Here is a 57,671-nt window from a genome sequence, read left to right as displayed (position 1 = left end):
CCATTGGCTTCGGCAATTCGTCGCAAGGTGTTGTTCACCAAAATCAGCATTACGACCAATAAAGCGAACACCAATGCAAGCGCACCTAAAATCATTTCATTGGAAATTCCACTAGATGACTCCGTCCCTCCAGCAGCAGCTGTTGCAGCTGGTGTTACCGGTGCAGGTGGTGGTGCAGCTGTATACGCTAGGATATCATCAATATCTTGATTTGACAAGGTGGGGAAAGCGGTCATTGCCGCTTGATTGTACTCTGCATATATCTTATTTGCATATGCATCACCTGACTTAATCATCCCTGGACTGTTCTTGATCCAAGCATAAAGCCACTCCTTATCAAGACCTTCATCTTCGGATAACCTGCTTTCCACATTGGCCAAAGCTGGCCCGGTCATTTTTCTATCCAATGCGTGACAAGCGGCACAATTCTGATTGAACAACTGCTTCCCTTTTACAGGATCACCGCCCGCAGCAGACTCTGCAACAACCTCAGCGGTGGCAGCCTCTTCTTGCGCATAAAATGAAACGGAGAAAAGTAGGAGAGAAAAACCTAAAACTTTTGAAAATAGATGGCGGTATAAAACCTTTTTCATACTAATAGAATTTCTATCGAAATCTTTGGCACGATTATTCCTATTGATACTGAGAACAATAGCATTTGGATGGCCTAAAATCGCAGACAAAAGTACGGAATAAGGTCATTTTTCAAAATGTTAATGGATCTATAATTTCTAATTTATAAGCATTCTAAATAAGTTGAAAGTAGATCGATTAGAACCGAATAATTTACATTTGTAGGATAGGTTTTTTGTTAACATTTCAAATCTTATGAAAAACATTGCTTTTACTTTGATTTTGTTAGGTTTATCCACTCAACTTTCTGCACAAGAAGGACAGGTTACAATTGAGCAAGATCCTCGAATTGATGAACTGATGAAATTATACACACAAGTCAATTCCAAAGCGGATTTCTATCAAATTCAAGTTGGTTTTGGCAGCTATGAAAAAGCACAAAACCTAAAGTCCAAAATTGACATTGATTTCCCTGGATGGGACTCTAAAATAGAATTTGAATCACCTACCTACAGGGTACGTCTTGGCAAGTTCAAGACTAAATTGGAAGCGGAACGTAAATATCTGGAAGTCAGAAAAAAATATCCTGATGCCATGCTATTAAAGCCAGAAGGCACGTCCCGTTAGAAATGAGATTTCATTACAACAAAGCATAAAAAAAATCCCGCAAAAGCGGGATTTTTTATTTTATTTATATCGATTACTATAGTTTCTTTTTAACAGCAACTTCTTGGAATGCTTCTACGATATCCCCTTCTTTGATGTCGTTGTAATTCTTGATTTGCAATCCGCAATCGTACCCTTTAGATACTTCCTTCACATCATCTTTGAAACGCTTCAAGGAAGCCAACTCTCCAGTGAAGATTACTACACCATCCCGAATCAATCGAATTTGGGAATTCCTAAAGACCTTACCGCTGGTCACCATACAACCTGCAATTGTACCGATCTTGGATATCTTAAAGGTTTCTCTTATTTCCGCATTACCAGTAATCTCTTCTTTCATTTCTGGTGAAAGCATGCCTTCCATCGCATCCTTAAGATCATTTATCGCATCATAAATGATGGAGTACATTCTGATATCGATTTCTTCCTTATCGGCAACGGTTCTGGCATTACCCATTGGTCTTACATTAAATCCAATGATAATTGCATCAGAAGCACTTGCCAACAATACATCAGATTCTGTGATTGCACCAACACCTTTATGAATGATATTTACTTGTATTTCATCCGTAGATAATTTCTGGAAGGAATCCGTAAGCGCCTCAACAGAACCATCCACATCCCCTTTAAGGATAATGTTCAATTCCTGGAAGTCACCCAACGCGATTCGACGACCAATTTCGTCCAAGGTAATATGTCGCTGTGTACGAACTGATTGCTCACGCTGCAATTGAGAACGTTTTGCAGCAATTTGTTTCGCTTCCCTTTCATCCTGCAACACATTGAATTTATCACCAGCCTGTGGAGCACCATCTAAACCTAATATGGATATTGGTGTAGCTGGACCCGCCTTCTTGATGTTCTTTCCGCGCTCATCCTGCATCGCTTTCACCTTTCCACTGCAAGTTCCGGCCAAGACATAGTCTCCTATCTCTAATGTACCGGCCTGTACCAAAATCGTGGAAACATACCCACGACCTTTATCCAAGAAAGCTTCAACCACAGTCCCTGTAGCCAGTTTTTCAGGATTGGCTTTCAATTCCAATAACTCAGCCTCCAACAAGACTTTTTCTAAAAGTTCATTCACGCCTTGACCCGTTTTGGCTGAAATATCATGGGATTGAATTTTACCACCCCAATCTTCAACCAATAGGTTCATTGCCGCAAGCCCTTCTTTAATCTTATCTGGATTCGCTGTTGGTCTATCGATTTTATTAATTGCGAAAATAATTGGAACATTAGCAGCTTGGGCATGACTTATTGCTTCCTTGGTTTGCGGCATGATATCATCATCTGCAGCTACAACAATTATGGCAATATCCGTTACTTGTGCACCTCTGGCACGCATTGCGGTAAACGCTTCGTGACCCGGTGTATCCAAGAAGGTGATTTTCTGTCCGTCTTCCAAAGACACTCCATAAGCGCCGATGTGCTGTGTAATTCCACCGCTTTCACCAGCAATTACATTCTCTTGTCGAATGTAATCCAGCAAGGAAGTTTTACCATGGTCAACGTGACCCATAACTGTAACAATAGGTGCTCTAGGCTGCAAATCCTCTGGCGCATCAACATCCTCTTCAATGGACTCTTCTATCTCTGCAGTTACAAATTCCACTTCATAACCAAACTCATCCGCAACAATAGAAAGCGTTTCCGCATCCAATCGCTGGTTCAATGTCACCATGATTCCAAGAGACATACACGCCGATATAATTTGCGTAGTGGACACGTTCATCATGGTTGCCACCTCATTAACGGTGACAAACTCTGTAACTTTGAGGATTTTGCTTTCCAGTTCTTGCTGCTCAAGATCCTTCTCCGTTTGTTGACGGTGTTGATCACGCTTTTCTCTTCTATATTTTGCGCCTTTACCTTTATTGGATTTCCCTTGTAATTTTTCAAGGGTCTCCCTTACCTGTTTTTGTACTTCTTCTTCAGTGGGCTCAACCTTAGGAGCTGTGGAACGTTGTCCTCTACCTCTTTGTCCGTTGTTTCCTCTCTGATTTGGTCGTCCTCCAGATTGGGAGTTATTATTACTTACTATTCGCTTGCGTCGCTTCTTGCGATCGGCGCCTGCATCACTATTTGAACCGGTTTTGGCTTCTTCCTTCTTCTTTTTAGGCTTATTGAATTGGGAAAGATCAATTTTATCCCCAGTGATTTTGGGTCCAGATAATTTTTTGTATTGCGTACGAATCGCCTCCGGTTCTTTAGGTTGTTCTGGCTCCTCTTTTTTAGCTTCTACTTTAGCCGCAACAGCTGGCTTAGCCTCTTCAACAACCTTTGGCTTTTCCTCAACTGGAGCTTCAGCCACTTTTGGCTCTTCTTTTTCCGCAGCTTTTGGTTCTTCTTCCTTGGGTGGTTCTGGCTTCTTATCAAGGTCGATTTTACCAACGGTTTTAGGTCCCGCTAGCTCTGCCTTTGCCTTGATCACCTGATCGGCATTCCTTTTTTCCCTGGCCAATCTACGTTCTTCCTGCTCCTGTTCCATTTGGATTCTGAGCGCTTCCTTCTCCTTTCGTTTTTCCTCTCCTACTTCTTTGGAAGCAACCTTCTTGCTCTTGTCCGTTTGGAATTCATCCAACAGGACTTGATACACTTCATCTGTTATCTTAGTGGTAGGACGTGCCTCTACCTCATGACCCTCTGCCGCTAGATAGTCCACTGCCCTATCCAGTGAAATGTTCAATTCCCTGAGAACTTTATTAAGCCTTATTGTTGGGTTTCCTGCCATAAATTATTTTTCCTAGCCCTTAAATTTGCTGCTAATATATAGTTTAATCTTCAAATTCCTCTTTGAGGATACGCACCACTTCTTGAACTGTTTCTTCTTCTAAATCGGTACGTTTGATCAAATCATTGACATCTTGTTCTAGAACGCTACGGGCGGTGTCCAATCCAATTTTCTTGAATTCTTCAATTACCCATGCTTCTATCTCATCTGAGAATTCAGTTAATTCCACATCTTCTTCTACGCCTTCTCTGAATACATCAATCTCATAACCAGTAAGTTGTCCCGCCAATCGAATATTATGTCCACCTCTACCAATTGCTTTGGAGACTTCTTCCGGTTTTAAATAAACTTGCGCCGTTTTCTTCTCATCATTCAATTTAACAGAAGAAACTCTTGCCGGACTCAATGCCCTCGTTACCATTAATTGCGAATTGTTGGTCCAGTTGATGACATCGATATTTTCATTGCCTAACTCCCTAACAATTCCATGTATTCTTGATCCTTTCATACCAACACAGGCACCAACTGGATCAATTCTATCGTCATAAGAATCCACGGCGACTTTTGCTTTTTCACCTGGAATCCTTACTGCTTTCTTGATGGTAATCAATCCATCAAACACTTCAGGGATTTCTTGGAAGAACAATTGCTCCAAGAAAACTGGAGATGTTCTAGACATTATAATTGCCGGTTTATTCCCTTTAAGCTCAACACTTTCAATCACACCTCTAACATTATCTCCTTTACGGAAGAAATCAGATGGTATTTGCCTATCCTTAGGTAGAATGATTTCGTTTCCTTCATCATCTAATAGAATAATAGCCTTGTGACGGATATGATGAACCTCCGCAGTATAAATCTCACCTTCCAAGTCTTTAAATTGCTTATAGATAGTGGTATTATCATGCTCATGGATCTTGGAAATCAAATTTTGACGCAATGCCAAAATCGCCCTTCTTCCCAAATCCATCAATTTCACTTCTTCGGATACATCTTCGCCTACTTCAAAATCAGGCTCTATTTTTCTCGCTTCCGAAAGTGAGATTTCCTCATTTGGTTCCTCAACCATACCATCTTCAACAACAATTCGGTTTCTCCAAATCTCCAAATCCCCTTTATCTGGGTTAATGATAATGTCAAAGTTTTCGTCAGAACCAAATTTTTTCTTCAAGGCATTTCGGAATACATCTTCCAAAATCGCCATAAGCGTTACCCTATCTATAAACTTATCGTCCTTAAATTCCGAAAAGGATTCGATGAGCGCTAGGTTTTCCATTTTTGAATTACATTAAAATTTTAAAACAACTTTTGCTTGATGGATTTCAGAAAAAGCAATGACTTCCTTCTTCTGAACCGTTACTTTTCCTTTACCTACCGGCTTAGGCTCACGTGCCTTCCACTTTAAGGTAATTGTATCATCAGTGGCTTCGGCCAGTGTACCTTCAAATTCATTATCGTTGGTACGGACCGTTAATTTTCTTCCTATATTTTTCCTGAACTGACGTGGCAATTGTAAAGGTGAGGTAGCACCCGCAGATGTTACCTCTAAAGAAAAATCAACCTCCTCACGGTCTAAATTATGCTCAATGGCCCGGCTAACGTTCATACAATCTTGAAGATTGACCCCTTCATCACCATCCAACACCACACGAATAGTGTTGTCATTTCCAACAGTAAAATCAATTAAAAACAAAGCAGGATTTTCCTCAAGCGCATTGTTCAATAAAGTTTCTACTTTCTCCTTTAGCATAAATACAAGTAATAAAAGAGGGGACTCGAAGTCCCCTCATGAATACTTTTATATCCGTTCAGTGGTGCAAATATACGACAATTCCCTTGTTTTCAAAATCATTAAGAATGTAAGCCTATTTTCCCCTAAATAAAAAAACCTCCTATATTTGGTATATAAGGAGGCTTTTTGTTGGCCCACTAGGACTCGAACCTAGAACGACTGGACCAAAACCAGCTGTGTTGCCAATTACACCATGGGCCATTACCGTAATTGAGGGTGCAAATTTATAACAAACTTTCATTTCAGCAAATAAAATATTCAGAATCCTAAGGTTTTTTCAATAGACAACTGTTGTTAAAGCTTTTCCAAAATTAGCCAAGCGTCTCTAGTATATTTACTAAATTCGCCCCAACTGGTTAAGACCATATATATGTTTGCAGAAAACTTCAAGAAATGGGACACCATTTTCGGGTGGGCCACTTTCACAATAGCACTTATCGTTTATTCGCTAACCGTAGAACCCACGGGAAGTTTCTGGGATGCTGGTGAATATATTACCACATCAGCAAAATTACAGGTTGGACACCCTCCAGGGGCACCATTATTACAAATGATAGGGGCTTTCTTTTCCATCTTTGCCTTTGGCGATACCACTAAAATCGCATTGATGGTAAATGCCGTGTCTATTGTTTCTAGTGCATTTGCTGTACTCTTCACATTTTGGACCATTACCAATTTGACCAGAAAGCTAATCAAGAAGAAAAAACTAATTTCAAACAGCAAGGCGATTGCAATCTTCGGTAGTGGTTTAGTAGGTGCTTTGGCGTTTACTTTTTCAGACAGCTTTTGGTTCAATGCCGTAGAAACGGAAGTATATGCCATGGCGAGTTTTATCATGGCCCTTTTATTATGGATGGGTCTAAAATGGGTTGATAATTTGGACGACCCCCGAGGCAATCGTTGGCTACTGCTGATCTGCTTTGTGATTGGACTCACGTTTGGAATCCAGTTTATGGGCTTTTTGGCCATTCCATCAATCGGCTTGTTGTATTATTTTAAAACCTACAAAAAGACGACCATAAAGAACTTCTTACTGGCAAACATCGTTGTTATAACGTTGTTGATGCTAGTCTATAAATTCTCTTTGACCTATGTGCTAAAACTCTTTGGTTGGAGCGAGGTGTTCTTTATCAATAGCATTGGCCTTCCCTTCAACTCTGGAACCATCATAATGGGCCTCCTATTTGTAGCAGCATTTTATTTTGCCTTACGGTATACTCGGAAAAACGAATTTAGGACTGGGAATCTTGTTATCCTTTGCCTAATGTTCCTACTTCTCGGATTCTCATCCTGGTTAATGTTACCTATTCGTGCCAATGCCAAGACTGTTGTGAATGAAAATGATCCTGCAGATGCCCGTTCCTTATTGGCGTATTACAACCGTGAACAATATCCGGGAGTTGACAGTCCATTTTATGGAGCCTACTATTCAGATACTTTTGCTCCTGCCGGTGAAGACAGAGACGATCGTCCTAAGTATGAAAAAGATGAAAAACTTGGGAAGTATGTCATTGTGAACAATTACAAAGGAGCCATCCAAGGTCCGCATGAAAAACATGTAGGTTGGTTACCTAGACTTTGGAGTGCCCAACATGCGGAAAATTATATGCGCTATTTTGGTGTATTGGATTTCAAAATCAAATCTGAATACATATCCCAAAATGATCTTCGCGAAGCCGTAGCCCATTTTAAAGCTTCCTATGACCGAGGGGAATTGGATGCCGAACAATACATGAGATTCTTGAGGGAATTTGGAGAATATATCGAAGTGGAGCCACCTAGTCTGGGCCAGAATATTCGGTATATGTTCGAATACCAATTTGGGTACATGTATATGCGCTACTTCATGTGGAATTTTGCAGGTAGACAAAATGATGTCCAAGGGCGTTACGATGAAAATGGAAATTGGTTGAGCGGCATAGGATTTATTGACAGTTTAAGATTAGGTAGTCAAGAAAATCTTCCAAGCGATTGGACCAATAATAAGGGCCGAAACACCTATTTCTTCTTGCCCTTACTATTAGGAATAATAGGAATTGTATTTCAGATTTCAAAAAACCCGAAACAGTTTTGGGTGCTTTTTGTATTCTTTATGTTTACAGGTTTGGCCATCCAATTTTACACTAACCCTTATGTATTCCAACCACGGGAAAGAGACTATTCCTTAGTAGGTTCTTTCTACGTGTTCTGTATGTGGATTGGTTTAGGGGTCTATGGTTTATTTGATGAATTCCGAAAGTTGATTTCAGCCAAGATAGCCGCACCGGCATTGACTACATTATGTCTACTTTCAGTACCCTTACTCATGGCCTATCAAAATTGGGATGATCATGACAGGGCAAACAGGTATACTGCACAATCAACTGCCAAAGCATACTTGGATTCATGCCAAGAGGATGCAGGTGCCATTTTATTCACCATTGGAGATAACGACACCTTTCCACTTTGGTATGTTCAGGAAATAGAAGGACATAGAACCGATGTCCGTATTGTGAACACCAGTTTATTTGCAACGGACTGGTACATTGATCAAATGAAACGTCAAGCTTATGAAAGTCAACCGATACCTTCTCAATTGACCCATGATAAATATCGTTATGGTTCAAGAGATGCAGTTTATTACCAGGGCATAACGGATAACAGATGGGATATTAAGGACTTCATCAATTGGATTGGGAGTGATAAGCCTCAAACCAAATACCGCTATTTGTTGGAAAAGCAAGGCGCTGATATCAGTGTTGTTCCGGAAGGCACCTTGAATATCATTTACTATCCTACAAACAAAATCCGTGTTCCTGTGAACAAACAAAATGTACTGGATAGTGGCTTGGTAAAACCTGAGGATGCAGATTTGATTTTGGATTATATCGATATTGATTTGCCACAAGGAGCATTACCAAAAAACAGGATATTGATGTTGGACCTGTTGGCGAATAATGATTGGAAAAGACCAATTTATTTCTCAGGAGGTAGCTTTGACAGTGCAGAGTATATCTGGTTGAAAGAATACCTGCAACTTGACGGGTTGATTTATAAATTGGTGCCGATAAAGACCGAGAACGAAAGTTCTTTTGAAATGGGCCGAATCGATAGCGATTTGATGTACAATATCATCAAAAAATGGGATTGGGGGAACTCTGGAGATACTGGGATATACCACGACCCTCAAACACGTTCCCAGGGATTGTCGTTCCGAAGCAATCTTGCCAGATTACTGGAACAACTACTTCAAGAAAACAAGATTGATAAAGCAAGCGAGGTCATTGATATAGCCATGACCAATATGCCAGTTGAATCGTATGGCTTCTACGCTTTCGTTGAACCCTATATGGATGGATACTACAAGGTTGGCGAAAAGGAGAAGGCTAGGGCGTTGTTCGAGAAGTTAAAAAAGGTATATCAAGAACGATTGGAATACTACTCTGGAATTCCATTAGATGAACAATATGAACAATTGGATGAAGTTTTGGCCGATATGCAGGCATATCGAAGAATCATTGACATCCTAATTGAAAACCAAGATCGCGATAAGGCTACTTCAGAAACATTGATTTTCAATGAATACATTGATAAGTTTTCCCAGTTTATGGGAGACGGCGATGAAGACTTGTTTGAAGACCCGGAACCAGACCCAGATATGGGAGATACAATTCCTATGGATACTATTGAAGCTCCAAGGGACACAACAACAGCATTGGAATAAAAAAAGCGAGGTGAAAAACCTCGCTTTTTTTAAATATACTCGTTTAAGATGCCGATTAGCGTATTAGCGTCTTGCTCACCGCTCTGTCGCCAGACCATCTCTCCTTTTTTATAGATCATTAATGTTGGTAACCCTTTGATGCGCAGAGCTTGGGAAAGCTCCTTGTTTTTGTCCACATCAATCTTGATTACCTTTCCTTTATCACCCAAGGCCGCTGCAACATCGCGCAACACAGGGTGCATGGAAGTAGATTGTTCATTCCATTCTGCATAAAAGTCCAGCAACACTGGCACTTTTAAATCGATAAGTTCACCAAATTTAGACATGAATATTCCTAGGTTTACAGGGTAAAAGTAAGAAAATTTGTTAAAATTTTGATGACCCCGTTAACTAACCCCAAGTCTACTTCGTTAAATTCACGTTAAACCTTTCTTTTTTAAGGTAATCACGGTAATCTCTGGCCATATACCAACCCTACCTGGATATCCGATAAATCCAAAGCCGCGGTTAACATTGATGTATTGGTTGAGCTCTTCATAAACTCCTGCCCAATATTTATATCGCCATTTTACCGGACTCCATTTTACCCAACCGGGTATCTCCACTCCAAATTGCATACCATGGGTATGTCCACTTAAGGTAAGATGGAAATGATAGTCGTCATGAATAACCACATCTTCCCAATGTGATGGATCATGACTCATCAGAATTTTGAAATCTTCTTTAGCAACACCAGATTTGGCTTTCTGCAAATCCCCTGCCTTTTTAAAGCCACCTCTACCCCAATTTTCAACCCCCAATAAGGCAATTCGTTGACCGTCTTTTTCCAAATAGCGATGTGTATCCAATAAGAGATCAAACCCCATTTCCTTTTGCAGGTCCTTCAAATCTTGCAGGTTTTGAGCCTTGGCTTCTTCGGATGGCCATGATGTATAGTCCCCATAATCATGATTCCCTAAAACAGAATATACCCCATCTTTAGCCTCCAGCTTTGAAAAAAGTGCTGTCCATGGTTCCATTTCCACTGCTTTATCGTTAACCATATCCCCGGTAAACAAGATCACATCGCTTTGTTGCTTATTGATCAAATCTATTCCGTAGGCTACTTTGTCATGATTATCAAAACTACCGCTATGCACATCTGATATTTGGGTAATTTGATAGCCATCAAAAGCATCTGGCAAATCATCAAAAGCCATTTCATATTTTAGGACTTTGTAATTGTATTTTCCACGATACATACCATAAAGCAGCGCACCAAATGGCAAGGCGGCAATACCTAAGGCAATCCCACTGATAAACTTCCTACGAGATGGAAAGAAATTGGTTTGTGGCTCCGTCAATCCTGCTATTTTGTTATAGCCAAATACAAACAGTCGGACCACATCTTCCAGCAATAGGAATATGCCAAATACAATTCCTAAAATCAAAAAAGAAAAGAATATTCCCCCAGCCACGGCTAGTTGGCCTCTAACCCCATCACCCGGAGTATAATTGATTACGCGAATTATAAAATTAAGAAGTGCAGCCAAAAAAAGCAGCCCATAAAATAGGTGTACCCACGTACTTTTAAACAGGGTCTTGAATCCTTGAAAGCCATATATGGCCAAAACCACATAAATTATTGAGAGTACAATGAGGAACCTAGGCATGCAAAATTTTTTATAAAGATATTTCTTTCGATTTTGACCGGTGGTTTTTGGCGATTATTTAACGCTGTGTACAATTTGACGAACCTTATCTGTATTTGTTACGGCAACATCGTCTTCCTTTAAATGATTTGCCGAATTCATCGGCAGTTTTCCTTTTAAATCCATGGAATTTCCAAAAGTTGTACCGGAAAGATGAATCGCCTTCATTTTTGCGTTTTTGAACAATGAAATGTTCTCCGGATTCAATCCTCCACCCGCCATTACTATGCAATTTTCCGAAGCTTCATTCAAAGATTTAAGCAACTCCAGTCCCTTAGCGGCATTTACTTGTTGCCCAGATGTTAAAACATAATCAACCCCCAGATTATCTAATTTTTGGTAGGTTTCCTTTGGATTTCTCACCCAATCGAATGCACGATGGAACGTAAACAACATTCCCTCGGCCTGCGCCATCAACTTTTGCGTATTGTAGATATCCAATTCAAAATTCGGATGCAGCACACCACTGACAATTCCCTCTACCCCAAGTTCACGGCAAAAGGAAATATCCTTCAACATGGTTTCCAGTTCATGATTCGTATAACTAAAATGTCCGCTTCTTGGGCGGATTAAGACATGCACAGGAATATGCAACTGCTCTTTCACCAGTTTCAACAAACCAAATGAGGGCGTAATCCCGCCAACACCTAGCTCCGAGCATAACTCAATTCTATCAGCCCCAGCTTCTTGTGCATTTAAAGCAGATTCCAATGAATTGGCACAGACTTCTACAAGCATATTCCTATATTTAAGTTTTCAAGATAACAACAATAATCCTTACCAAAGTTAAGGTCAAACCAATTCCATGAAACGAAGAAATTTTTTAAAAAAATCCAGCCTATCAACGGCCGGCATCATCTCTGCCCCTGTTCTAGCTTCTTGCAAAACTGAAACATCCACGAATACTGCAAATGCAATGGCGGCAGTAATTAAGCCAATAGTAATTTGTACATGGAATTTCCAAAATGCATCAGCAAAAGCATGGGAAGTTTTAAGCGCAAATGGCAGTGCTTTGGATGCCGTGGAAGAAGGCGTGAAAGTGGAAGAGGCGGATACCAACAACCAAACTGTAGGTGTTGGTGGTAGACCCGACCGGGAAGGTAGAGTGACTTTGGACGCCTGCATTATGGATAAGGATGCCAATTGCGGTTCTGTGATGTGTATGGAGAACATTGCCCATCCTATATCTGTTGCCCGCAAGGTGATGGAAGAAACCCCACATGTGATTTTAGCAGGAAAAGGTGCGGAGCTTTTTGCCTATCAACAAGGCTTTGAAAAAACGAATTTATTGACCGAACAATCGAGAAAGGAATGGGAAGAATGGAAAAAGGAGTCTAAGTATGAAACAATCATCAACATAGAAAACCACGATACCATTGGTATGTTGGCCATAGATGCCAACGGCGATATTGCCGGAGCTTGTACCACGAGCGGAATGGGTTATAAAATGGCAGGTCGAGTTGGTGATTCACCTATCATAGGGGCTGGCCTTTACGTAGACAATGAGGTTGGGGGAGCTACTGCCACTGGCGTTGGAGAAGAAGTTGTACGTACTGTGGGCAGTTTTTTAATTGTTGAATTGATGCGACAAGGTAAATCCCCACAAGATGCCTGCGAAGAAGGGGTAAAACGAATTATGAAGAAAAATGAAGGCCGAAAAGATTTCCAAATAGGTTTTATTGCGGTAAATAAAAATGGAGAAACCGGCGGATATTGTGTTCATCCAGGTTTTACCTATCGTGAATTTTCGGAAAATGGGCATGAGAACAAATCGGTGGAAAGTTTTTACAACGGATAACCCCTGCATTCATTCCGGATTTTAGAATCTTGAAGCTGCATTCCAGCATCTTTTTTCTACCTTTAAAAGCTATTCAAAATCAATTGCTTTTTTAATTTCAAACATCTAACCAATACCTATGTCAGATCAAAAAAGACTCTTCCTTCTGGATGCTTACGCCTTGATCTTTAGAGGCTATTATGCCTTATTGAAAAACCCTAGAATCAATTCCAAGGGAATGGATACCTCTGCAATTATGGGTTTCGTGAATTCCCTTTTTGATGTGATCAAACGGGAAAAACCAGATCATTTGGCCGTTTGTTTTGATAAAGGAGGCAGTGTGGAACGCACGGAACTTTTTGAAGATTACAAGGCTAATCGTGATGAGACACCAGATGCAATCCGTATCGCAGTTCCTTATATACAGGATATATTAAAAGCCATGAACATCCCAGTAGTGGTTTTGGAAGGTTATGAGGCAGATGACATTATAGGAACTCTTGCCAAACAGGCTGAAAAAGAAAACTATAAGGTTTTTATGGTAACTCCGGATAAGGATTTTGGACAATTGGTTTCTGAAAATATTTTTATGTATCGTCCTGCTCGAATGGGAAATGGCATAGAAATATGGGGTATTCCTGAAGTTCAAAAGCGGTTTGGTGTTCAACGTCCGGAGCAAGTCATTGATTATTTGGGAATGATGGGTGATGCCAGTGACAACATTCCGGGTCTTCCAGGCGTAGGCGATAAAACCGCCAAAAAATTCTTGGCAGAATTCGATTCATTGGAAGGCCTACTTGCCAACACCGATCAGCTGAAAGGTAAGATGAAGGAAAAAGTGGAAGCCAATGCTGAGCTAGGTAGATTATCCAGAAAATTGGCGGAAATTAAAATTGATTGTGATGTTACGTTCAATGCGGACGACTACGAAATGTCGGAACCTAATACCGAAAAGGTACAACACCTATTTGACGAATTGGAATTTAGAAGACTGAAAGATCAATTTATCAAAATTTTCAGATCAGAAGCACCTACGAATCCAACTGAGGAAAAAGGGACGGCTTCAACACCAAAAGCTGCAGCCGCAGGTAGTGGTCAATTCAGTTTGTTTGGAAGCGACCCCTCAAACGTACCTGCAACCATAAAAGATAGCTCGGGAAGAAATACCGTGGCAGATGTTGGTCATCTTTATCAAACCATCAATCCGGGAGTAGGACTTGATCTTTTCATGAAAAAATTGATGCAGCAACAATCGGTTTGTTTCGATACCGAAACTACCTCAATTAATCCCCTGGCTGCGGAGCTTGTAGGTATTGCATTTAGTTGGGAGGCCAAAAAGGGCTACTATGTGCCAATTCCGGAATCACACGAAGAAGCTCTGGAATTATTGGAAGTCTTAAAACCCTTTTTCGAATCCGAAACAATTGAAAAAGTAGGACAAAACTTGAAGTACGACATCAAGGTGATGAAGAATTATGGTATCGAGGTCAAAGGAAAACTCTTTGATACCATGTTGGCCCATTATCTCATCAATCCGGATATGCGACACAACATGGACGTATTGGCTGAGACCTACCTTAATTATACACCAGTATCCATTACTGAATTGATTGGCAAAAAGGGAAAGAATCAATTGACCATGCGTCAAGTTCCTTTGGAAAAACAAACAGAATATGCGGTAGAGGATGCCGATATTACGCTTCAACTTGCGCAGCAGTTTAGGCCAGAATTGGCCGACGCAAAAACGGATGCCCTATTCGAGACCATCGAGATACCACTGCTTCGAGTACTTGCAGACATGGAGACCGAAGGTATTAATCTGGATAAATCCTTTTTGCACGAATTATCAACCGATTTGGATAAGGATATCAACTCATTGGAGCAAAAAATCTATGAAGCGGCAGGACAACAGTTCAATATTGCATCACCCAAACAACTCGGTGAAATCCTGTTTGAAAAGCTCAAATTGGTAGATAAACCCAAAAAGACCAAAACAGGTCAATACTCCACCGCTGAAGATGTACTATCCTACCTGGCCAAGGACCATGAAATCATACAAAATGTTTTGGATTTTAGAGGTCTCAGTAAATTAAAGAGCACCTATGTGGATGCATTACCCAATGAGGTACAGGAGCATAGTGGTAGGGTACACACGGATTATATGCAAACCGTTGCTGCAACCGGGCGATTAAGTAGCAACAACCCCAACCTGCAAAACATACCAATCAGAACAGAACGTGGCAGACAGGTGCGAAAAGCTTTCATTCCAAGAGATGAGAATTACACCCTTTTGGCGGCGGATTATTCACAAATTGAACTACGCATCATCGCTGCACTCAGTGAGGAAGACACCATGATCGAGGCTTTTAAAAACGGGGAGGATATCCATGCATCCACAGCAGCTAGAGTATTTAACGTTCCCATTGATGAAGTCACACGAGAGCAACGAAGCAATGCAAAAACTGTCAATTTTGGTATTATTTATGGCGTTTCTGCCTTTGGTTTAAGCAATCAAACCGACTTGAGTAGGTCAGAAGCCAAAGAATTGATCGAGACCTACTATAAGACCTATCCAAAATTAAGGAACTACATGAGCGAACAAGTGGATTTTGCACGGGACAATGGCTATGTGCAAACCGTTTTGGGCCGCAGAAGATACTTGAAGGATATCAATGCTGGGAATCAGGTAGTTCGAGGTGCCGCGGAGCGAAATGCCGTTAATGCTCCAATCCAAGGAAGCGCTGCGGATATTATAAAAATTGCAATGATCAATATCCACAATAAATTAGCAGAAGGAAGTTATAAGACCAGAATGCTATTGCAAGTACATGATGAACTGGTATTTGATGCCTACAAGCCAGAATTGGATAAAGTAAAAGAATTGATCAAATCGGAAATGGAAAATGCCTATCAACTTGCGGTACCGCTGGATGTGGAAGTTGGACTAGGTGAAAATTGGCTTGAAGCCCATTAAAAACCAACACATGCACTTAAGAACGAAAATCGCCGTATTAGCAGCTTTATGCTGCGGAATCTCTCTGTTTAGTCAATCAGAAAAACCCAACATCATATATTTCTTGGCAGATGATTTGGGTTATGGCGAAGTTGGGGCCTATGGGCAGGAAATTATAAAAACTCCAAATATTGATTCACTAGTAGAGCGGGGCATGAAATTTACTCAGCATTATTCCGGCGCCCCGGTTTGCGCTCCAGCACGATATATTTTAATGACTGGAAAACACGCTGGGCATGCCTATATCCGAGGGAATGATGAATGGCGGGAACGTGGAGAGGTCTGGGATTATAAAAAAGCATTCAGCAACCCAAATTTGGAAGGTCAAAGACCTATCCCTGAAAACACCATAACCATTGCCAAAAAATTAAAGGAAGCCGGGTATACTACTGGAGTTTTTGGAAAATGGGGTTTGGGCGCACCAAATACTGAAGGTGTCCCCAACAAACAGGGTTTTGACTATTTCTTTGGATACAATTGCCAAAGACAGGCTCATAATCTTTTTCCAAGTCACTTATGGGAAAACGAGAACAAAGTGTATCTCAAAAATGAGTTGATCGCTCCTCATGAACGATTGGACTCCTCCTTGAATCCATTGGATGAAAAAAGTTACGATAAGTTTTACCAACCGGAATATGCACCTGATGTTATCCACGAAAAAGCATTGACCTTTATGGAGCACAATAAGGACAGCTCCTTTTTTCTTTATTATGCTTCTCCGCTACCCCACTTGCCTTTGCAAATTCCAAAAAAATACGCAAAACCGTATCTAGATATTATTGGTAACGAAGAACCTTATATTGGAGATCAAGGATATTTTCCTAATCCTTACCCTAAGGCATCCTATGCAGCCATGATAACGTTGCTGGACCAGCACTTGGGGGAATTGATCCAAAAATTGAAAGACCTGGGCATTTACGAAAACACTTTGATTCTCTTCACCAGCGACAATGGTCCTACTTATACTGGTGGTGTTGATTTTGAACATTTTGAGAGTTCAAAACCATTTACCAACGGAGCTGGAAAAACGAAGGGACATGTGTATGAGGGTGGCATTCGGGTACCCTTTGTGGCCAGTTGGCCCCAAAAAATAAAGGAGGGTAGTACTTCTGCGCATCAATCTGTTTTCTACGATGTGATGCCAACTTTATGTGAAGTAGCAGGAATAGAGGCTCCAAATGAGATTGACGGCATCAGTTTCTTGCCTGAATTATTAGGTAAGAAACAACCTGAACATGATTACCTATACTGGGAATTCCCAAGTTACAAAGGTCAACAGGCTGTAAGAATTGGCGACTGGAAAGGTATCCGTAAAAACATCTTCGAAGGCAACCTAAAGATTGAGCTCTATAATTTAAAAACAGATATAGAAGAGCAAAACGACCTAGCGCAACAGCATCCCGAAATTGTCGAAAGAATTGAGGATATAATGAAGCGCGAGCATGTACCTGCTGCCAATGAAAGGTTTAAGTTTAGAGAATTGGGAGATCCATGAGAATTATCAATAAAATTTAAGCGTTATCCAAACCATCGGAATAATTATTTCCTATTTGGTTCAGCACTTTCAAGAAAACATCAAATTCCGAACGATCTAAATTATTGATTGCAAGTTTTCTAAGTTCCACGGCATGCGGTAAGATTTTATTGATGACCCGTCTGCCCTTCCGTGTAACTTCCAGCTTAAAGCGTTTTTGATCTCCTTCAAAACGTGTCTTGGTAATCCATTCCTTTTTTTCCAACTTTCCAATTACCCTAGAGGTTGTCGCCCTATTTCTAAAATTCGTTCGTACAATTTCACGCTGGGAAGCTTCTTTGCCTAACTCGGAAATTCGATGGAGAATTACCCATTGCTCAATGGTTAAATCCACACCCAATTCTGCGAACTTTTTAAGATATGCATCCTGGATACATCGCAATACAAGATCCAAGTGCAAGCCTATTCCAGAGATTTCATCTATTTGATTCAGCATAATCCATAACTTTAAGCAAAACAGCATAAATGGCTCATGATTTGACCAAATTTCTGTTCCTCACCTAAACTTCATTCAATTTTAACAAAAAAAATGCTTCCATCCCTAAAAATCCGATTCAAAATATTTATTTTTGTTGCATTAACAACAATTATCTAATTAAATCTAAATATAATCCTATGGAAACTACTGCAATCCCAAAAATCCATGATGCCGCAAAGGACTTTATGCCCATCAACGGTACGGATTACATTGAGCTTTATGTAAGTAATTCAAAGCAAGCTGCACACTTTTATAAAACTGCCTTTGGTTTTCAGTCTCATGCCTACGCAGGTTTAGAAACCGGACTTACCGATCGTGAAAGTTATGTTGTGATCCAAGATAAAATACGATTGATTCTTACCTCTCCATTAAAAAGTGGAACTGATATTGGAAGACATATTGACCAACATGGTGATGGTATAAAGGTAGTGGCACTTTGGGTAGATGATGCCACTTACGCTTACAACACCGCAATGGAACGGGGTGCAAGATCTTATATGGAGCCAGAAACCACCGAAGACGAATCAGGTAAAATTGTTCGCTCTGGAATTTACACCTATGGTGAAACAGTCCACATTTTTGTGGAACGAAAAGATTACAATGGCGTTTTTATGCCAGGTTATAAAAAATGGGAAACACCTGACTACAATCCTGAACCAACAGGCCTAAAATTTGTTGACCATATGGTGGGCAATGTTGGATGGAACAAAATGAACCATTGGGTGGAATTCTATGAAAATGTAATGGGCTTCGTAAACATTCTTTCGTTTGATGACAACGATATTTCCACAGAATATACTGCACTTATGAGTAAGGTGATGAGTAATGGTAATGGACGTATCAAGTTTCCAATCAATGAGCCTGCAGAAGGAAAGAAGAAATCCCAAGTAGAGGAATATCTTGATTTTTATGAGGGCGAAGGTGTACAGCATATTGCTGTAGCCACCGATGATATCATTACAACGGTAAGACAATTGAGAAGTCGTGGCGTAGAGTTTCTTAGGGTACCGGACACCTATTATGATGCTGTAACCGATCGTGTAGGGAAAATTGATGAGGATATTGCTCCACTTAAAGAGTTAGGAATTTTGGTAGATAGGGATGATGAAGGTTATTTGCTTCAAATATTCACGCGACCTGTAGAACCAAGGCCTACCATGTTCTTTGAAATCATCCAAAGAAAAGGAGCACAGTCGTTTGGAAAAGGTAACTTTAAGGCATTGTTCGAAGCCATTGAGCGGGAACAGGAAGTTAGAGGGACTTTACATTAATCCGTTGAAAGCAACTCCCCCAAGGTTTATTATCTTGGGGTGATTTACTCAACATTTAACAATCTTCATATGCCTATATATCACAAGCTTGGCGAAATTCCACAGAAAAGGCATACCCAGTTTACAAAGCCAAATGGCAATCTGTATTATGAACAGTTGTTCGGAACCATTGGTTTTGATGGGATGTCATCATTGATTTATCATCATCACAGACCTACCCAAGTATCTGCAATTGGGGAAGCGATAGATGTGAACCCTAAAATCGCAGTGGATAGGAACATCACATCTCGAAAATTGATTGGTTTTGATGTTACACCTAAAGATGATTTTCTCGAGGCAAGAGAACCAATGCTGGTAAACAGTGATGTACATGTTGGTCTTGCTGCGCCAAAAAAATCCTTGACCGCATATTTTTATAAAAATTCGGATGCAGACGAACTTTTGTTCATCCACAAGGGTACAGGGACACTTCGTACATTTTTGGGGAACATTCCATTTGAATATGGGGATTACTTAATCATTCCGAGGGGCATGATCTATCAAATTGAATTTGATACGGAAGATAATCGCATTTTGTATGCGGAATCCTTCCACCCTATCTATACTCCTAAACGCTACAGAAATTGGTTTGGGCAACTATTGGAACATTCCCCCTTTTGTGAAAGGGATTATAAACTTCCCCAAGATTTGGAAACCTATGATGAAAAGGGAGAGTTTGTCCTAAAAATCAAAAAGCAAGGAATGTTGCACAGCTTGGTGTATAGTACCCACCCTTTTGATGTTGTTGGCTGGGATGGATACAATTTCCCCTACGGATTTTCCATCCATAACTTTGAGCCCATTACTGGAAGGGTCCATCAACCACCACCGGTGCATCAAACTTTTGAAACCTCAGCATTTGTGGTTTGTTCTTTCTGCCCTCGCTTATATGATTATCACCCAAAGGCAATTCCAGCACCATACAATCACTCTAATATAGATTCTGATGAAGTGTTGTACTATGTTGATGGGGATTTTATGAGCAGGACCGGTATCGGGCCAGGGTATATTACTTTGCACCCTGCAGGAATCCCACATGGTCCACATCCTGGCACTTATGAAGGTAGCATTGGCAAAAAAGGGACAGAAGAGCTTGCGGTAATGATAGACACCTTCAAACCGCTAAAGGTCACTGAGAATGCACTTAAAATAGATGATGGCACCTATTATAAGTCATGGGTTGAATAAGAGTTTAAATCAAACCATTAAAATAAATTCAATATTCCTGGGTATAGGAATCACAATAATATACTATGATCATTAACGTACCTGAAAATTCAGATTTTTCCATCCATAACATCCCGTTTGGGATTTTCTCTACAGCAGACCGTAGTCCAAGAGCTGGTGTTGCCATTGGTGAACATATTTTAGATTTAGCCGCTGTTGCGGAATTGGATGTTTTTGACTTCAACACAGCTATTCTTGAAAAAGAGGTCTTAAATGATTTTATCGCATTGGGAAAATCCATTACCAACAAGGTCCGAAGGGATATCCAGCATTGGTTACAGGACGAAAATTCCGTGTTGGCCGATAAGCCGGAATTATTCGTACTTCAATCCGAAGCACAAATACATATGCCTGTTTATATAGGCGATTACACAGATTTTTACTCTAGTATTGAGCATGCGACGAATGTAGGAATCATGTTCCGTGGTCCAGAAAATGCATTGATGCCCAATTGGAAGCACATTCCTGTTGGATACCATGGTAGAGCAAGTTCTATTGTTGCTAGTGGTTTACCTATGCACCGACCAAAGGGACAGACCTTACCGAAGGATGCTGAGGCACCCATCTATGGTCCTTGTCAGCGTTTGGACTTTGAATTGGAAATGGGGTTTATCACAGGAAAAAACACCAATTTAGGTGAATCCATAGCCACAGAAGATGCAGAAGATTACATTTTCGGTATGGTATTGCTGAATGATTGGTCTGCACGTGATATTCAAAAATGGGAATATGTTCCCCTTGGCCCATTCTTGGCCAAGAATTTTGCATCACACATTTCACCATGGATAGTTACCCTGGAGGCATTGGAGCCTTTTCGAGTTTCAGGACCAAAACAAGAACCAAAGGTTCTTCCCTATTTAGCGTATGAAGGGAATAAAAACTATGATATAAAATTGCAGGTTGGTATTCAACCTGAAGGTGCCGAGGAACAGGTAGTCTGTAATTCCAATTTCAAATACATGTATTGGAATATGGCCCAACAATTGGCCCATCATACTGTTAACGGATGCAACATCAATGTAGGTGATCTTTACGGTTCTGGAACCATTTCAGGAAAAGATGAGAACTCTTACGGCTCGATGTTGGAATTGGCTTGGATGGGGACCAAACCATTAAAAATGAAAGACGGCTCGGAACGTAAATTCATTAACGATGGCGACACGGTAATCATTAGAGGGCATTCTGAAAAGGATGGTAAACGAGTTGGTTTTGGTGAAGTTTCAGCCAAAGTACTACCAGCAAAATAGATTTATCTTAGTAGCTAATAAATCGAATCCATGTCCACAACCATGACCATTGACCCATCATCCATAAGTCAACCGGAACTACATTCCTATTTGCTTACTGCTGTAGCGCCGAGACCAATTTGTTTTGCTAGCACCATAGATAAAGAGGGGAACATTAACCTTAGTCCGTTCAGTTTTTTCAATGTCTTCAGTTCCAATCCACCCATCATGGTGTTTTCTCCTGCAAGAGGAAGAGGTAATACGTTGAAGCATTCCCTTTTGAATACTAAGGAAGTTCCCGAAGTCGTGATCAATATTGTTGATTTTCCAATAGTGGAACAAATGTCTCTCTCAAGTACAGCATATGAGAAAGATGTCAATGAATTTGTAAAATCTGGTTTGACGGCAGCTCCTAGTGAAAAAGTCAAACCGCCGCGGGTTGCGGAATCTCCGGTTTCTTTTGAATGTACCGTTGATAAAATCATCGAATTAGGCAATACCCCTGGCGCTGGAAATCTAATTATAGCAAAAGTGGAATTGATCCATATTCAAGAAAAATTCTTGAATGACACTGGAAAATTAGACCCACTTAAATTGGATTTGGTAGGACGCATGGGTGGTAGTTGGTACACCAGAGCCAGCGGAGATTCACTTTTTGAAATCCCAAAACCCATTCAAACCAAAGGGATTGGTGTAGACAACTTGCCAGAGGGTATTCGTAACAGTACCATTTTAACAGGTAATAATCTAGGAAGACTTGGGAACCTGGAAAAATTACCCTCTTCTTCTGAAGTAAATGCTATCGCTGAAGATGATGAAGTAGTGATGCTTCATAAAAAATTAAAGGAAAACCCTATCAAACTAAAAGAAGAATTGCATTGGATCTCCCAGAAAATATTGGAATCTGGAGAAACGGTAAAAGCCATTTCCATTCTGATGCATGCTGAAAAAATCAATTGATGAAATCAGGAATAACCTCTATTTTCAAGTCTTACCTGGAACCTAAAAAAGTTTACGAAGGTGGTAAAAACATCCCCGTTAGTCCTGGTAAAAAAATCTACAAGCTTTCATCTAATGAAAATCCTTTAGGTCAATCCCCAAAGGCAACACAAGCTATGATAAAGGCTTCGGAAAACGTACATGTTTATCCAGACCAAACGGATATTAGATTACGACGCGCCTTGGTCAAGGATTTCGAGAACCAATTAGACGAAAACCAATTCATCTGCGGAAACAGTGGTTCCGAAATCATTGACATGCTTCTTCGGGCGTTTATAAACGAGGGTGATGAGGTCATTTTCTCCAATCCTTGTTTTTTACCTTATTCCGTTTTTTCTGGTTGGTATGGTGCCAAGCAGGTAGATGTTCCTCTTTTGGAACCTGATTACAAATTGGATATGGAAGGTATATTGAATTCCATTACAGATAAGACCAAAATCATATTTCTGACCAGTCCAAATAACCCAACAGGTACTTATATTCCGAAAGTTGAGGTGGATGAGTTTTTGTCGCGAATTCCGGATACTATTCTTGTCGTTTTTGATGAGGTTTACCGACACTTTACGGATGCTCCGGATTATACCTCTGCGCTACCTTATGTGAAAAATGGGCAAAACGTAATTGGAATCAACAGTTTTTCCAAAACCTATGGACTGGCCGGCCAACGTATAGGTTATGGGTATACCACAGAAACCATCGCCACCTATCTGAGGCAAATCCATAAACCCTTTTTATTACCACTTACTTCTATTGAAGGAGCAATAGGTGCATTAGAAGACAAGGTTTTTATTGAGGAAACGGTAAAAACCGTAAACCAAGGCCGCGAATATCTAGCCCAAGAATTTGACCGATTAGGAATTTCCTATTGGCCAACTCAGGCCAACTTCTTTTTAATTGACCCCCCAATTCCTGAATTTGAATTCACGGAACGCATCATGGAACTTGGTATAATGGTCCGGCCTGTATCGCAATTTGGTGCACCTGGAAAAGTCCGGATAACCATTGGTGACAATGAAGCGAATCAGGCGTTGGTAAAAGCACTTGAAATAATAAAGCCCCAAAGTTAATTTTGGGGCTTTTTTTATGCTTAAGGGTTTTTCTTATTCTTCAACCTGTTTAGTGAAAACCGCTTCTGCGCCTTGGTAATTGTTCGGGTCAATATCCGCTCCGTCAATAACCAATGTATTTTCATCTTCCAAGGTAATTGTAATTGTAGTCTCTTCCATGTCAGCTGTGACCAAGGTCAATTGATCGCCATCTAAACTCCATGTGCTGGATTCCATATCACTTTCCGCAGGACAAGGAATCTCCAATCCACCTACACCTACATTGATCGACAACAAATCTATTTTATCCGCAGAAGTAGCAGTGCCATCCTCATTAAAGGTCAACACCACTAAATCACAACCGTTGGCATTAAGGTAATCCAAGATTTGCTTGGCAAACTCTAATTGGTCATTGTTCAAGGATTCATCAAAACGTAGATCGGTCATTAACCAAACACCGACCAATTCGCTGTCCATTATATCCTGACCTTGACCTTCATTTCCGTCTCCCGAACCATCATCAGAATTAGAACCATCTCCTGCATCACCATTGGAATCGTCATCAGAGCCTTGTTCCATATCGGTATTAGCACCAGATTGTTCAATACTGTCAGTAGAACAGGAAATCACAAAAAATCCTGTCAGTAATAACAGTAGTATACTCTTTTTCATGTCTTTAGTTTGTGGGGTTATTATCGAGATAACGCAAAATGGCGCTAAAAAGTACCTCTCAGACCAAAGAAAAACGGCAATTTAAAGGACAAATCTATAGGTGGCTTTGAGCAAAAAGATGTTTTGAGGCTTTTGTCCAAAGATGTTATCCCCCAAACTAGGCAGTAATCCCTGCGTTGGATCACCGGATTGCGAAACATCCTGGGACCACACTAGAAATATTTCAGAGCCAGGTACATATTCCCATCGCACAACCAGATTAGAGCGAAATTGCACAAAGGAAAAGTCGGGATCATCAAAAGTGAAATCCGTGTTGCCATCCAAATTCTCATCCACAGAAAAGGTCTCATCAGAAAAACTCAATTGATCTCCGGTATATGCCATAAAACGATCTTCAAAGTATTTTGCCTCTGGACTTGTAACGTGCTTAAAATTAGAATAGCGTCCTCGAGAAATGAATGGTTGTCCCCAATACTGGATGGTCAGGTTAGGGTTAATGTTATAATTCAATCGAAAAGACATGCTCAGTGTACGTTGATTGATTTCACCATTTAAGTATCTGACCGAGCCATTAACGTCATCTATATTGTCTATGTACTGCAGTTTATTGTTATTAATACGTAACGATGGAGAGGCGGATATCCGCAGCGCATTGATCGGCTGGTATGTAAGTCCGGTTTCCACGGAGTAGAAGCGGAAGGAATTGTCCACAGCTCTTCTACCATTCTGGAAAAAGCTAAATCGCACTTTTTTCCTATTATCGGTGTTAATACTATTCCAAAAACTAACCCATTGGGATTGTCTTAGTCGGGGCCCTCCGCGCAATGCAAAATTATCGTAATCCACCGGTGCAAAATTAAAACCTACATTAGTGAACCAGTTGTTTTTCCAGTTCTGCCAACTGTTGGTATTGAACTGAAGATAATTATGGTTACCGCCAAAATCGAATGCAGCCCAATGATTATAGTTTATCCCCACCCTTCTAAATGTACTGTCAGGCTTTAAGGTTTGATAACCTACCCAAGTATAGTGCCTTATATCATCGGATTGTCTCTGAAAACCGAGATCGTTCAATTCCAATTCCGGTGATCTCCAAGTACCACCTGATTCAAATCGCCAATGCCCATTTCCAATCTTGCCAATTTGGATGTTCCCACCCGTACCCGTCAATGCGGTTCTGTTTTCATCAACAGTTACGTGGTCCGCACCAACGCGCTGAAATAAGTGTGTTATGGATTCTTGGGTATTCTGAATTGCCTCGGCACTCCCTTTTACATGACTTACAATAAAGTTTCCTTCAACATACCAGTCTCTGTTATGCCATTGATGTTTGAAATCCAATCCTCCGGTAAATGCAGATTTATGTAAAAAATCCAACTCGTCAATAAGATCATCTCTGTTGGTTCCTGTAAATATTCCTCCGATATAGGAATTCCTGTCATTGAAGTCTTTTTGCAACCTCCCTACGAAATAATTGGTCAATGGTTCCACAATTTGCCTACGTTCCTCCCCTACGCCGTTTCTTATGGTTGCATATCGTCTTGCCGTTACACTTTCCAAAGCACCAATGGCCCATCCATCCTTGGTTTTTCCACTGAATTTAGCGGCACCTATTATAGGTGTGTTATCTGGCTGATCCACAAATTCTGTATCTCCGGCATCAACAGAACCCTGTGGGCTTCTTCCTATTCTTCTTGAATAGAAAACATTATCAAATCCGAAGGTATTCCCGGCTTCAGATTCAGATACCCTGAAGTCGAATATGTTCTTGTTCTCCACAAAAAATGGCCGTTGCTCCCGAAAGAAGATTTGAAATCCATCTAACGCTATTGCAGATGGATCAGCCTCCACCTGACCAAAATCCGGATTCACCGTGAGATCTAAAGTTAAATCATTGGTAACACCAATTTTGGCATCAAGTCCAACGGTGAGCTCACTTTCATTTCCATCACGAAATGGGTTTCCCTCTTCCGCCTCATAAGTTTCCCCGCTGGTTACAGTATATGGCTGAATCTCCAACTGCTTTTGCGGTTCAATATTTTTTAATCCGTGGAGCTCTCCAAATTCACTTACCCATCCCGGTTGATCTATTGGTTTCCGCTGCCAAACAGAACGTTCTTCCGCTCTAAATATCCGTCGGGTACTTTGAAGGCCCCACACTTGGTTTTCGGAGGATCCAAATTTCAATTGACTCAAGGGTATTTTGAATTCCGCTGTCCATCCTTCTTCATCAATGTTGGTCTTCGTATACCAAATAGGGTTCCAACTTTCATCCCAATTGGTCCCGTTATTAGAAACAAATTCATCTCCTTTTACGCCAGATACACTTGTAGTAAATGAAAATGCGGTTCGTTTATCGTGGTAGCTATCAATGTTGAATTCAATAAAATCTCCTTCAAAGCCATCACGTCTTGACATTCGTTTTACAATTTTATCCGGTTCAGAATCATAACACCGGACACCTATATATAGGAACTTGCTATCGTAAACAATTTTGAATCTCGTCTGATCGGTGGGCTCAGTGTTCTCATCTGGGATAAATTCGATATAGTCACCAGCCCATTCCACAAGGTTCCATGCGGAATCATTCAAAAGTCCATCAATATTTGGTGGTGCTTCTTCACCAATAGGAGCGGTTACATATATCTTTTTGGGAACGACCAAGGTGGAATCTTGGGCCTGCACATTAAAATATAGAAATAGTAATGTGGATAAGATGATTAGTCTTGACACGATAGAGCGTTTTTTGATTGAATAGCTGTCTTAAAGACCCATAAATTAGTCAACAGTTACACCCTCTATTAATTTTTACCCTGTTTTTAACAGAATTATAGCATAGTTTTGCACCTGCTTTAGATTCAATTGGCTGCCTTTGGGAAAAAGTCAAAAATATTCCCAATCAACCATTTGTAATTCAATCTAATAATTGTACATTTGCAGCCCGTTATTCGGGATAGGTTTTTAAATCAATAATATTCTAGAAGTGGACACATTAAGTTATAAGACTATTTCTGCCAATAAATCAACAGTTGACAAACAATGGTTATTGGTTGATGCTGAAGGAGAAACATTAGGAAGATTGGCATCCAAAGTAGCCAAGTTGCTAAGAGGGAAACACAAGCCAAATTTCACTCCTCATGTGGATTGTGGAGATAATGTAATTGTGATCAACGCAGAGAAAATCAAGTTGAGTGGAAATAAGTGGGAAGACAAAGAGTACCTTAGATATACTGGGTATCCTGGAGGTCAGCGTTCCACTACCGCAAAAGAATTATTGGATAAACACCCAGAAAGGATTGTTGAAAAATCCATTAAGGGTATGCTACCTAAAAACAGACTGGGAGCAGATTTGTTTAGAAACCTAAAGGTTTATGCTGGTACTGAGCATAACCAAGAAGCACAGAAACCAAAGGCAATTAACCTAAACGACTACAAATAATGGAAGTGGTTCACAAAATTGGTAGAAGAAAAACTGCTGTAGCAAGAGTATATGTTTCTGAAGGAAAAGGAAACATCACTATAAACAAAAGAGATTTAAAGGAATATTTTACCACTGCTCCATTGCAATACAAGGTAAAGCAACCTTTTGCCTTAACAGAAACTGAAGATACTTACGATGTAAAAGTAAATGTTTACGGAGGTGGTATCACAGGACAAGCAGAAGCTGTTCGTTTGGCACTTTCTAGAGCATTGTGCGAAATAAACGAAGAAAATAGAACTGTTCTTAAACCAGAAGGCCTATTGACTAGAGACCCAAGAATGGTGGAAAGAAAGAAATTCGGTCAGAAGAAAGCCCGTAAGAAATTCCAGTTCTCTAAACGTTAATATTTTTGGTGCCCACGCACCGCATTATATAAGTTCATTGAAAACCCTGATTTGTTTCAGGGTTATATTTTTAACCAAGTTGTCGTTGTTCCAAAAGGAAAAAAACGAACTTTTTGGAATTTAGTTTAGCATCTAAATGGTCAGGGCGCGCAGTAATGCAACCACCAGGTCATTGCTACTACAACGGAACGTAAACTAAGTACATAAAATGGCAAGTAACATTGAAGTTAAAGACTTACTTGAAGCAGGTGTTCACTTTGGACACTTAACAAGAAAGTGGAACCCAAACATGTCTCCATACATCTACATGGAGCGTAACGGTATCCACGTTATCAATCTCTACAAGACAGTTGCAAAATTGGACGAGGCTAATGAAGCACTTAAAAAAATTGCAGCATCTGGGAGAAAAATCCTTTTCGTAGCTACTAAAAAACAAGCTAAGGACATTGTTGCGGACAAAGTGTCTAAAATAAACATGCCGTACATCACTGAAAGATGGCCTGGAGGTATGTTGACCAACTTTGTAACGATTCGTAAAGCCGTTAAGAAAATGGCAGCTATTGATCGCATGAAGAAGGATGGCACATTCAATACGTTGTCCAAAAAAGAAAGATTACAGGTAGATCGTCTTAGAGCTAAGTTGGAGAAAAACTTAGGTTCTATTGCCGATATGACTCGTTTGCCTGGGGCAATTTTCATCGTGGATACCATGAGAGAGCACATTGCCGTTAAAGAAGCTCAAAAATTGAACATTCCGATTTTTGCAATGGTCGATACTAACTCTGACCCAAGACCTATTGATTATGTTATTCCTGCTAATGATGACGCAGGTAAATCAATTGAAGCTATCATGACTCAAGTCACCGAGGCTGTAGCAGAAGGTTTGGCGGAAAGAAAGAACGATAAGCAAGAGGGAAAAGCTGAAGCTCCAGCTGCCAAAGCTGCTCCTGCAAAGGAAAAAGCTCCAACTAAAGCGGAAAAAGCTGTGGTAAAAGAAGTTAAGGAGGAAACTCCGGCTCCAGTTGAGGCCAAAGAAGAAAAAGTTGAAGCACCAAAGGAAGCGGCAAAAGCTGAAAAAGCAGATGACCTTACCAAAATTGAAGGTGCTGGACCAAAAGCTGCTGAAGCATTGGTAAACAATGGAATCGATACCTATGCGAAACTTGCTAAAGCTGATCCGGAGAAAATCAAGGAAATCCTTACAGAAGCCAGTTCAAGAATGGCTCATTTGGATCCTACTTCTTGGCCAAAGCAAGCCCAAATGGCTGCCGATGGTAAATGGGATGAGCTTAAGGAGTGGCAAGATAACGCCAAAGGTGGCGTAGAATAATCAACTGATAACATTACGCTAAAACGAAACACTTAAATAGTGTTTTACTTTACATAAATCTTAAAAGAAAGAAAAAATGGCAAAGATTACCGCCGCAGAAGTAAATAAACTAAGAAAAACCACCGGAGCTGGGATGATGGATTGCAAGAATGCTTTGGTTGAAGCTGATGGTGATTTTGAAAAAGCAATTGAAATCCTTCGTAAAAAAGGACAAAAAGTAGCCGCCAAGAGAGCTGACAGAGATTCTTCTGAAGGTGCCGCTATCGCGAAAGTGAATGCAGAGAGTTCTGCCGGAGTAATTATCTCCTTGAACTGTGAGACTGATTTCGTTGCTAAAAACGAGACTTTCGTAACCTTGGCCAACGATTTGGCTGATGTAGCACTTGGATTCGACAATAAAGAAGCATTCCTTGATGCTCCTTTTAACGGAATGACGGTTGCTGAAAAATTAACTGAGCAAACAGGTGTAATTGGTGAAAAAATCGAAATCGGTAGTTTCGCAAAATTGGATGCTCCTTTTGTAGGTTCCTATATTCATGCTGGTAACAAGATTGCTACATTGGTTGGATTATCTGCTTCTGTAGATGGTGCTGCTGAGGCTGCCAAAGATGTTGCAATGCAAGCTGCTGCAATGAATCCAATTGCATTGAATGAAGAAGGCGTTGATCAATCTGTAATTGACAAAGAAATCGAGATTGCAAAAGATCAACTACGTCAAGAAGGAAAACCTGAAGCCATGTTGGAAAACATCGCCAAAGGAAAACTTAAGCGTTTCTTCAAGGACAACACTTTGGTTAATCAAGCTTTCATCAAAGACAGCAAGCAAAGTGTAGCCCAATACGTAAAATCTGTAGACGCTTCTTTGGAAGTAACAGGTTTCCAACGTGTAGCATTGGGGTAAGCAAAAAGTAATAACACAAAAAAACCGCTCTTTTCAGAGCGGTTTTTTTATTCCTAAAAGTTATCAAATCCCTTATTTCGATTTGATCATAATATCCCCATTGAATGTTTTGAACAACATTTCCGGACCACCTCCATTAATCTTTCCACGAACCCATTGTTCCAATTGTACTTTATAAGTACCTGATTCGCTATTTTTATTTACTTCCGGGACGTTTTCCATTACAACCATATCAAAATCGGTTAAGATATCCCCCATATCCGTCTTTGCTTTTACGTTTGCCTTCAACGAACTGGGAAAAGTAATATCCAAATCGCCGTTTAAGCTGCTAAAGCCCATTGGGGCGTCTGATGTGATCGACTCAAAAGTTACCTTAATATCTCCATTTACAGTATCCGTGGTAGCAGAACCACTAATGTTATCAAGTGTAATTGCGCCATTCACATTACTGATTTCCATTTCACCGTTTACATTACTCACCTCAATGTTCCCATGATTAATTGTAGAGAGATGCAGTGCGAAATTCCGAGGTACCTTCACTATTAAATTAGTGGTTTTATTTACTTGATCATTATCAATGGTGACCACATTGTTCTTTTCCTCTGCGCTTATGGACAATGAAGAATTTCCTATTTTCCTCATTCCATTTTTGGTTTTTTCCTTATGCCTTGATTTTCCGTCATCAAAGGATGCCTGAACAGTAACCTCAGATCCTGAATATCCTTGGACTGTGATGGAACCCGATACTTGTTCAACAATTAGTTTTCCAGGTGCTCCAGGGTCGCTAAGTGGAACAGTAAATAAATCCGTTTCCTGAGCCGTGCTGCTGATTATCGCCATACAGTACAATGCGATCGTTAAGCTAATTTTTCTATTATTTCTCATAACATTATATTTTTTTGATGAAGACATCCCCATTCAAGGTTTCAAAATCAAAATCAACTTGTCCTGAACCGATCTGAACTACTGGTTTTGCCTCATATTTAAATTTAGGGCCGTTCTTTTTCCCATCAGATTTGTTTGTTTTCATATACTGCTTGTTGATATCAAAATCTGTATATATCTCACCATTCATGCTTTTAAAAGCAATGTTAGCCGAAAGTGAATTCTTGTAATGCACGTTGATATCGCCATTTAACGCAAAGTACTCGGAGTCATTCTTAGGGTTATCCGCGTAGGTAATATTCACTTCACCATTGATGCAATGCACTCTAGTTTGGCCTGTAATTCCATCCAAAGTAATACCGCCATTGATATTCTCGGCATTGATGTGCGCCCCTTTGGTATTACGTACCGTTACCTCCCCATCATTTACCGTACATAAATCCAACTTTACAGCATTGGGAACTTTTATATTGAAGTCCATACGATGTTGATAATCAGGCTCCCCCTGATCCCCACACCAATTGAATTTTAGTTTATCGCCATCAAATTCCATATAAGGAGCCATTGGGTGCAATACAACGCGATTCGCGCTTTCTATAACCTCTAGTGTTAATTCCGATTTACCCAGCTCTAAATACTTGTCCGATTTGGCAAATATCTTCTTTTCGACCTCAAGGATAATTTGATCCCCTGAATAGCCTTCAACTGTTACATCACCAAAAACATTCTTAACTATAAGCATATTTGCTTCTTGATTGGACAGGGCAATCTGTTTTTTGATGACTTCGGTAACTTCTTTCTTTTGGGCTTCAGCCCCGGATACTCCCGCAATAAATAGCAGAAGCACCCATAAACCTAATTGTTTCATTGAATTATAATTTGACTGTTCGTAAATTGATGTTGTCCATTTAGGACCTGATGTTCTATTTAAATTATGGACTCTATACTGGTCCTGATTTTCTTTTGCACTGTGGTGTCAAGCTGTTTTTCTTTCAACAATTGCCTGAATGGTTCTATAGACGATTTCTCTTGCAAGGCCACCATTAAATTTGCCAATGTAATTTGCAAGATTGGAGACTCTTGATTCGGAATTGCCTGGACCAATCCTTGCCGAACCTTGGGTTGATCTACATAGTGAGTAAGGGATTCAATGGCTGCCAATCGAACATTCACATTCGCATCATGATTTAGTGTCTGCAGTAAGGCTTTAATGACAATTTCATCTGCAGAACCAATTTTATTGGCCTCACTAACGCCCTGAAGCCGCTGGTTCGCAGAAGGTTGCTCCAACAAGGTCAATACTAGTTTTTGCCTTATTTCCTGCGCCTCATTGCTGCTCTCGGTTAGTACCACTGAATCAGGTGTATCTTCAGTGTTAATCCAATACCCTATTGCAACGCCCAAAGCGAGCAATACCACTCCCAATGCCCATTGCGGTTTCAAAATTGTGCGTAAACCATCAAACAATCGATTAGGACGCTGCTTTAGTTTGGTTTTCTCCAAGGCTAAATCCAACATGCCATAAAAGGCTTCATCCATTGATTCGCTAGGTTCTGGTGCATTCATATTTTGCATGCTGTTCCAGCTTTTCAATAACGCCTTATACTTTTGATTGTAAGTCTCATCTGATTTGAGAATGGTTTCAAATGCCGCTCGTTCGTCAACCGTCATTACATCGGCCAAATAATCCATGACCTTTACTTCAAATTGTTCTTCATTCATGATCAAACAGTTTCCAATTGTATATATATCTTCCTTAAATCATTTAGTGCGCGATGCACCCTCACCTTTGCTGCCCCTTCCGAGCATCCCAAAATTTCAGCCAACTCCCGAAATTTTAATTCACGTAGCTTACTTAAAACCAACACTTCCCTTTTTTCAGTTGGCAACAATGAAAGGGCCCTATTTAATTGCTGCGTATTTTCTTTTTTATCCAGATGATCGTCCCCTTCTTCCCTTTCCAACCTAACCGTATCAGGGTCTACCATTTCAAGACTTCTGTTTTTGGAAGATCTACCATGATGATCGTAATTGACATTTCGTGCCATTCGGAACATCCAGGCTGCAAACAAACCCTCCCCTGTATACGATTTCCTATATTTTAGAATTCGCATAAAAACATTTTGAACCATATCCTCACTCTCAGACGGAGCATTGCCCAAATTGTAAAAGAATCCAAAAAGACGCTTTTTGTGACGCTCGTATAGCAGACCTAGTTTATCTAGATCACCGTTTTTCACTTTGAGCATCAAGGCGTTGTCATCAAGATCTTGCAAGACTAATGGTTTTGTGTTGTTGAAGGATATACTGTTGTTTTTTGGAATGGTTACAGAATGTATGGTTTTTTTCTGCAAATTGCTTTCTCCTCAACCAATTTTAGACTGATTTCCCATAAATAATTTTGATTATTTTTGTCCGGACTTCAAGACATCCTCATGCAATACAAAAGAGTTTTATTAAAGCTTAGCGGCGAAGCCCTCATGGGCGAACAACAGTACGGAATAGACGCCAAACGTTTATCGGATTATGCAGAAGACATCAAGGCCATAGTTGAAAAAGGCATTGAAGTGGCCATTGTTATTGGCGGAGGAAATATCTTCAGGGGTTTATCAGGCACCAGTCAAGGAATGGATCGTGTTCAAGGTGATCATATGGGAATGCTTGCAACCGTAATCAACGGATTGGCACTACAGAGCGCTTTAGAACTTCAAGGTGTTGAAACGCGGTTACAATCGGCAATAAAAATTAACGAAGTAGCAGAACCTTTTATTCGAAGAAGAGCAATGCGTCATTTGGAGAAAGGTAGAGTGGTGATTTTTGGTGGTGGTACAGGAAACCCTTATTTCACAACCGATTCAGCAGCAGTCCTTCGTGCTATCGAAATCAAGGCAGATGTAATTTTAAAAGGAACTCGAGTAGACGGAATCTACACTTCTGATCCGGAGAAGGACAAAACCGCAACCAAGTTCGACTCCATAACTTTTAGCGATGTACTTTCCAAAGGTTTAAAAGTAATGGATACTACTGCTTTTACGCTAAGCCAAGAAAACGAACTTCCAATTGTGGTTTTCGATATGAACACCCGAGGAAATTTAATGCGAATTGTATCTGGTGAAAACATAGGAACGGTAGTCAATGTTTAATTTGGAACAAGGTTTGATGACCGTAGTAAAAATTTAATATCATGAACGAAGAAGTAACTTTTATTCTGGACACTACCAAAGAAAGTATGGACGGTAGCATTTTACACTTGGAAAAGGCCTTGGTTAAAATCCGAGCTGGTAAAGCAAGCCCTGTTATGTTATCTACGGTAATGGTGGACTATTATGGTTCCCCTACCCCATTGTCCCAGGTTTCCAACATCAACACACCAGATGCCAGAACCATTTCCGTTCAACCTTGGGAAAAGTCATTACTTCAAGAAATAGAAACCGCGATAATGAACGCTAATTTGGGTTTTAACCCAATGAACAATGGCGAAACCATCATTATCAATGTTCCACCATTAACGGAGGAACGCAGAATCCAACTGGTGAAACAAGCTAAGTCCGAGGCAGAAGATGCCAAAGTAGGTATCAGAAATGCAAGACAGGATGCCAACAAGGAACTGAAAAAACTTGAAATTTCCGAAGATTTACTAAGTAATGCCGAAGTGGACGTCCAGGATTTAACGGATACTTTCATTAAAAAAGTAGACGCAATCCTTACCGTAAAGGAGGCTGAAATCATGAAGGTCTAATCCTTGGAAGCAAACCTTGCTTTCACTAGGAACACAACCAATCATTTTCTACCTTTGCGCCCAATAAAAATGGTATGGTAGCAAAGCTTACAAGCGGATTTTGGCCCACAGTGGCACGCCTAATTCTAAGGAACAGAATCCTAATACTTCTAGCGGTTACCGCCTTCACTGTTTTCTTGGCCATGCAATGGAAAAACATGCAGTTTTCCAATACTGAGGCCAACATCTTACCTGATGACCATCCAGCCACCGTTCAATACAATGCATTCAAAAGTATTTTCGGGGAAGAAGGAAATGCAATTGTTCTGGCTGTTCGTGACTCTTCATTGTTTACCCCAAGTAAATTCAACCGCTGGAATAAACTGAGCAAACAGCTTGAAGCTTTTCCGGAAATAGATTATGTGGTTTCTACTGACAACCTCAAAGTCTTGAAAAAAGACAATGAACAACAGGTGTTCGTTATGGAACCCCTGATTGAAGAAACTCCAAAAACAGAAGATGAAATTCTAGCCCTGAAAAATCACTTGTTCCAAGAATTACCATTCTATGACAATTTGATTTACAATGCCGAGAGTGGAACAATCCAAACGATCGCCTATTTGGATAAGGACATAATGAACACTCGGGTAAGGAACGAGTTTATTTTAAACGACCTTGGAGATTTGGTCAAAGGTTTTGAAGATGAAACCAATCTGGATGTCCGGGTATCTGGCATGCCATACATAAGGACATGGAATACCAAATCCATAGTAGATGAAATCGGAATTTTTATTGGAGCAGCCTTATTGGTTACCTCTATAATTTTCTTCTTCTTTTTTAGAAGCTTCAGAGCCACATTCATATCCATGTTTGTAGTGATTATTGGAGTTATGTGGGCCTTCGGGATTTTGGGCCTTTTCCGCTATGAAATCACGATTTTGACTGCATTGATACCTCCGTTGATCATTGTAATTGGTATCCCCAACTGTATTTTCTTGATTAACAAATATCAGCAAGAAGTCAAAAAACATGGTAACCAGGCCTTATCCTTACAACGCGTTATCTCAAAAATTGGAAATGCAACATTGATGACCAATATCACAACGGCATCGGGTTTTGCGACCTTTATCATTTTAGATAGTGATTTGCTAAAGGAATTTGGTATTGTAGCATCCATTAACATCATTGGAATATTTATCCTATCCCTACTTATCATTCCCATAGTGTATAGTTTTATGCCCCTGCCTAAAACCAAGCACCTAAAACATCTGAATAAAAGATGGATTGATTTCTTTGTGAATAAAATGGAGCACATTGTTCGCAATCATAGAATTGGCGTTTATATTACCTCCGTGATAGTTCTAGTGCTGAGCATTATTGGGATTTACCAAATAAAAATAACAGGTAGTAGAATTGAAGATCTACCCAAAAACACGCATTATTTTAAGGATATTCGCTTCTTTGAAGAAGAATTTGACGGTATAATGCCAATGGAAATCGTTGTGGATACCAAACGTAAGAACGGCGTGACTAAACCGTCCACATTACGACGAATGGATCAATTGGGAACTGTTATTGAAGAAATTCCAGAACTAAGTAAACCCGTTTCGGTGGTGAACTTGGTGAAATATTCCAAACAAGCATTCTATAGTGGAATCCCCAAGTACTATCAATTACCAACTTCCCAGGAAAACACCTTTATCATGGATGTGGCCCGAAAATCCTCATCTGATGGTGACTTACTGGAAAGTTTTGTAGACAGCACGGGGCAAACCGCCCGATTGACCACCTTTATGCGTGATGTCAAAATCGACCGGATGGAAGAGATAGAACAAGACGTTCAGGAGTCCATTGTTAAATTCTTCCCTGCAGAACGATTTAACGTCTATATGACCGGGAAAGCGCTGTTATTCTTAAAAGGAACGAAATATTTGGTGAAGAACCTATTGCTATCGTTGGCACTTGCCATTGGTTTGATTTCTCTGTTCATGGCCTATTTGTTCCGATCCTTTAGAATGATAATCATATCCCTGGTACCCAATCTATTACCTTTGGTAATAACAGCTGGCGTCATGGGATATTTAGGGGTTCCCATTAAACCCTCAACAATCCTTGTTTTTAGTATCGCTTTTGGCATATCCGTTGATGATACCATTCACTTTCTTGCCAAGTACCGTCAAGAATTGACAGCAAACCGTTGGCATATCAAAAAATCTGTATATGGCGCTTTACGGGAAACTGGAGTGAGTATGTTTTATACCTCTATAGTTTTATTCTTCGGATTTTCCGTATTCATCATTTCCAGTTTTGGGGGCACAAAAGCATTAGGAGGATTGGTGTCCGCCACTTTGTTATTTGCCATGCTTGCCAACTTGGTCCTATTACCATCGCTGTTATTATCCTTAGAGCGCAGTATTGCCAATAAACAGGTATTGAAGAAACCACAGATAGACATACTTCCACAAGAAGAGGTCAATATCAAGGACAAATAGGTGAAAACATCCTTTTATTAGTTGTTCAATAGCTTTCTTTTTTGACCAAAAAGCTATCTTTACCGTTTAATTTATTACAATCAAAATGAAATCGTATTCCGTAAAAGAATTGCTGAAAAAGCAACCTATTGGAGAGCATGTCGAAGTAAATGGATGGGTTAAAACCTTCAGAAGTAATCGCTTTGTAGCGTTAAATGATGGTTCAATAATCCATAATCTGCAATGCGTTATCGATTTTGAAAATTTTGATGAAGATCTATTAAAACAAATTTCAACTGGAGCTGCATTAAAAGTTACAGGTACACTAGTAGAGAGTCAAGGAAGAGGTCAAAGTGTTGAAATCCAAGCAACAGCTGTTTTTGTTCATGGAACGGCCGACCCGGAAACCTATCCGATTCAACCCAAAAAACACTCCCTTGAGTTTTTAAGGGAAAAGGCTCACCTTAGGGTGCGCACCAATACGTTCTCAGCGGTGATGCGAGTTCGCTCGGCCTTGTCTTTTGCAGTACATCAGTACTTTCAACAGAAAGGATTCTATTACATGCATGCACCCATAATTACTGGGTCAGATGCTGAAGGAGCAGGAGAAATGTTTAGGGTAAGCACTTTGGACCCGAAATCACCACCATTGGATGATTCAGGAGCCATTGATTATTCCCAAGATTTCTTTGGTAAGGAAACCAATCTTACAGTATCCGGGCAATTAGAGGCAGAAACCTATGCCATGGGATTAGGCAACGTTTATACCTTTGGCCCAACATTTAGGGCGGAAAACTCCAATACTTCAAGGCACTTGGCAGAATTTTGGATGATTGAACCAGAAATGGCTTTTTATGATTTAGATGCCAACATGGACCTTGCAGAAGAGTTCATTAAATCTATCTTGAGCTATGTGCTTGAGAACTGCAAGGATGATCTTGAATTTTTGGAGAAAAGGTTGTTGGACGAAGAAAAATCCAAACCTCAAAATGAGCGTTCGGATATGGCCTTAATTGAAAAGTTGAAATTTATTGTTGACAACAACTTTAAGCGTGTTACATACACGGAAGCTATAGAAATACTAAGAAACTGTAAACCCAACAAAAAGAAAAGATTTCAATTTCCTATTGATGAATGGGGAGCGGATTTGCAAAGTGAACATGAGCGGTTTTTAGTGGAAAAGCACTTTAAATGCCCAGTGATTCTTTTTGATTACCCCGCCAACATCAAAGCATTCTATATGCGTTTGAATGAGGATGGAAAAACGGTTAGGGCCATGGATGTTTTATTCCCAGGAATTGGCGAAATAGTTGGTGGCTCCCAAAGAGAAGAACGTTTGGAAGTATTACAGCAAAAAATCAAGGACTTGAATATCGACGAAAAGGAACTTTGGTGGTATTTGGACTTACGAAGATTTGGAACTGCCGTGCACAGTGGATTTGGCTTAGGTTTTGAGCGAATGGTTCAATTTGCGACAGGTATGGGAAATATCCGTGATGTGATTCCTTACCCAAGAACTCCGCAAAATGCCGAATTTTAATTGGTTTACTTAATTTTATACTCATAGAATACGGTAGAACCCTATGCTAAAACAACACCTCCAATTCAAGCTTTCCCAGAAACTGTCCCCGCAGCAGATTCAGCTTATGAAGTTGATTCAGTTGCCCACACAGGCTTTTGAGCAACGCTTAAAACAAGAATTGGAGGAAAACCCTGCTTTGGAAAGTGGCAAGGAGAAAGCAGAAGGGGCTGATGATGTATACGATGAGGCATACGATGACACTGCGGATAGCGAAACTATTGCGGCGGATGAAATCAATATTGACGATTACCTGAGTGACGACGAAGTCCCAGACTATAGGACGCAAACCAGTAATTATAGTGCCGACGATGATGAAAAGAGTATTCCCTATGCCAGCGGAATCTCATTTAATCAATACTTGATCAATCAATTGAATACGGTTTACCTTGACGATGAGGAATGGGCAATAGCTGAATTCCTAGTGGGCAGTGTAGATGAAAGTGGTTATATCCGTCGTCCATTATCCGATATCATGGACGATTTAGCATTTACGCAAAACATCTATGTAGAGGAAACCAATATTGAAGCGGTGCTCAAAACAGTTCAGGCTTTGGACCCACCTGGCGTTGGCGCAAGATCTTTGGGGGAATGTCTTATCATTCAATTAAAACGTAAGGATAAATCACCAGCCATAGAATTGGCGATTGCGGTTTTGGAAAAATCCTTTGATCAATTCACCAAAAAACATTATTCCAAACTCCTCCAGAAACATCATATTGGGGAGGAAGAGTTGAAAGATGCTATTTCGGAGATTGAGAAATTAAATCCGAAACCTGGAGGTTCTTATGCCGGCGGAACCCGTATTATTGAACATATTGTACCTGATTTTTCAATTAAGATAGTTGAAGGGGAATTGGAACTAACCCTTAACGGTCGAAATGCTCCCGAGCTTCACGTCAGCAGGGATTACAGTAATATGTTGGAAGGGTATAAAAACTCCAAGGACAAATCCAAAACCCAAAAAGACACTGTACTATTCATCAAGCAAAAATTGGATGCTGCCAAATGGTTTATTGACGCCATAAAACAGCGACAACAGACACTGTTTGTTACCATGAATGCCATTATGCATTATCAAAAGGAATATTTCCTTACTGGGGATGAACGTCGATTGCGCCCCATGATCTTAAAAGATATTGCCGACCAAATTGGCATGGATGTGTCCACAGTTTCAAGGGTAGCCAATAGCAAGTATGTGGATACGCCTTATGGCACCAAATTGATCAAGGAATATTTCTCGGAAGCTATGAAGAATGAGCAAGGGGAGGATGTTTCGACCAAGGAAATCAAAAAAATATTGGAAACAGTCATAGGTGAAGAAGAAAAAAAGAAGCCTTTGACAGATGATAAGCTGGCGAAAATTCTCAAAGAGCGTGGTTATCCCATTGCCCGAAGGACAGTAGCCAAGTACAGGGAACAATTGGGCATTCCAGTTGCACGGCTAAGAAAGCAAATCTAATGCGCCATCTGCTCAACATTGTGTCTTACATTTTCCATCCTTTGTTTGTCCCAATAGGCGGTACACTGTTATTTTTTAAGCTCACCCCCTATAGTTCTTTAGAGGTGCAAAGTGGAAATGTATTACCCATTTTTATCCTCACCGTAATCATCCCAATAATCTTTTTCCTGATACTTAAAAATCTAGGGGTTATCCATTCTATATTTTTACCCACTATCCAAGAACGAAAATATCCGCTCTATATAAGCTGCGTATTGTTTTTGATGATACTGTACAAGGTGATTCCAAATAACTATGTGAATGAGCTATTTTTCTTTTTTACGGGATTATTAATGGCCACTGGAGCAGCATTAATTCTGCTTTTTCTAAAATTCAAAACAAGTATGCATCTGATCGGGATGGGTAGTGTCTTAATGTTCATGATTGGCCTTAGCATTCATTTTGAAAAGAACATTACCCTAGGAATAAGCCTATTTACCTTATTGACAGGCCTTGTTGCCACTTCAAGATTATACTTGAAAGCGCATAGCAGTGCGGAATTAGCAATAGGATTTTTTGTTGGAGTAGGTTCCCAACTTCTTATTCTGAAATATTGGCTATAAAATATAGAAGATAACACCTATGCGTAGAACCCGCATATCAATTGCTTCACCGTTATCCAATTGTATCCCATCATTCAATAGAGGATTTAATGCATAATACGCCCTTATATTCCAAGTATTGTAGCCAAAACTTAAAGTAAGTCCATATTGCCAATCTTGTAGGTCAGAATTGGAAAATCCATTGGACCCTTCTTCCAAGACCAATCTAGACCTACCGGAAAAAACATAGCCAAATTTGGCACCGGCGTAAACTCTCCAGAACTTGTATTCTGATGCTGTTGATGTCCTCCATCGCAATTCAAAAGGAAACTCCAAGGTATGTGTTTCAAATTTACTTCTTACAATAGCATCCGTACTTACCACTTGATATGTGATATTGCCATTATTTTCCTCAGCTTGAATATTGGAATAAAATGAGTTTACCCCATATCCAAGACCAATCCCAATACCAAAATTCCGATTTCTGTTGAATGGAATATCCTTTATGAATCCTCCTTGAAGGTTATAGGACAGGCTTCGCTGAACCACATTAGTAGGCCTATCCAACATGAAATTGAATCCCAACCCAACATAAAATTGATCCTCAAGGTAGCGCTCATCCAATGACTCAATTTCTTGAGCCATGACTTGGGACGTTTGAAACAATCCGATTAATAGAACCCCCAGGGAAAACCAATATCTCATACAGTTGTTAAATAAAAACAATCCAAATTACACATTTGGATTGTTTTTTCAATTAATCATGTTTTTTAATATACTTCATTGACTGCATCACCTTCATAAGTGGTGTAGTTCACCTTTAATACATTTATGCTTCTCAGCTCCTCTTTAATGTCTGATACTATACCCAGTTTCACTTTTTTATCTACTTTTAGGGAAACTGTGATCAGGTTTCGTAATTCCTCAGGTTTTTGAGCGAGTTGGGAAAGCACATAAGGAGCCACATCTGATACCTTCGCCAATCTATCATCCAATTGTATTTTGGGTTCAGCACCAAAAACCGTTGCCAACTCTTGAGCTGGCTTGCCAACATAAATATCAACTACCCTGTCTTTCTTATCCAGTTTGTTGATTTGATCGGCCATTGGCAGTTCATTGTCCACCAATAGCGGGCTATCCTTGATTGTTGTGACCGTCATGAAAAAAAACAGTAATATAAAGACAATATCAGGCAAGGATGCTGTAGATATTGCAGGTAGTTTTTTATACTTTTTTCTTTTGTAGTCCATAGTTTCTATTTTAAGGATTGTCTAGTTTCTGCTTCAGATAATCGCATCGGAAATAGGTTACGGATAGTGGTTATTTTATCCTTTATCTGTTTTTTGTCTATCACCGAAGTTTGGGAGTCATTGTAGATTCCTTCCAATTCAGAATACTCAAGACCATACAACCTAAGTGATTCACGGTTTCTAAGCTTCATATAAGCAGCTGTGAGCTCATTCTGGACCTTGACATACATCCCATAACTTGCTTCCCTATCACTGTTCAAGGAGATAATTGCCTTATCTGGGTTTTCAGATGAGTATGGATCTCTTTCTCCTCCACAATAGTTACAACTCTTGGTATCGCTCCCATTGTCTAAAAAAGCTACAGCGGAACTTCGCAACTCATTAATGGACAAAAGTTCACTTTCTACCATAAGCTCATCGTTCTTGTTCAAGACTACTCTTAGGACGTTTCTTTCATTCAAAGGAACGGGCGGTGAAGGTTCCTTGGGCGGTAATTTTCGATCCAATCCCATATCGGTTTGGATGGTTGCGGTAACTAGGAAAAAAATCAATAACAGGAAGGCAATATCCGCCATTGACCCAGCATTGACTTCTGGGATTTCATTGTTTCTAGCCATAATGATAATGTTTAGTTGGACTTTCTGATTTTGAGTCATCGCAGACCCAACAGTCAAATCGCAATAATTATTCCATACTGGCTGAATATTAGCTTCCCAGAATTGAAACCAATAAAAAAACGCTCCAAACTAAAATGCTTGGAGCGTTTTCCACTAAATCTAAGTTATTGGCTACTGAAGATTATTGAAAGCATTTCCTTCGTAGGTCGTATAGTTAACCTTCAAAGCATTTACTTTTCTCAATTCTTGTTTAATATCGGCAATAAGACCCATATTGGCATTCTTATCAACCTTTAACGCAGTAGTCAATACGTTTTGTAATTCTTGTGGTTTTTTAGCGCGCTCGGCTAAGATATAGGATCCAACTTCATCAACATTAGCAAACTTATCGTTTAGCTGAATTTTTGGCTCTGTACCAAAAACCTTTTGATATTCTTGGGTGGGCTTTCCTACATAGATATAGATAACCCTATCCTTCTTTTCCAACTTCTTTATTTCAGAAGCATTTGGCAACGTATTTTCAACCAATAAAGAACTATCTTTCATGGTAGTTACTGTCATAAAGAAAAACAGTAACATAAAGACGATGTCGGGCAACGAAGCGGTAGATACCGCTGGCAAATCCCCATCTTTCTTTTTTGCAAACTTGGCCATAATCTATTCTTTAGTTACTAGTTGTTTCAGCTTCTGAAAGTTTCTGTGGGAACATATCTTGGATACGCTTCACTTTATCTTTCAATTCATCTCTCACGGCAGATGCAGTTTCCGGATTCAAATATTCTGATTCCATTTCCGTAAAATCCGTTCCGAATATTCGTTGGGAGGCACGGTTTCTCAAATCATTATAAGCTCCAACCAACTCATTCTGTACTGTGATATAGGTACTGTACTTGGTCTCTCTATCGTTCTTTAAGGAAATAATCGCTTTTGAAGGATTATCTGATGAAGCTGGATCTTTGCTACCTTGACAGTAATCACAAGAACCATCCGCTCCATTTTCCAAAAAGGCAATTGCCGCATCTCTAAGATTGTTTAGAGGCATCAATTCATCCTCAACTAAAAGCTGACCATTTTTATTGATGTTTACGGTGAAGATATTCTTCTGTCTAATCACCACATCCTCTTCTGGCGGCTCCATAGGAGGCAACATACGATCCAAACCAGCATCTGTTTCAATGGTAGTAGTAACCAAGAAAAAGATAAGTAGAAGGAAAGCTATGTCTGCCATGGAACCGGCGTTAACTTCCGGTGCTCCGTTTCTTCTAGCCATAACTTTAGTTTTTACTTAACAAACATTTTTTTCAATCCTGGCAAAACCATAAGCAATACAGCAACAGTTGTAAGGATAAAGAACACATTTAAACCCATACCAATGTTTTTCACTGTGCTTTCAGTAGCACCTTTATCGGCCATAGCGTCTGCTACAGCTTTTGCTTCTGCACCAGATGACAAACCGTAAGAAATTGCAACTACTATGGCCAAACCACCAATGGCAAACAATGCCTTTTTGAGGCTTCCTGGAGTTGAAAGCAATTTTTTAAGTCCAAAAAATACTGTTGAAACCACAGCAATGGCCAACAAAAGGTACATGATCAAGAACATGAAATTCATGGAGCCACTATTAATGGCATCTGGATCATCACCTGACGGCATACCGAACCATAGAACTGTAGCAACCAGCCCAATGACAATAAGTACTATTTTAATTATTTTATTCATGACTTTCGATAGTTTATTATTTCGTAATTATTTTTTGTGGGCAGCCAACATATCTATTAAAGATATAGAGGAGTCTTCCATGTCATTTACGATACTATCGATTTTAGCAATGATATAGTTGTAGAAAATTTGAAGGATAATTGCAGTGATCAAACCAAATACCGTTGTCAAAAGTGCTACCTGGATATCACCAGCGATCAAAGATGCACTCAAGTTACCAACAGCTGCAATTTTCTGGAATGCAGCAATCATACCGATTACCGTACCCATGAACCCAAGCATAGGAGCAATAGCGATAAACAAAGATAACCAAGAAACGTTTTTCTCTAATTGTCCCATTTGAACACCACCGTAGGCAACTACAGCTTTTTCGGCGGATTCCAATCCTTCTCCAGCCCTATCCAATCCTTGGTAGAAAATAGAAGCAACAGGTCCTTTAGTGTTTCTGCATACTTCTTTAGCAGCTTCAACACCACCGGAAGCCAAAGCGTCTTCCACTTGTTGTTTCAATTTAGCAGAATTGGTACTGGCCAAATTCAAATAAATTATTCTCTCAATAGCAACTGCCAATCCCAAAATCAAACATAAAAGTACGATTCCCATGAAGGCAGGTCCACCTTGGATAAACTGTTCTTTCAATACTTGGGTAAAACCTTTGCTGGCTTCGGCAGCAGCTTCATCTTGAAACATGGCCGCTGATGCAGTTGAAGTTCCCATCACAAACATTCCGGCAGCAGCCAGAGTAAAGGATAATTTTTTCATTTTTCTAAAACTTAAATTTAGTTAGTTAATAATGTTAAAGATATAAAAATTTTAATACCATATAATTTAAATACCTAGCAGAGAGGAAGGGATTCGAACCCTCGATACACTTTTGGTGTATACACACTTTCCAGGCGTGCGCCTTCGACCACTCGGCCACCTCTCTGTTTAATCATAGTTAGGCCGCCCAATAAACGAAAAAATAATTATTAAATGAAATTTGAGGCGTTAATTTTAGACCATCTCACCGCGCAATGAAGTCTCGAAAATCGTCTTGAATAGTTTACCTGAAACTTTAGTCCCTAACAGGTACATTACTTTGGCCATGGCAGCTTCAGACGTAATGTCCTTGCCATTAATCAATTGCAGTTCCTTGAGTCGTTCGCTGGTTTCATAATGACCCATGGCAACTGCTCCACCCGAACACTGTGTTACATTAATTATATGTAACCCATTTTTAATAGCATTTTCCAAACTATCCAAAAACCATTCGTCCATTGGGGCATTACCTGCGCCATAGGTTTCCAGAACCAATGCCTTTAAATTTGTAATATTCAACACAGAAGTAAGAACCTCCTTGTTAATTCCGGGAAACAATTTCAACAAGGCCACATTGTTATCCATCTTCTTATGTACCTGAAGTGGCTTGAGTTTAGCCTGTCGTTTCAACAAGTAAGTTTCATGGACCTTTAAATGAACTCCAGATTCCACTAAAGGCGGATAATTTAACGAAGCAAATGCCTCAAAATGTTCTGCATTTATTTTGGTCGTTCTGTTGGCTCGATACAATTTATATTCAAAATACAATCCTACCTCCTGCACCACCGGCCCTCCTTTTTTCTTGAGTGCAGCAATTTGAATGGATGTTATCAAATTTTCCTTTGCATCGGTGCGAAGGTCTCCAATAGGTAATTGCGATCCTGTAAAAATTACCGGTTTCCCTAGATTTTCAAGCATAAAACTAAGCGCAGAGGCGGAGTAACTCATCGTATCGCTTCCATGCAAAACAACAAAACCATCAAATGCTTCATAGTTGTCCTCTATAATTTGTGCAATATCTCTCCAATACACTGGGTTCATATTGGACGAGTCGATAGGTGTATCAAAGGACATACCTTGAATATCACAATCCAATTGATTTAATTCCGGAATATTGTTTACCAGTTCCTCAAAATTGAATGCTTTGAGTGCACCGGTATCATAATCCTTGACCATCCCAATGGTACCACCTGTATATATGAGCAGAATTTTAGATTTCATCCTAAACTATTAAATACCAAAAACCTGTTTTGAATTTTCGGTGGTAATGTCGGCAATTTTCTCTTGACCAAGTGTATAGATTTCCGATAGTTTATCCAATACCTTAATAATATAAGCACTTTCGTTTCGCTTTCCACGGTAGGGTACTGGAGCCAAATACGGCGAATCTGTTTCTAGAACAATGTGTTCCAAATCTATCTTATTCAAAAACTGGTCTATTTTCCCGTTCTTGAATGTTGCCACACCACCAATACCTAATTTCATATTGTACGAAATGGCTGTATGGGCTTGTTCCAGGGTACCCGTAAAGCAATGGAAAATACCGCGAAGGTCATCGCCTTTTTCCTGTTCCAAAATCTCGAAAATTTCGTCAAAAGATTCTCTGGAATGGATTACGATGGGCAATCCATATTTTTTAGCCAATCTGATTTGATGTACAAAGGCTTCTTGTTGTTGTTTTAAAAAACTCTTATCCCAATAAAGGTCAATCCCAATTTCACCAACCGCATAAAACTTGCGTTCTGACAGCAATGCTTCTACATGCGCTAATTCTTCCAAATAATTCTCCTTGACATACGTGGGATGTAAACCCATCATCAAAAACATTTGGTCTGGAAACTTTTCCTCCAAATCCAACATGGATTGCGTATAGGTTGAATCTATTGCTGGAATAAAAAAACGCTGCACACCTAAGTCCATAGCCGATTTTATAATCTCTGCCCGATCGCCATCAAAGGCCTCACTATATAAATGTGTATGTGTATCTGTTATGATCATTATTCCTTTCTGCCTAATTCTGAACAGTGTCTATTTTTTGAAATCGATAAATGGCCTCCTTAAATTTTAAACCACCTTCCAAACTTTGATCATACAAAAACCCATCGATGTCCGGATGATTGTTTGCAGTCCAAGTGACCAACTTCTCTCTGTTGGTGTTCCACAATTCGTCATTAAAAATTATGTACTCTATAATGTCAACACTTTTAATACCTTTTTCATCGAAATAAACCTGTTCTTTGGTCACAATTGGTTCTTCATTTAAGAAGAGGATTCTTTCACATTTTTTGGCCACCTTCATTTCAACATACCCGTCCATCCATTGAATCTCCTCTATGGTGTAGGTTGGCTTAAATACAGAATCCCATTGAAACAAGGAATAGTATTGCTGCTTGGAAAAAGTACTCTTGTACACCAATTCATTCATGCGAACGCTATCTTTGAACAGGGATATCACGGTAGAATAATCAGATTGGTTTAAGGCCTGAATATACTTTTTAACCAATTTCAGTTCAGCTGGTTCTTGCTTTTTACTGCCACAAGAAAATGCCAAAAGTACCACTACCAGTATTAAAATTATCTTTTGCATCTGTACAATTTACTTCCGCAAAAATAGGTTTATCTTTAAAAAAAATCGTGGATGAAAACCCTCAAAAAGTTTCTGAAATACAAAAAATATGTTCGTATTCCACTACTATTGACAGAAACCAATCATTTTGAAATATCTGCCATGATCAATGGAATATCAGGTCGGTTTATATTGGACACTGGCGCGTCCAGCACCTGTGTCGGCATGGATAAGATTGAACATTTCAATATGATTTCTGAGGTAACCGACATTAAAGCTGCTGGGGCAGGTGCAACAGAAATGGAAACCTTAATCTCCACCAAAAACAAAATCCAAATTGGAGATTGGACGAAAAAGAAACAGAAAATAGTTTTGTTTGATTTAATCCATGTCAACCAAGCACTTACCTCCCATAACTCTTTACCCGTTGACGGAATCATAGGTGCCGATGTCTTGAAAAAAGCGAAGGCTGTTATTGATTATGACAAAAAAAGCCTTTACTTAAAAAAGTAAAGGCCTAATTATGTTCAGAATGGATGTTTAAAGCTCCAGTGCCTTTTTCACATTGCCATCCATCAATAGTTCTTCTGGATTTTCTAAAGCTTCTTTCACTGCCACTAGAAATCCAACAGATTCTTTTCCATCAATAATTCGATGATCATAAGAAAGGGCAACATACATTATTGGTGCAATCACCACTTGACCGTCTTTAGCGATAGGTCTTTCCACAATATTATGCATTCCTAAGATTCCACTTTGGGGTGGATTGATTATAGGAGTGGACAACATTGAACCGAACACCCCACCATTGGAGATTGTAAAAGTTCCTCCTGTCATTTCATCAACCGTTATTTGTCCGTCTCGTGCGCGCAAGGCCAGTCGTTTTACCTCAGCTTCAACTCCACGGAACGTAAGGTTTTCCGCATTTCTGATTACAGGCACCATTAATCCCTTTGGACCTGATACCGCAATACTTATATCACAGAAGTCGTACGTAATCATTTCTTTGCCATCAATCATCGAATTCACTGCAGGATACATTTGTAACGCCCTGATGACAGCCTTGGTGAAGAATGACATAAAGCCCAGACTTACGCCATGCTTCTCTTTGAATGCTTCCTTGTACTCTTTGCGCAAGGCAAATATTGGCGACATGTCCACCTCATTAAAGGTAGTCAACATGGCAGTTTCATTTTTAGCAGAAACCAATCGTTCAGCTACTTTTCTGCGTAACATGGAAAGTTTGGAACGTGATTCTCCCCTATTACCTCCGGTTGGTGTTCCCATTGAAGGTACTGCCTTTACTGCATCATCTTTGGTAACTCTACCATCACGTCCAGTTCCTGCGACAGATGACGGTTCGATTCTTTTTTCATCCAATATTTTCTTTGCCGCGGGGGAAGGAGTACCTGACGCATAGGTTTCTTTTTTTGCTTCCACAGGTTTTGGAGCCTCCACTTTTGCCGGTTCCTCTTTAGCTTCCACCTTTGGTTCTTCTACGGCTCCACCTTCTGGCTTGGCAGCACTGGTATCTATCAAACAAACGACTTCACCCACAGCAACTGCGTCACCTTCTTCCGCTTTTAGGGTGATGATACCACTTTCCTCGGCTGGTAATTCCAATGTGGCCTTATCTGAATCAACCTCGGCAATTGCCTGGTCTTTTTCTACATAATCACCATCTTGAACCAACCATTCCGCGATTTCAACTTCGGTAATGGACTCCCCTGGCGAGGGAACTTTCATTTCTAAAACCATGTTATTCTAGTTTTATGCTTTTAAATTATCTTCTTACCATATTATCTTGTGTCTTATCAAAGACGTAAGCAATAACCTGAGCGTGCCTTCTCTGTGACCTTACCGCACTACCTGCCGCAGGCGCACCATAGAATCTTCTGGACGCAACCCTGAATGTTTTTGCTTCTTCAAAATGCATCAACAGATGCCCCCAAGCACCCATATTTCTTGGCTCTTCTTGAGCCCAAACAACGTCATCCGCATTCTTGTATTTTTTCATGATGTTTCGCATTTCTTTTGCAGGAAGCGGGAACAATTGCTCCAATCGCACTAAGGCGACATCATCTCTCTTCAATTCCTCTTTTTTAGCCAAAAGGTCATAATAGAATTTACCCGTACAGAATACCAAGGTCTTCACTTTGGGAGCCGTTGCAGCGGAATCATCAATTAAAGGCTGGAAACTTCCTTTTGCCATCTCTTCCTTAGTAGACAACACTTTTGGGTGTCTCAACAAGCTCTTTGGGGTAAATACGACCAATGGCTTTCTAAATTCCGCTTTCATTTGCCTACGCAGCAGATGGAACATGTTCGCTGGCGTAGTTACATCAGCCACATACATATTGTCTTTGGCACAAAGCTGAAGGTATCTTTCCATTCTGGCAGAAGAATGTTCAGCTCCTTGACCTTCATAACCGTGAGGCAACAACAGCACCAATCCGTTTTGCAATTTCCACTTGTCTTCCGCAGAAGAAAGGTATTGGTCGATTACAATTTGAGCGCCATTACTGAAATCACCAAACTGCGCTTCCCAAATGGTAAGGGTCTTAGGACTGGCCATTGCATAGCCATAATCAAATCCCATAACCGCATACTCAGATAGGAGGGAATTGTATATATGGAATTTACCGTTCTGGTTTTCTCCTAATTCATTCAGCAAAGTCACTTCCTCCTCATGCATTTCGGTCTTTATGACCGCATGTCTATGGGAGAAGGTCCCTCGCTCTACATCCTGCCCGGTCATACGAACATCGTAACCTTCCTCAATCAAAGAACCGTAGGCCAAAAGTTCTCCCATGGCCCAATCCAATTGATTGTCCTCAAAATACATTTTATTACGCGCAGCAACCAAACGTTCCAGTTTGCGGAGGAATTTTTTTCCTTCTGGCAGAGCTGTGATACTTTTCGCGATGTTATCTAATTTCTTGATAGGATATTTTGTATCTACCTCACCTAGCATTGCTACTTCAGTAACCTGCCCAAAACCTTCCCATTCATCTTGCATGAATGGTGTGATTACAGTTTTTTCAACCTTTCTTGAATCCAACAAATCCTCTTCAAGGTTTTTCTTGTATTCTGCTTCTAGGTTCTTTACATAGTCCTGATCGATGATTCCTTCTTGAATCAATCGTTCAGCGTAGATATCCCTTGGGTTTTTGTGTTTGGATATGGATTTATATAGTAGGGGTTGGGTAAATTTAGGTTCATCACCTTCATTATGCCCGTATTTCCTATACCCCAATAAGTCCAAGAATACATCACGTTTAAAACGCATTCTATATTCAAGGGCAAAAGTGGCCGCATGAACAACTGCTTCCGCATCATCTGCGTTAACATGCAGTACAGGCGACAAGGTTACTTTACCTACGTCTGTGCAATATGTAGAGGAACGTGCATCCAAATAATTTGTCGTAAATCCTATTTGGTTGTTTACCACAATATGGATGGTTCCGCCTGTATGATAGCCATCCAAACGGGCCATCTGAATAATTTCATAGGCTATCCCTTGTCCCGCAAAAGCCGCATCACCATGAACAAGTATTGGCAACACCTCCGACACATTATCTTGATGATATCGGTCTTGTTTAGCTCGAGTGATTCCTTCAACAATGGAATTTACCGTCTCTAAATGGGAAGGGTTTGGTGCAATATTCATATTGACCACTTTTCCAGAGTCGGTTTCCCTACGGGAAGTCCAGCCCAAATGATATTTTACATCCCCATCAAAAATAGCCTCTTCATAATCCTTTCCATCAAATTCACTAAAAATGTCTTTTGGTGATTTCCCAAAAATATTGGTCAAAACGCTTAGCCTTCCTCTATGGGCCATCCCCATCACGAACTGTTTCACACCCGCATCCGCAGCTTTTTCAATGATGACATCCAGTGCAGGAATCAAGGATTCACCTCCCTCTAGGGAAAATCGCTTTTGCCCTACATATTTGGTATGCAGAAAACTTTCAAATGAAACTGCTTCATTTAGCTTCCTTAGTATAGTCTTTTTCTCTTCCGGAGAAAAACTGGGATGGTTATCATTAACGTTCAACCAGTCTTGAATCCATTGTATGCGTTCCGGTGTACGGATATACATATACTCAACCCCAATAGCATCACAATAAATACTTTCTAAGTGAGCTACAATATTTTTAAGGGTACTTGGCCCTATACCTATAATCTTTCCGGCATCAAACACAGTATCCAAATCTTCATTGGATAACCCAAAATTGGAAATCTCCAATGTTGGAATGTATTTTCTACGCTCCCGAACTGGATTGGTCTGCGCAAACAAATGCCCACGTGACCGATATCCGTTAATCAGTTTAACAACCTGAAATTCTTTCTGAAGTGATTGGGGAACAGTTACTGCTTGTCCGTTAGGCATGGTAACCACCCCATTTTCAGAGGTTAGTTCCAATTCGTCCAAGGAACTTTCCATTCCAAAATCGAAACCTTGGAAAAAAGCCCTCCAACTTGGTTCAAGACTGTCTGGACTTGTAAGGTATTTATCATATTGCTCCGCAAAAAACGATGTATGCGCAGCATTTAAAAAGGAATATTTATCCATTGATAGTTTCTATCAAATGCAAAGCAAAAATTTAGTCAAAAATACAACAAATACAATAGGCAGTTCAACATTCTTGACCTAATTTGACAAAATATTGCTAGGAGTTAAATTTATGTCTGAACCAGACTTTCTGCCATTCTCTTTTGAGTATCAAAAAACAAACTTCGGATGATAAGTCGACAGGATCCTTAGAAGCTAACTTCAATATTTGAGATTCTGGTATATCCACTGCGTACAATAGATTAAGAAACTCCTGATACTTTTCTAGAACCAGCACGTAGATCTTTTCCTGAAGTAAGGTGACCAAATCCGAAATTGGTAGATTGAAAGCAAGTTGAATAGAAGCGTTGGCCCTTATAAAGTCCTTCTGCACCTGAGTTAGTAGGTCTTTAATAAGCTCCTCCTTCTTTGCTTGTTCCAGCACTCCTACGCTATCGTTAAATTGAAATTGCACAGGATAAATACGTCTTTGCCTAAAGTTTGGTTTATCTGGATTTGTATACTTTTCCCTCCTTCATCACAAAGGACACATTACGAAGTGTCTCTACATTATCCTTTGGATTTTCATCTACTGCTATGATATCTGCTATATACCCTTGTTTAAGTTGGCCTAAATTGTCACCCATACCTAAAAGTTCCGCATTGGTAACTGTTGCCGATTTTAGTGCCTCCATTATGGGCATGCCCGCTTCCGTCATGTAAACAAATTCTCGAGCATTCTCACCATGTGGAAAAACCCCTGCATCTGTTCCAAATGCAATAGGGACTCCTTTTTTATAGGCTTTTTCGAACATGGTTTGGATTTTTGGTCCAATCGCGGCTGCTTTTTTGGCGACTACTTCTGGAAAGAATCCCTTTATTTTTGCTTTTTCTGTAACCTGTTTGCCAGCAGTAATGGTTGGCACCAAGAATGTTTTATGCTTAACCATTAAATCCATGGTTTCCTCACTCATAAGGGTACCATGTTCAATAGTTTTTATTCCTCCAATAACCGCTCGTCTCATACCTTCATCACCATGAGCATGAGCCGCAGTCAGCATCCCATAGTCTTTTGCTGTGGCCGTGATTGCCTTAATTTCCTCCAAGGTGAATTGCGGATTTTGTCCACTTTTGGCAACACTAAGAACACCTCCGGTAGCTGTAATCTTAATGACATCCGCCCCATCTTTATAGCGCTGTCTAACTGCTTTTTTGGCATCTTCGGCTGAATTGACCACACCTTCTTTAGGTCCTGGATCACCCATAAGATCTTTTCGCATTCCATTTGTAGGATCAGCATGCCCTCCTGTTGTGCCTATCGCTTTACCAGCTGTGAATATTCTTGGCCCAACTACGCTACCTTTTGCTATAGCCTTACGTAGTGCTATGTTTACACCACTGCCACCAAGGTCTCTAACCGTAGTAAAACCGGCCATTAGGGTATTTTTCGCATAAACAGTGGATTGCAATGCTACATCCGCCTCATTTAAGGTGAATCTCTGAATATATCTTTGCGGGCTGGATTGCCCCTCAATATGAACATGCATATCAATGAAACCAGGCATCACCGTCTTGTCTTTTAAATCAATAACCGTAACATCCGAATCCCCATTCTGGAATCCATTTTCAATACTGGTAATGGTATTGCCGGAAATAATAATGGTTTTATCGGTGAGCACTTTCCCGTTTACAACATCAACAATTTGACCACATTGGAGGTAGGTTTCCTGAGCAATGAGAATTGATCCAAAAAACAATGCAGGAACTAATAGAAGGTTTTTCATTTTGACTTAGCTATTGATTATTCTTTTAAAAGTAAGAATAACGACTAACATCGCAATAACCAGTTACTAATTCAAAAATGGTCTTAAATGAAAAGGCCCATCTTAAGATGGGCCTTCAAAATTAATTTTGATTAGTGGTTATCCCCTGACTTTTTGCTCCCATTCCCAAGCGGATTTCATGGAGTCATCTAAAGTAGACAGTGCTTTCCATCCCAACACATCATTAGCTTTTGCCGTATCAGCATAGGCTTGAATTACATCTCCAGCTCTTCGGTCTACAATTTTATAGTTCAATTTTTCGCCTGATACTTTCTCAAAACTGTTGATTACCTCAAGAACAGAACTACCTTTTCCAGTCCCTAGATTGAACACTTCATAATTCTGTTCATTTTTATTCTGCAATAGGCGTTGTAATGCAACTACATGTGCTTTTGCAACATCCACTACATGAATGTAATCACGTATGCAGGTTCCATCCTCGGTGGGGTAATCGTCTCCAAAAACGGATAGTTGTTCTCTAAGTCCCATCCCTGTTTGAGTAATATATGGGACAAGGTTTTGAGGTACGCCCAACGGCAATTCCCCAATTTTTACGGAGGGGTGTGCTCCAATTGGATTAAAATAACGCAATGCTATTGCACTCAAATTTGGGTTTACCCCACAGGTATCTCGAATGATTTCCTCACCAATCTGTTTTGTATTTCCATAAGGTGATTCCGCTGGTTTTACTGGAGCATCTTCGGTTATCGGCAAGGTATCCGCCTGTCCATAAACCGTGCAAGATGAGCTAAATATAAAACTGGATTTCCCTTTTTGCGTTAATTCCTGAAGTAAGTATACCAGAACACCCAAGTTATTTTCGTAATACAACAGTGGTTGTTCTACACTTTCCCCTACAGCCTTAGAAGCTGCAAAATGAATAACGCCTTCTAAATCGTTATACTTCTGAAAAAACTCGTGTACTTTAGGCTTGTCCCGCAAATCCATTTTTTCAAAATGCGGTTTTTTTCCCGTGATTGATTCGATACCATCCAATACATCTTCAGATGAATTGGAAAGATTATCTATGATTACTACCTCAAAACCCTCGTTTTGAAGTTCAACTACAGTGTGGGAACCTATAAAACCGAGTCCTCCAGTAACAAGTATTTTCATGATGGGTTATTTACAAAGTCAATGACCAAATTGGTTATAAAATCGATTTGTTCATCATCCAGCTCTGTATGCATTGGCAAGGAAATAACTTCCTTGACCAACTGATTGGTCACAGGAAAATCTGCTTCATTATATCTTTCATCCTTGTATGCCTTTTGAAGATGCAACGGAACAGGATAATACACTCCACAAGGAACGCCATTATCATTTAAATGTTGCACAAGGCTGTCTCTTTTTTCGTTCAAAATACGTAAGGTGTATTGGTGAAAGACATGGCAATCGCAATCAACACATATATCTCCACATCCTTTAGGCATCTGAGGTGTTACAATATTAGCTTGATCTTTAAAAGCTCTATTGTACTTACTAGCTGCTTCTTTGCGCTTGGTATTATAAGCATCAAGATTCGGTAATTTTGCTTTTAACACTGCTGCTTGAATAGAGTCTAATCGAGAGTTTACCCCAACCACATCATGGTAATAGCGCTTGTACATACCATGATTTACCATACCACGAATAATATGTGCCAAGTCATCATCATTGGTGAAAATAGCACCACCATCTCCATAACAACCCAGGTTTTTAGAAGGGAAAAAGGAAGTAGAGGCAACATGACCAATGGTACCTGCTTTTTTCTTATCTCCATTTTCAAACGTATAATTTGCTCCTATAGCTTGGGCATTATCTTCAATCACATACAGATTGTGCTTATCGGCAATCTCCATTATGGCGTCCATATTGGCACATTGCCCAAACAAATGAACCGGAACTATGGCCTTGGTCTTCGGGGTAATCGCCTTTTCAATAGCTTTGGGATCAATATTAAATGAATCAGGTTCAACATCTACCAGGACCGGTGTAAGGTTCAAGAGTCCAATCACCTCTACAGTTGCAGCAAAAGTAAAATCCGCAGTAATGACCTCATCCCCTGGTTTCAAGCCAAGGCCCATCATACAAATTTGCAAGGCATCTGTACCGTTGGCACACGGTATTACGTGTTTTACGTCCAAATACGATTCTAAATCTTTTTGAAATTCGCGTACATAGGGACCATTAATAAATGCTGAAGTTTCCAAAACTTCTGAAATTGAAGAATTCACTTCCTCTTTGATTCCCTCATACTGACCTTTAAGGTCAACCATTTGTATTTTTTTCATCAAGCTAATTTGAGTCACAAAATTAAGAAAATCGATTGCCATAATTACCTCTTACGGAAAGAATGTAATTTAGCGAAAAATGATGCCTTTGCGAACATTGTATAACTTTTTACTAAAACTGACATGGTGGGGGCTCCACGTGGTAGCTTTGTTCAGTTCCAAAATCGATTTATTCGTAAAGGGTAGAAAAGAAACCAAACAACTCCTGAATAAGAGCAATTTCCAAAATGACAAATTCATTTGGATGCATGTGGCTTCGTTGGGGGAATTTGAACAAGGTTTACCCATTTTGGAAAAGCTTAAGGTAGCGTACCCAAAGCGCAAGTTCATTCTCACCTTTTTCTCTCCTTCTGGGTATGAGGTTAAGAAGAATTCCGGGGTTGCCAATCACATTTTATACTTGCCAATGGATACTAAATCCAATGTGCAGCAATTTTTGGATGCATTCCCAATTGACTTGGCCATTTTTGTAAAATATGAGATCTGGCCAAATTTTCTTCTTGGACTCAAAGAAAGTGGCATCCCTACCTTTTTAGTTTCAGCAATTTTCTCACAAGGACAGGTTTATTTTAAACCATGGGGTGGGTTTATGCGAAAAAGCCTTAAGGCATTTGATCATTTCTTTGTTCAGGATATAGGATCTAAAACCTTATTGCAAGAAATTGGATTTACGAATACCACGGTAAGTGGAGATACTCGGTTTGATCGTGTCGCAAAAATATTGGATCAGCACAATGCAATGGATTTTATGGACGGATTTAAAAGCGAGCAACTCTGTTGTGTTGCAGGCAGCACATGGCCTGAAGATGAAGAAATCCTTGTCAATTATATCAATGCTACCACCCACAACATCAAGTTTGTGTTGGCCCCG

Annotated in this window: 52 protein-coding genes and 2 tRNA genes (2 of these 54 only partly in view); 22 read left to right on the top strand and 32 right to left on the bottom strand. The window is 40.0% G+C overall.

Annotation, left to right across the window (positions count from 1 at the left end; translation table 11 throughout):
* Nucleotides 1-593: the 5' end (the start) of a cytochrome c3 family protein gene (locus M3P19_RS12575; RefSeq protein WP_249658033.1), read on the bottom strand. The gene continues 757 nt to the left of window position 1, outside the view; only the first 593 of its 1,350 coding nucleotides appear in the window; it begins with the start codon at nt 591-593; its stop codon lies beyond the left edge, outside the window.
* Between the two features lie 235 nt (nt 594-828).
* Between M3P19_RS12575 and M3P19_RS12570 the strand changes: the two genes are divergently transcribed.
* On the top strand, nt 829-1,200 hold the full coding sequence (locus M3P19_RS12570; protein WP_249658032.1) for an SPOR domain-containing protein: 372 nt from the start codon (nt 829-831) through the stop codon (nt 1,198-1,200).
* Between the two features lie 76 nt (nt 1,201-1,276).
* Here the strand turns inward: M3P19_RS12570 and infB are convergent, their stop codons facing one another.
* From infB to M3P19_RS12550, 4 genes are all read right to left on the bottom strand, one after another.
* Nucleotides 1,277-3,973 carry a translation initiation factor IF-2 gene (gene infB / locus M3P19_RS12565; RefSeq protein ID WP_249658031.1) on the bottom strand — a complete coding sequence of 899 codons (2,697 nt, stop codon included), beginning with the start codon at nt 3,971-3,973 and terminating at the stop codon, nt 1,277-1,279.
* A 43-nt stretch (nt 3,974-4,016) separates the two neighbouring features.
* Complete coding sequence (gene nusA, locus M3P19_RS12560; protein WP_249658030.1) at nt 4,017-5,249, bottom strand: transcription termination factor NusA; 1,233 nt, start codon at nt 5,247-5,249, stop codon at nt 4,017-4,019.
* Between the two features lie 12 nt (nt 5,250-5,261).
* Nucleotides 5,262-5,723, bottom strand: coding sequence for a ribosome assembly cofactor RimP (gene rimP, locus M3P19_RS12555; RefSeq protein WP_249658029.1), 462 nt, complete (start codon nt 5,721-5,723; stop codon nt 5,262-5,264).
* Nucleotides 5,724-5,894: 171 nt separating this feature from the next.
* Nucleotides 5,895-5,966, bottom strand: a tRNA-Gln gene (locus M3P19_RS12550).
* A 169-nt stretch (nt 5,967-6,135) separates the two neighbouring features.
* On the opposite strand from M3P19_RS12550, the gene M3P19_RS12545 reads away from it, so the two are divergent.
* Complete coding sequence (locus tag M3P19_RS12545; RefSeq protein ID WP_249658028.1) at nt 6,136-9,468, top strand: glycosyltransferase family 117 protein; 3,333 nt, start codon at nt 6,136-6,138, stop codon at nt 9,466-9,468.
* A 29-nt stretch (nt 9,469-9,497) separates the two neighbouring features.
* Here the strand turns inward: M3P19_RS12545 and M3P19_RS12540 are convergent, their stop codons facing one another.
* The 3 genes from M3P19_RS12540 to M3P19_RS12530 form a co-directional block, all read right to left on the bottom strand.
* On the bottom strand, nt 9,498-9,794 hold the full coding sequence (locus M3P19_RS12540) for a thioredoxin family protein (protein WP_036382448.1): 297 nt from the start codon (nt 9,792-9,794) through the stop codon (nt 9,498-9,500).
* A gap of 90 nt (nt 9,795-9,884) precedes the next feature.
* A complete protein-coding gene (locus tag M3P19_RS12535) occupies nt 9,885-11,120 on the bottom strand; it encodes a metallophosphoesterase (protein WP_249658027.1) in 1,236 nt (411 codons plus the stop codon).
* 54 nt (nt 11,121-11,174) lie between these two features.
* A complete protein-coding gene (locus tag M3P19_RS12530; protein ID WP_249658026.1) occupies nt 11,175-11,897 on the bottom strand; it encodes a copper homeostasis protein CutC in 723 nt (240 codons plus the stop codon).
* 67 nt (nt 11,898-11,964) lie between these two features.
* Between M3P19_RS12530 and M3P19_RS12525 the strand changes: the two genes are divergently transcribed.
* From M3P19_RS12525 to M3P19_RS12515, 3 genes are all read left to right on the top strand, one after another.
* On the top strand, nt 11,965-12,957 hold the full coding sequence (locus tag M3P19_RS12525) for an isoaspartyl peptidase/L-asparaginase family protein (RefSeq protein ID WP_249658025.1): 993 nt from the start codon (nt 11,965-11,967) through the stop codon (nt 12,955-12,957).
* A 118-nt stretch (nt 12,958-13,075) separates the two neighbouring features.
* Complete coding sequence (gene polA, locus M3P19_RS12520) at nt 13,076-15,910, top strand: DNA polymerase I (RefSeq protein ID WP_249658024.1); 2,835 nt, start codon at nt 13,076-13,078, stop codon at nt 15,908-15,910.
* A 10-nt stretch (nt 15,911-15,920) separates the two neighbouring features.
* Nucleotides 15,921-17,444: an arylsulfatase gene (locus tag M3P19_RS12515; RefSeq protein ID WP_249658023.1), complete on the top strand. Its 1,524-nt coding sequence runs from the start codon at nt 15,921-15,923 to the stop codon at nt 17,442-17,444.
* Nucleotides 17,445-17,460: 16 nt separating this feature from the next.
* Here the strand turns inward: M3P19_RS12515 and M3P19_RS12510 are convergent, their stop codons facing one another.
* Nucleotides 17,461-17,919 (bottom strand): MarR family winged helix-turn-helix transcriptional regulator, encoded by a 459-nt coding sequence (locus M3P19_RS12510; RefSeq protein ID WP_249658022.1) that lies wholly within the window; start codon nt 17,917-17,919, stop codon nt 17,461-17,463.
* 179 nt (nt 17,920-18,098) lie between these two features.
* Between M3P19_RS12510 and hppD the strand changes: the two genes are divergently transcribed.
* From hppD to M3P19_RS12485, 5 genes are all read left to right on the top strand, one after another.
* Nucleotides 18,099-19,232: a 4-hydroxyphenylpyruvate dioxygenase gene (gene hppD / locus M3P19_RS12505; protein WP_249658021.1), complete on the top strand. Its 1,134-nt coding sequence runs from the start codon at nt 18,099-18,101 to the stop codon at nt 19,230-19,232.
* Between the two features lie 69 nt (nt 19,233-19,301).
* On the top strand, nt 19,302-20,459 hold the full coding sequence (locus M3P19_RS12500; protein WP_249658020.1) for a homogentisate 1,2-dioxygenase: 1,158 nt from the start codon (nt 19,302-19,304) through the stop codon (nt 20,457-20,459).
* Between the two features lie 65 nt (nt 20,460-20,524).
* Entirely contained in the window at nt 20,525-21,745 is a 1,221-nt protein-coding gene (gene fahA / locus M3P19_RS12495; RefSeq protein ID WP_249658019.1) for a fumarylacetoacetase, read from the top strand.
* 30 nt (nt 21,746-21,775) lie between these two features.
* Nucleotides 21,776-22,684, top strand: a complete 909-nt coding sequence (locus M3P19_RS12490) for a flavin reductase family protein (protein ID WP_249658018.1) — start codon at nt 21,776-21,778, stop codon at nt 22,682-22,684.
* Complete coding sequence (locus M3P19_RS12485) at nt 22,684-23,790, top strand: pyridoxal phosphate-dependent aminotransferase (protein WP_249658017.1); 1,107 nt, start codon at nt 22,684-22,686, stop codon at nt 23,788-23,790. Before M3P19_RS12490 ends, M3P19_RS12485 begins: the two co-directional genes overlap by 1 nt.
* Nucleotides 23,791-23,823: 33 nt before the next feature.
* On the opposite strand, the gene M3P19_RS12480 is transcribed toward M3P19_RS12485, so the two are convergent.
* Both M3P19_RS12480 and M3P19_RS12475 read right to left on the bottom strand, forming a co-directional pair.
* Nucleotides 23,824-24,441, bottom strand: coding sequence for a lipocalin family protein (locus M3P19_RS12480; protein WP_249658016.1), 618 nt, complete (start codon nt 24,439-24,441; stop codon nt 23,824-23,826).
* Nucleotides 24,442-24,522: 81 nt separating this feature from the next.
* Entirely contained in the window at nt 24,523-27,174 is a 2,652-nt protein-coding gene (locus M3P19_RS12475; protein WP_249658015.1) for a DUF5916 domain-containing protein, read from the bottom strand.
* A 250-nt stretch (nt 27,175-27,424) separates the two neighbouring features.
* Here M3P19_RS12475 and rplM point away from each other — a divergent pair, with 250 nt between their 5' ends.
* The 4 genes from rplM to tsf all read left to right on the top strand — a co-directional run bounded on the left by rplM (nt 27,425) and on the right by tsf (nt 30,497).
* Entirely contained in the window at nt 27,425-27,880 is a 456-nt protein-coding gene (rplM, locus tag M3P19_RS12470) for a 50S ribosomal protein L13 (RefSeq protein ID WP_249658014.1), read from the top strand.
* On the top strand, nt 27,880-28,266 hold the full coding sequence (rpsI, locus tag M3P19_RS12465) for a 30S ribosomal protein S9 (RefSeq protein WP_249658013.1): 387 nt from the start codon (nt 27,880-27,882) through the stop codon (nt 28,264-28,266). The genes rplM and rpsI overlap by 1 nt, the downstream gene beginning before the upstream one ends.
* 208 nt (nt 28,267-28,474) lie before the next feature.
* Entirely contained in the window at nt 28,475-29,596 is a 1,122-nt protein-coding gene (rpsB, locus tag M3P19_RS12460) for a 30S ribosomal protein S2 (protein ID WP_249658012.1), read from the top strand.
* 76 nt (nt 29,597-29,672) lie between these two features.
* Nucleotides 29,673-30,497 (top strand): translation elongation factor Ts, encoded by an 825-nt coding sequence (tsf, locus tag M3P19_RS12455; protein ID WP_249658011.1) that lies wholly within the window; start codon nt 29,673-29,675, stop codon nt 30,495-30,497.
* Nucleotides 30,498-30,569: 72 nt separating this feature from the next.
* On the opposite strand, the gene M3P19_RS12450 is transcribed toward tsf, so the two are convergent.
* From M3P19_RS12450 to M3P19_RS12435, 4 genes are read right to left on the bottom strand one after another with little or no spacing between them, the layout of a single operon-like run.
* The gene (locus M3P19_RS12450; RefSeq protein WP_249658010.1) at nt 30,570-31,382 is read right to left on the bottom strand and encodes a DUF4097 family beta strand repeat-containing protein; all 813 of its coding nucleotides are present in this window, start codon (nt 31,380-31,382) and stop codon (nt 30,570-30,572) included.
* Between the two features lie 4 nt (nt 31,383-31,386).
* Nucleotides 31,387-32,250, bottom strand: coding sequence for a DUF4097 family beta strand repeat-containing protein (locus M3P19_RS12445; protein WP_249658009.1), 864 nt, complete (start codon nt 32,248-32,250; stop codon nt 31,387-31,389).
* 59 nt (nt 32,251-32,309) lie between these two features.
* On the bottom strand, nt 32,310-33,104 hold the full coding sequence (locus M3P19_RS12440) for a HEAT repeat domain-containing protein (protein WP_249658008.1): 795 nt from the start codon (nt 33,102-33,104) through the stop codon (nt 32,310-32,312).
* Nucleotides 33,105-33,106: 2 nt separating this feature from the next.
* Nucleotides 33,107-33,658 (bottom strand): RNA polymerase sigma factor, encoded by a 552-nt coding sequence (locus M3P19_RS12435; protein WP_249658007.1) that lies wholly within the window; start codon nt 33,656-33,658, stop codon nt 33,107-33,109.
* Nucleotides 33,659-33,817: 159 nt separating this feature from the next.
* Here M3P19_RS12435 and pyrH point away from each other — a divergent pair, with 159 nt between their 5' ends.
* The 6 genes from pyrH to M3P19_RS12405 all read left to right on the top strand — a co-directional run bounded on the left by pyrH (nt 33,818) and on the right by M3P19_RS12405 (nt 41,214).
* Nucleotides 33,818-34,525, top strand: a complete 708-nt coding sequence (gene pyrH, locus M3P19_RS12430) for a UMP kinase (RefSeq protein ID WP_249658006.1) — start codon at nt 33,818-33,820, stop codon at nt 34,523-34,525.
* Nucleotides 34,526-34,566: 41 nt separating this feature from the next.
* The gene (gene frr, locus M3P19_RS12425; protein WP_249658005.1) at nt 34,567-35,121 is read left to right on the top strand and encodes a ribosome recycling factor; all 555 of its coding nucleotides are present in this window, start codon (nt 34,567-34,569) and stop codon (nt 35,119-35,121) included.
* 74 nt (nt 35,122-35,195) lie between these two features.
* The gene (locus tag M3P19_RS12420; protein WP_249658004.1) at nt 35,196-37,592 is read left to right on the top strand and encodes an efflux RND transporter permease subunit; all 2,397 of its coding nucleotides are present in this window, start codon (nt 35,196-35,198) and stop codon (nt 37,590-37,592) included.
* Between the two features lie 85 nt (nt 37,593-37,677).
* Nucleotides 37,678-39,111, top strand: coding sequence for an asparagine--tRNA ligase (gene asnS, locus M3P19_RS12415; protein ID WP_249658003.1), 1,434 nt, complete (start codon nt 37,678-37,680; stop codon nt 39,109-39,111).
* Between the two features lie 43 nt (nt 39,112-39,154).
* The gene (rpoN, locus tag M3P19_RS12410) at nt 39,155-40,612 is read left to right on the top strand and encodes an RNA polymerase factor sigma-54 (RefSeq protein WP_249658002.1); all 1,458 of its coding nucleotides are present in this window, start codon (nt 39,155-39,157) and stop codon (nt 40,610-40,612) included.
* A complete protein-coding gene (locus M3P19_RS12405) occupies nt 40,612-41,214 on the top strand; it encodes a hypothetical protein (RefSeq protein WP_249658001.1) in 603 nt (200 codons plus the stop codon). The genes rpoN and M3P19_RS12405 overlap by 1 nt, the downstream gene beginning before the upstream one ends.
* On the opposite strand, the gene M3P19_RS12400 is transcribed toward M3P19_RS12405, so the two are convergent.
* From M3P19_RS12400 to M3P19_RS12350, 11 genes are all read right to left on the bottom strand, one after another.
* Complete coding sequence (locus M3P19_RS12400) at nt 41,209-41,838, bottom strand: porin family protein (RefSeq protein WP_249658000.1); 630 nt, start codon at nt 41,836-41,838, stop codon at nt 41,209-41,211. The two genes, M3P19_RS12405 and M3P19_RS12400, sit on opposite strands and share 6 nt — an antisense overlap.
* Before the next feature lie 125 nt (nt 41,839-41,963).
* Entirely contained in the window at nt 41,964-42,443 is a 480-nt protein-coding gene (locus M3P19_RS12395) for an ExbD/TolR family protein (protein WP_249657999.1), read from the bottom strand.
* A gap of 5 nt (nt 42,444-42,448) precedes the next feature.
* Nucleotides 42,449-43,060, bottom strand: a complete 612-nt coding sequence (locus tag M3P19_RS12390) for an ExbD/TolR family protein (RefSeq protein WP_249657998.1) — start codon at nt 43,058-43,060, stop codon at nt 42,449-42,451.
* Nucleotides 43,061-43,231: 171 nt separating this feature from the next.
* Complete coding sequence (locus M3P19_RS12385; protein ID WP_249657997.1) at nt 43,232-43,714, bottom strand: ExbD/TolR family protein; 483 nt, start codon at nt 43,712-43,714, stop codon at nt 43,232-43,234.
* A gap of 10 nt (nt 43,715-43,724) precedes the next feature.
* On the bottom strand, nt 43,725-44,330 hold the full coding sequence (locus tag M3P19_RS12380; protein ID WP_249657996.1) for an ExbD/TolR family protein: 606 nt from the start codon (nt 44,328-44,330) through the stop codon (nt 43,725-43,727).
* 11 nt (nt 44,331-44,341) lie between these two features.
* On the bottom strand, nt 44,342-44,779 hold the full coding sequence (locus tag M3P19_RS12375) for a hypothetical protein (RefSeq protein ID WP_249657995.1): 438 nt from the start codon (nt 44,777-44,779) through the stop codon (nt 44,342-44,344).
* A 27-nt stretch (nt 44,780-44,806) separates the two neighbouring features.
* Complete coding sequence (locus M3P19_RS12370) at nt 44,807-45,541, bottom strand: MotA/TolQ/ExbB proton channel family protein (RefSeq protein WP_249657994.1); 735 nt, start codon at nt 45,539-45,541, stop codon at nt 44,807-44,809.
* A 78-nt stretch (nt 45,542-45,619) separates the two neighbouring features.
* A tRNA-Ser gene (locus tag M3P19_RS12365) sits at nt 45,620-45,707 on the bottom strand.
* A gap of 68 nt (nt 45,708-45,775) precedes the next feature.
* The gene (locus M3P19_RS12360; RefSeq protein ID WP_249657993.1) at nt 45,776-46,801 is read right to left on the bottom strand and encodes an asparaginase; all 1,026 of its coding nucleotides are present in this window, start codon (nt 46,799-46,801) and stop codon (nt 45,776-45,778) included.
* A 9-nt stretch (nt 46,802-46,810) separates the two neighbouring features.
* Nucleotides 46,811-47,578 carry a TatD family hydrolase gene (locus M3P19_RS12355; protein ID WP_249657992.1) on the bottom strand — a complete coding sequence of 256 codons (768 nt, stop codon included), beginning with the start codon at nt 47,576-47,578 and terminating at the stop codon, nt 46,811-46,813.
* A 13-nt stretch (nt 47,579-47,591) separates the two neighbouring features.
* On the bottom strand, nt 47,592-48,167 hold the full coding sequence (locus tag M3P19_RS12350) for a hypothetical protein (protein WP_249657991.1): 576 nt from the start codon (nt 48,165-48,167) through the stop codon (nt 47,592-47,594).
* Between the two features lie 51 nt (nt 48,168-48,218).
* Between M3P19_RS12350 and M3P19_RS12345 the strand changes: the two genes are divergently transcribed.
* Nucleotides 48,219-48,659 (top strand): retropepsin-like aspartic protease family protein, encoded by a 441-nt coding sequence (locus M3P19_RS12345; protein WP_249657990.1) that lies wholly within the window; start codon nt 48,219-48,221, stop codon nt 48,657-48,659.
* A gap of 27 nt (nt 48,660-48,686) precedes the next feature.
* Here the strand turns inward: M3P19_RS12345 and odhB are convergent, their stop codons facing one another.
* The 6 genes from odhB to M3P19_RS12315 all read right to left on the bottom strand — a co-directional run bounded on the left by odhB (nt 48,687) and on the right by M3P19_RS12315 (nt 56,800).
* The gene (odhB, locus tag M3P19_RS12340) at nt 48,687-49,904 is read right to left on the bottom strand and encodes a 2-oxoglutarate dehydrogenase complex dihydrolipoyllysine-residue succinyltransferase (RefSeq protein WP_249657989.1); all 1,218 of its coding nucleotides are present in this window, start codon (nt 49,902-49,904) and stop codon (nt 48,687-48,689) included.
* 25 nt (nt 49,905-49,929) lie between these two features.
* Entirely contained in the window at nt 49,930-52,725 is a 2,796-nt protein-coding gene (locus M3P19_RS12335) for a 2-oxoglutarate dehydrogenase E1 component (RefSeq protein WP_249657988.1), read from the bottom strand.
* 97 nt (nt 52,726-52,822) lie between these two features.
* On the bottom strand, nt 52,823-53,179 hold the full coding sequence (locus tag M3P19_RS12330; RefSeq protein WP_249657987.1) for a hypothetical protein: 357 nt from the start codon (nt 53,177-53,179) through the stop codon (nt 52,823-52,825).
* A 31-nt stretch (nt 53,180-53,210) separates the two neighbouring features.
* Complete coding sequence (locus M3P19_RS12325) at nt 53,211-54,488, bottom strand: metal-dependent hydrolase family protein (RefSeq protein ID WP_249657986.1); 1,278 nt, start codon at nt 54,486-54,488, stop codon at nt 53,211-53,213.
* 138 nt (nt 54,489-54,626) lie between these two features.
* Complete coding sequence (gene galE, locus M3P19_RS12320) at nt 54,627-55,643, bottom strand: UDP-glucose 4-epimerase GalE (protein ID WP_249657985.1); 1,017 nt, start codon at nt 55,641-55,643, stop codon at nt 54,627-54,629.
* A complete protein-coding gene (locus M3P19_RS12315) occupies nt 55,640-56,800 on the bottom strand; it encodes a DegT/DnrJ/EryC1/StrS family aminotransferase (RefSeq protein ID WP_249657984.1) in 1,161 nt (386 codons plus the stop codon). Before M3P19_RS12315 ends, galE begins: the two co-directional genes overlap by 4 nt.
* An 82-nt stretch (nt 56,801-56,882) precedes the next feature.
* Between M3P19_RS12315 and M3P19_RS12310 the strand changes: the two genes are divergently transcribed.
* Nucleotides 56,883-57,671, top strand: partial view of a 3-deoxy-D-manno-octulosonic acid transferase gene (locus M3P19_RS12310; protein ID WP_313791627.1) — the 5' portion only. 453 nt of this gene lie beyond the right edge of the window; the window shows 789 of its 1,242 coding nt (coding positions 1-789); it begins with the start codon at nt 56,883-56,885; its stop codon lies beyond the right edge, outside the window.

The organism is Flagellimonas spongiicola, from assembly GCF_023502425.1.
Classification (GTDB): domain Bacteria; phylum Bacteroidota; class Bacteroidia; order Flavobacteriales; family Flavobacteriaceae; genus Flagellimonas; species Flagellimonas spongiicola.
This window is presented reverse-complemented; position numbering and strand designations above follow the sequence as displayed.

Excerpts from the sequence above, each read along its gene's own strand:
- M3P19_RS12570 (WP_249658032.1), top strand. The coding sequence starts at position 829 with ATGAAAAACATTGCTTTTACTTTGATTTTGTTAGGTTTATCCACTCAA.
- infB (WP_249658031.1), bottom strand. The coding sequence starts at position 3,973 with ATGGCAGGAAACCCAACAATAAGGCTTAATAAAGTTCTCAGGGAATTG.
- nusA (WP_249658030.1), bottom strand. The coding sequence starts at position 5,249 with ATGGAAAACCTAGCGCTCATCGAATCCTTTTCGGAATTTAAGGACGAT.
- rimP (WP_249658029.1), bottom strand. The coding sequence starts at position 5,723 with ATGCTAAAGGAGAAAGTAGAAACTTTATTGAACAATGCGCTTGAGGAA.
- M3P19_RS12545 (WP_249658028.1), top strand. The coding sequence starts at position 6,136 with ATGTTTGCAGAAAACTTCAAGAAATGGGACACCATTTTCGGGTGGGCC.
- M3P19_RS12540 (WP_036382448.1), bottom strand. The coding sequence starts at position 9,794 with ATGTCTAAATTTGGTGAACTTATCGATTTAAAAGTGCCAGTGTTGCTG.
- M3P19_RS12535 (WP_249658027.1), bottom strand. The coding sequence starts at position 11,120 with ATGCCTAGGTTCCTCATTGTACTCTCAATAATTTATGTGGTTTTGGCC.
- M3P19_RS12530 (WP_249658026.1), bottom strand. The coding sequence starts at position 11,897 with ATGCTTGTAGAAGTCTGTGCCAATTCATTGGAATCTGCTTTAAATGCA.
- M3P19_RS12525 (WP_249658025.1), top strand. The coding sequence starts at position 11,965 with ATGAAACGAAGAAATTTTTTAAAAAAATCCAGCCTATCAACGGCCGGC.
- polA (WP_249658024.1), top strand. The coding sequence starts at position 13,076 with ATGTCAGATCAAAAAAGACTCTTCCTTCTGGATGCTTACGCCTTGATC.
- M3P19_RS12515 (WP_249658023.1), top strand. The coding sequence starts at position 15,921 with ATGCACTTAAGAACGAAAATCGCCGTATTAGCAGCTTTATGCTGCGGA.
- M3P19_RS12510 (WP_249658022.1), bottom strand. The coding sequence starts at position 17,919 with ATGCTGAATCAAATAGATGAAATCTCTGGAATAGGCTTGCACTTGGAT.
- hppD (WP_249658021.1), top strand. The coding sequence starts at position 18,099 with ATGGAAACTACTGCAATCCCAAAAATCCATGATGCCGCAAAGGACTTT.
- M3P19_RS12500 (WP_249658020.1), top strand. The coding sequence starts at position 19,302 with ATGCCTATATATCACAAGCTTGGCGAAATTCCACAGAAAAGGCATACC.
- fahA (WP_249658019.1), top strand. The coding sequence starts at position 20,525 with ATGATCATTAACGTACCTGAAAATTCAGATTTTTCCATCCATAACATC.
- M3P19_RS12490 (WP_249658018.1), top strand. The coding sequence starts at position 21,776 with ATGTCCACAACCATGACCATTGACCCATCATCCATAAGTCAACCGGAA.
- M3P19_RS12485 (WP_249658017.1), top strand. The coding sequence starts at position 22,684 with ATGAAATCAGGAATAACCTCTATTTTCAAGTCTTACCTGGAACCTAAA.
- M3P19_RS12480 (WP_249658016.1), bottom strand. The coding sequence starts at position 24,441 with ATGAAAAAGAGTATACTACTGTTATTACTGACAGGATTTTTTGTGATT.
- rpsI (WP_249658013.1), top strand. The coding sequence starts at position 27,880 with ATGGAAGTGGTTCACAAAATTGGTAGAAGAAAAACTGCTGTAGCAAGA.
- rpsB (WP_249658012.1), top strand. The coding sequence starts at position 28,475 with ATGGCAAGTAACATTGAAGTTAAAGACTTACTTGAAGCAGGTGTTCAC.
- tsf (WP_249658011.1), top strand. The coding sequence starts at position 29,673 with ATGGCAAAGATTACCGCCGCAGAAGTAAATAAACTAAGAAAAACCACC.
- M3P19_RS12450 (WP_249658010.1), bottom strand. The coding sequence starts at position 31,382 with ATGAGAAATAATAGAAAAATTAGCTTAACGATCGCATTGTACTGTATG.
- M3P19_RS12445 (WP_249658009.1), bottom strand. The coding sequence starts at position 32,250 with ATGAAACAATTAGGTTTATGGGTGCTTCTGCTATTTATTGCGGGAGTA.
- M3P19_RS12440 (WP_249658008.1), bottom strand. The coding sequence starts at position 33,104 with ATGAATGAAGAACAATTTGAAGTAAAGGTCATGGATTATTTGGCCGAT.
- pyrH (WP_249658006.1), top strand. The coding sequence starts at position 33,818 with ATGCAATACAAAAGAGTTTTATTAAAGCTTAGCGGCGAAGCCCTCATG.
- frr (WP_249658005.1), top strand. The coding sequence starts at position 34,567 with ATGAACGAAGAAGTAACTTTTATTCTGGACACTACCAAAGAAAGTATG.
- M3P19_RS12420 (WP_249658004.1), top strand. The coding sequence starts at position 35,196 with ATGGTAGCAAAGCTTACAAGCGGATTTTGGCCCACAGTGGCACGCCTA.
- asnS (WP_249658003.1), top strand. The coding sequence starts at position 37,678 with ATGAAATCGTATTCCGTAAAAGAATTGCTGAAAAAGCAACCTATTGGA.
- rpoN (WP_249658002.1), top strand. The coding sequence starts at position 39,155 with ATGCTAAAACAACACCTCCAATTCAAGCTTTCCCAGAAACTGTCCCCG.
- M3P19_RS12405 (WP_249658001.1), top strand. The coding sequence starts at position 40,612 with ATGCGCCATCTGCTCAACATTGTGTCTTACATTTTCCATCCTTTGTTT.
- M3P19_RS12400 (WP_249658000.1), bottom strand. The coding sequence starts at position 41,838 with ATGGCTCAAGAAATTGAGTCATTGGATGAGCGCTACCTTGAGGATCAA.
- M3P19_RS12395 (WP_249657999.1), bottom strand. The coding sequence starts at position 42,443 with ATGGACTACAAAAGAAAAAAGTATAAAAAACTACCTGCAATATCTACA.
- M3P19_RS12390 (WP_249657998.1), bottom strand. The coding sequence starts at position 43,060 with ATGGCTAGAAACAATGAAATCCCAGAAGTCAATGCTGGGTCAATGGCG.
- M3P19_RS12385 (WP_249657997.1), bottom strand. The coding sequence starts at position 43,714 with ATGGCCAAGTTTGCAAAAAAGAAAGATGGGGATTTGCCAGCGGTATCT.
- M3P19_RS12380 (WP_249657996.1), bottom strand. The coding sequence starts at position 44,330 with ATGGCTAGAAGAAACGGAGCACCGGAAGTTAACGCCGGTTCCATGGCA.
- M3P19_RS12375 (WP_249657995.1), bottom strand. The coding sequence starts at position 44,779 with ATGAATAAAATAATTAAAATAGTACTTATTGTCATTGGGCTGGTTGCT.
- M3P19_RS12370 (WP_249657994.1), bottom strand. The coding sequence starts at position 45,541 with ATGAAAAAATTATCCTTTACTCTGGCTGCTGCCGGAATGTTTGTGATG.
- M3P19_RS12360 (WP_249657993.1), bottom strand. The coding sequence starts at position 46,801 with ATGAAATCTAAAATTCTGCTCATATATACAGGTGGTACCATTGGGATG.
- M3P19_RS12355 (WP_249657992.1), bottom strand. The coding sequence starts at position 47,578 with ATGATCATAACAGATACACATACACATTTATATAGTGAGGCCTTTGAT.
- M3P19_RS12350 (WP_249657991.1), bottom strand. The coding sequence starts at position 48,167 with ATGCAAAAGATAATTTTAATACTGGTAGTGGTACTTTTGGCATTTTCT.
- M3P19_RS12345 (WP_249657990.1), top strand. The coding sequence starts at position 48,219 with ATGAAAACCCTCAAAAAGTTTCTGAAATACAAAAAATATGTTCGTATT.
- odhB (WP_249657989.1), bottom strand. The coding sequence starts at position 49,904 with ATGGTTTTAGAAATGAAAGTTCCCTCGCCAGGGGAGTCCATTACCGAA.
- M3P19_RS12335 (WP_249657988.1), bottom strand. The coding sequence starts at position 52,725 with ATGGATAAATATTCCTTTTTAAATGCTGCGCATACATCGTTTTTTGCG.
- M3P19_RS12325 (WP_249657986.1), bottom strand. The coding sequence starts at position 54,488 with ATGAAAAACCTTCTATTAGTTCCTGCATTGTTTTTTGGATCAATTCTC.
- galE (WP_249657985.1), bottom strand. The coding sequence starts at position 55,643 with ATGAAAATACTTGTTACTGGAGGACTCGGTTTTATAGGTTCCCACACT.
- M3P19_RS12315 (WP_249657984.1), bottom strand. The coding sequence starts at position 56,800 with ATGAAAAAAATACAAATGGTTGACCTTAAAGGTCAGTATGAGGGAATC.